We start from the raw sequence: 57,671 nt of genomic DNA on the forward strand, positions 1-57,671 counted from the left end.
AACGATGAAGATAACTGGATCGCAACCGGTCTGTTCAAAGGTTGGTACAAGAACAACCGTTTGAGCCCACAGATCATTGTTGCCCATGACTTTGCGGCCAAAGCGACCGCGATTGCGCCAAGTGTCTCATGGACGCCAGATAACCACTGGATGTTCAACGTCGGTCTGAATGTGAAAATTGGTGGTGATGAGAAGTTCCCATGGAGTGTCACCGCTGCTGTTCCTGGTCAGGCGGGCGTACCGCAGTATGAACCACTGGCACGCTTCACAAATGGTCCGATCGGTGTAGCCAATCAGGAAGATGAGATTCAGTTCACTGTGCGTTACAGCTTCTAATCGACGACAGAATAATAAAAGGTAAATACGTGATGTTGAAAAAGACGTTAATGACAATGGCAGTGAGTGCAGCGCTGGTGACCAGCGCTCACGCTGCCCAGGTCTCTGATGATGTTATCAAACAGTCCTTCTTCCCATACGCAGCGGGTGCGCCGAGCGTTAATGGTGTCAGTGCTGGAATGGTCATCGATCAAAGTAATGTTGACTCTGTTAAGGATGCGCTCGACCCTGCGATGTACCGTTTTGTAAAAAATGGTGATTACAGCATCAAGGTGGGTGATACCACTGATTTCGCGCTGCATCAGTCCTATATCGATGCGACGCGCAAATATGCGGGTGACACTAAACTGGGTGCTGAGCCTGGCGCAATTGAAGGTTCGGTTGCAGGCCGTCCATTCCCGCAGGAGCCATCAATGGATGATCCGCGTGCCGGTGAAAAGCTCGCGTTCAACTATAAATATGGCTACAACTGGGGTGATTCTGCTGCGATCTATCCTTTCTACTGGAAATACCGTGATATGAAGAGCGGTAAGGTAGAGCGTACAGTGAAGTTCAATTTCCACTTCCTGAACTTTACACACCGTACACAGCAGGAGCCATACCCTGCGCTGACGCCAAACCCATCAAATCTGTTCCGTGGTATCTACGTACAGGTACTGGAACCGTTTGATGTAAAAAATACACAGCTGCTTATCCAGCGTTTCGAAGATGATTTGAAACGTGATAATGCTTATCTGTATCTGGGCTTCCAGCGTCGAGTACGTCGCCTATCTACAGGCCAGGTAACGGACGCCTTCCTGGGTTCTGATGTAATGATCGAAGACTTTGAGGGTTACAACGGTCGTATCAGTGATATGCAGTGGAACTATAAAGGCACAAAGAACATGCTGTTGCCGATGTATAACCACAACGACATGGATCTGGACACTGAAACTCATAAAGATGATGAAGGCTATCAGGTGGTTAAATTTGGCGGCACAGGCGGCTGTTTCCCAGATATTACCTGGCAGCTCCGTAAGGTGTATGTCGTTGAGTCTAAACCCGTTGACGCGAACCACCCGATCAGTAAACGTGAGCACTATATCGATGCTCAGACCTTTACTATCCCGCGTAACATCACATATGACCGTAAGGGAGATATGTGGAAAAGCTGGTTGATCGGTCAGACACATCCGGACCATCATCTGCCAGTAAACAAAGGCACAGGTGTTTCTGTGGATGACTCTTTCTCGATGGTTGATATTCAGGCAAACCACTGTACAACAGGCCAATTCAAAGGCATTGTTGACCCTGAATTGACGCCGCCAAGTAAGATGACTGTACAGAACCTGCGTGCTTCTGGTCGTTAACAGGTTCCTGCAAGACATACTTGGTGAATTTTCCCGGGCGTAATGCCCGGGTTTTTCGTTTTAGGGAGGAATAAATGAAGGTAGCTATCTGGGGGGCAGGCGGAATTGGCTGTTATTACGGCGCCCGCTTGCAACAGGCTGGCCACGATGTTTTGTTTATTGCACGTGGTGCCCATCTGAAGGCGATGCAGCAGAAAGGGCTTAAGGTTGAGCATGAAACCCTTGAGTTTGATCAACCGGTTGATGCGCTTTCACAGGAGCAGTGGTTGCAGGAGCATCACTGTAGTGAGTTTGATCTTATCATTCTGGCAATCAAGGCTGGGGCGACCAGTGAGTTGATGAACGCTTCCAAAGCGTGGCTGGAAGAGGGAAGCTGCCAAATTTTGTCGCTGCAAAACGGTGTCGAGAATGAAGCTCTCATCGCACAAACTGTTGGGGCTGAGCGTACCCTTGGAGGTTTGGCGGTTCGTATTGGTGGGCATATTCTTGAGCCGGGTCATGTGCAGGCAAGAGGTGTTGCGCAGGTTGTATTTGGTCAGTGGCCGAATCAGCAGGAACAGGAGTTGTGCGGTGGCTCGGTTGAAGCATTGAGGTCGACGCTAAAAGACGCAGCTATTGAAGCGATCCTGAGCACGGATATTCGTAGAGAACTGTGGCGTAAATTGCTCATTAATAATGGTGTAAATCCGCTTTCTGCACTCACGGGATTGGATACGCGTCAGTTAACCGCTCACCCTGTGCATGGGCAGGTCGTCTATAAGATGATGGAGGAAGCTGCGCAGGCTGCCAATAGTGAGGGTGTGGATCTGGGGCAGCAGGATATTGATGAGATGTTTAAACTGATCAGTGAATTTGATGCCATTAAAACCTCAATGCTTGTTGATCGGGAAAAGGGGCGACCGCTTGAGCTTGATGGTATTACGGGGGCAGTGTTAAGGCGCTGTCATCAGGGCAGTGGTGATGCCCTGATGACTGGCTTCATTACTGAACTACTGAAATCTGAATATGATTGTGATTAGGCAATCCGATCAGAGGGTATCAGGGAGTTTGCTCTCCAGATTCAGAAGATAACTTTTGTTATCCAAGCCGCCGGCATAGCCTGTCAGACTACCATTGCTTCCCAAGACTCTGTGACAGGGAATAATGATCGGAATCGGGTTACGGTTATTCGCCATGCCGATCGCCCGTGCGGCTTTAGGATTTCCCAGCTTTTTAGCGATCTCTCCATAGCTGCAGGTCTTGCCGTAGGGGATCTCTTTCAATGTCTGCCATACCGATTGCTGAAACTGGGTTCCATTGGGGGCCAGAGGAACGCTGAATTTCACCCGGATTCCCGAAAAGTATTCTCCCAGCTCAATGATGCACTGATCGGTTAATTCGTTGTCCAGCAGCTCAGGGATTGTCTCATTGTCTCTGAGGAAATGGATCGAGGTGACAGCTCGGTCATTAGCTTTGATCAGTAAAGATCCTAGCGCGGTATTCATAATTGCTGCGTACATAATTTCACCCTCCGCCAAGACTCTTTCCTATAGTTTGGAACCTGTATTGATACCCGTCAATGCTTTACTTTCGCGAGAGGAGGAAACTGAGTACAGAGAAAAAAAGTCTATGCAAGGGGAATATAAAAATGACAATTGAACATCATGATTTGGTCCACGAATTTCCAGAACACCGTGAGCGTATTCGTGAGCTGAAAATGGAAAATGCTCATTTTTCACGTCTGTTTGATGAGTACCATCAAGTTACAAAAGATGTTGAACGTATGGAGTCTGAGATTGAGGCGGTGTGTACACGAACTGAAGAAGAGACTAAGTTCAAACGCCTTAAGCTGAAAGATGAGTTATACGCGATGCTGCAAGCGTAAAACGACTAATTGACAAAGGCCCGCATAATGCGGGCCTTTTTTTTCATCTGAATTATTCAGCGCTAACGTATATCCTATGAATAGGCAGGTAAAAAGGATTTCAGGTGAAAAAACATTATAGTTGGCGCTATATCGCAGATGTGGCTTTTGAGCATCGCAGAGAGCTGATAAAAGCAAATATCATAGCCTTAATCGCAGCAGTCGCATCAGTTCCGCTCCCTCTGTTTATGCCTCTGCTGGTTGATGAGGTGCTGTTGAACCAACCCGGTTTTGTCGTCGAAACTGTTGATCCTTTTTTCCCACCGGAGTGGCACGGACCTGTGCTGTATATCAGTGTCATCCTGATATTTACGGTGTGTTTGAGATTGGCAGCACTGATGTTGAATGTCTGGCAAGCACGGCAGTTTACAATTATTTCCAAAGATGTGACCTACCGCATTAGAAGCGGAATGCTCTCAAGATTAAAACGTATCTCAATGGCGGAGTATGAAACCCTTGGTAGTGGTACGGTTGCCTCTCACTTTGTGACAGATCTGGATACGATCGACCGTTTTCTGGGTAGTTCCTTAAGCCGTATGCTGATTGCGCTGCTCTCGATTCTGGGGACAGCGCTGATCCTACTCTGGATGCACTGGCAATTGGCACTGTTTATTCTGTTTCTTAACCCTGTGGTCATCTATTTCACCACTAAGGTTGCGAAACAGGTTAAGCACCTTAAGGGTAAGGAGAATAAGGCGTTTGAACTGTTCCAGTCTGCTCTGACTGAAACCCTGGAGAGCATCCAGCAGATTCGTGCCTGTAACAGGGAGCAGCATTATCTATCAAGGCTGAAAGCGGATGCCCGGGAGGTACGTGACCGGTCCAGTGCATTTGAATGGAAAAGTGATGCAGCTAACCGATTTAGTTTCGTACTGTTTATGGTCGGTGTGGATCTTTTCCGTGCTTTGTCGATGTTGATGGTCGTGTTTTCGGATCTCTCTATTGGCGAGATGATGGCTGTGTTTGGGTATCTCTGGTTCATGATGGGACCTGTACAGGAGGTACTTGGGATTCAGTACAGTTTCTATGGGGCGAAAGCTGCGCTGCAGCGGATCAATAGTCTGATCAGTCTGGGAGAGGAACCCCAGTATCCAGCGGAGATCGATCCATTCAACGGTAAACAGACAGTTGCGATACGCCTGGAGGATATTCATTTTAGTTATGGCAGTGGTCAGGAGGTCCTAAAAGGGGTTTCACTGACAATAAACGCGGGTCAGAAGATCGCTTTGGTGGGAGCAAGTGGCGGAGGTAAGTCGACTTTGGTACAGGTTTTACTGGGACTGTACCCCGCTGCATCTGGCGAGATCTATTTTGATGGAGTCTCGGTAAAAAAAGTGGGATTAGCCTGTGTCCGTGATCATGTTGCAACCGTATTGCAACAACCCGCGTTGTTTAATGGCACGATCCGTAGCAATTTAATGATGGGTAGAGAGTTTACAGATAGCGAATTATGGACTGCACTTGAAGTTTCACAACTTAAATCCTTTGTCGAGGAACAGGAGCAGACTCTTGACACCAGGGTTGGCAGGCAGGGTATCCGTTTATCAGGGGGGCAGCGTCAGCGCTTAGCTATCGCTCGCATGGTACTCAGTGATCCTAAGGTTGTGATTCTGGACGAAGCTACTTCTGCTTTGGATGCAGAAACCGAGTACGACCTGCATCAGGCGCTGCAACGCTTTCTACAAGGCCGGACCACAATCATAGTTGCTCATCGTCTGAGTGCGGTAAAGCAGGCTGATCATGTCTATGTGTTTGAGGATGGTCAGATATGTGAACAGGGTGGACATGAGGAGTTAATCAACGGTAATGGGTTATACGCACGACTCTATGGGGAGTATCAATAGACGCGCAGTGAGCAGAGATCATGCGAAAGCAGTTTGAATGGCGAAATGGTAATCAGCTAGAGCTTTTGGTGGACGGAGAGCGTTTCTTTCCCGTTATGCTGGAAGAGATGAATCGTGCCAACCATAGCCTTCTACTGGAGTTCTATTTTGTTACTTCGGGAAAAATTCTGGATAAATTTATTGATGCCATGGTAGCCGCGGCCCGTCGGGGGGTGATGGTCAAGATGGTAATCGATGGGTTTGGCTCCTACCGTTTTTCCAAAGCTGATCGCTCTCGTTTAGAGGCAGAGGGTATCAATATCGTGGTTTATAACCCTCTGCACCTGAGCAAATTTACCCGTAATTTTGCTCGCGACCACCGTAAACTATTAGTTGTAGATCAACAGGTGGCATTCATCGGAGGTACAGGGTTAAGCGATGTATACTGGCTGTCAGAAGAGCAGGGGTGTCCATGGCATGAGCTGATGGCCAGAATTGAGGGACCGGTGGTTACCGATCTGGTGGCTCTGTTTAATCAACTCTGGAAGCGTTGTACCGGACTGCGATTACCACCGGGTGGTGCGTTTGAAGGGCAAGAGGGCACCCGGATCAGGGTCAGGACGGTTCAGGGTTTTTATCAGCAGGATATCAAGGTCAGCTTTCTGAACCGGGTGAATAGTGCGACAGACAAAGTTTGGTTAATGACCGCGTATTTTCTACCCTCATTCTCGATGCGTCATGCATTAAGAAGAGCAGCCAAGAGGGGCGTAGATGTCCGCCTGATTATAGCGGGTCCCTACACCGACCAGCCTTGGGTATTTCATGCTTCAAAACGATATTATCGTCGGTTGCTGAAATCGGGTGTGCGCATCTACGAATATCAACCCCGTTTTCTGCATGCAAAAATGTCAGTTGTAGATGAGTGGGGGAGTATGGGGTCATGTAATCTTGATCACTGGAACCTCCGTTGGAATCTTGAAGCGAATATTGAGTTAGATGACCCGTTGTGTGTCCAACAGATGACTGAGGTTTTCCATAGTGACCTTCATCATTGTCAGGAGGTCACCTACGAAGCATGGTCTAAACGTCCATGGTATCGCCGGGTTAAGGAAGTTGTCTGGGCGTGGATCAGTCAACTGGTATTGAAGATTAGGTAATTGAGGTAAGTAAGATGAAGATGTTATCCACAGTAATGGTGATTGTTTTTTCATTGGTTCTGAGTGGGTGTGTTAGTAACTTGAGTGGTTCGACCTATTCGAGAAGCGATGCAAGACGAGTTCAGAATGTGGAGTATGGTATTGTGCAGTCCGCCGTACCCGTTGTCATTGAGGGGACATCAGGTGTGATTGGCGGTGCAACCGGGGCTGTCGTTGGCGGTATTGCTGCCAGTAATATTGGTGGAGGGCGTGGTCAGGATATCGCCACTGTATTGGGTGCGGTAGCTGGGGGTGTTGCAGGCAAACAGGCTGAAGAGCGCTTCACCAGAACTCAGGGGCAGGAGATAACTGTGCGTTTAGAGAGCGGAAATGTGATCTCAATCGTACAGGAGCTTGAGGGCGGGCCGGTTTTTTCAGCCGGCGATCGGGTTCGAGTGCTGACTAATGGCGGTACAGCCCGAGTGACCTATTAATTCAGTTATGAAAAAAAGCCCTGTGAATAAACAGGGCTTTTTGTTGTGTCAGTTACTGAACTGGTAGAAGTAGGCTGGATCCCGTTTAGCTTTGTACATCGCCTCATCCGCTTTTTCCAGCAGCTCATTCGCGCTGCCTGCATCGCTGGGAAACAGGCTGATCCCTATGCTTGCTGAGATCTCCGCTGAAGCCTGAGTCTGATCATTTAGTGAGAACGGTTCGATCAGATTCTGATGAACCTTTTCAGCTATAGTCGCTGCCTGCTCGCTGTTCTCAATATCGACTAAGGCAACAAACTCATCGCCTCCCAGGCGTGCAACCGTATCGGTTGTTCGGAAACAACTGCGTAAGCGGTGTGCAACCTCAATCAGCACACGATCACCCATGGAATGACCGTAGATATCATTAATCGGCTTGAATTTGTTCAAGTCGATATATAACACAGCAAGTTGTGTCATTTGTCGCTCTGCCCGGGTGATGGCACTTTCCAGACGAGAGAAAAGCAGTCGCCTATTTGGCAAGCCGGTTAATGGATCCTGGTAGGCTTTGTCCAATAGGTTTTCAGTAAAGCGGTGATGGGTATCTTCATCACGAATAATCAGAACAAATTTATCACTCTGTCGGGCCTGACCTTTCACACGGTTAATGGTTGCCAGAAAGGTATGATCAATATTATTGCCCAACTGACCATGCCAGATATCTTTCTTGCCCAGCAGAAGATCCAAACTGATGGATTTGTCAGAGGGACAATAAAAGATATCGTTAAACGGTAGGTTATTAGCGTGACGCAGCTCTTCAAACTGTGTCTTTGCTGCATGATTGCTGGAGATAATTAGACCTTCACTGGATAGAATCATACAGGGGTCAGGGGTAGCATCAAATACCAGAGATGATAGGAGTAGATTCTGTTCTGCTTCACGCTCATAGGTAACATTACGCCCAATTCCCAGAACACCGGGGTGCTCCTGACTCGCTACCTGTAAAGGAAGTTTGAGCATATCCAGTAATCGTCTACGACCATCCTTATAGTGAACCCACTCATCGTTACGTTGTGGCTCAAGTGTTGCGATCACTTGCTGATCTTTTCCTGATATGAACTCGGCGGAGGCAAACGACATCAACTCGTAATCGGTTTTTCCTATAATCTGATCTTTATCTTGTGCCAGAAATTCAGCGAAACTCTGATTACATACCTGATATCTCCCGTCATTATCTTTAGCAAAAATGAAGTCGGGAATAGAGTTAATAATGGTATTTAACAGGGCTTGTTCATGCTCAAGAGCATTTTTGGCATTCACCGTTTCCGTGATATCTCTTGAAACGACAGCAATGCCATCGCCCTCAGTGAGTGGACCGGAATAGAGTGTATGCTTGCTATCAAGATGACGAAGATTGCCGAGGTGATCGGTGCGGGAGAACTGAAAATGAACCTCTTCACCGGCAAATGTTTTATCAAGAGTCGGTTTGAGGATGTTATTGAAAACCTCGGAACCATGCAGCAGTTCAGCAGATTGCCCTATGATCTCTGCGCTGCTACGCCCAAAAAAGAGTTCATAACCATGACTGACCGCCCGATAGATATAGTTATGATCGATGATCGAGACCATATCCTCTATATGACTAAGTACGGATAACTCAGCAGTTAGTGGAGGAGCCGTAGCACTCTTATTTTTGACACTCATATTTTACATCTACAGCGGGATAAGCGGTTAACACAATCACTGGAAATCCTTTTCAGAATCGCGCCACAACAAACGCTGTTATTTTAATCGATTGTCTTTGTGTTGGGCACAAGGTTAAGCATATGGATAAAGTGCATTTTCTGCAATTAAGAATAGATCTAACTGTGTTCAAATCTATCTTTCTCTTCAGTCTACAGGATAAAACGGTTGTTTGAATTAAACAAACGTTTGTATAAGTGGTTTCAATCTTTTACACAGGAGTTCATTTCAAACCAGCCGTAGGAGATGGCTATGAACCCTCTGTTTTTTAAAGCAAATCATTTCTTTGAAGATATACAGCCCGAATCTAAGCAGGGACTTAGTCTTGCTGTTGTGACTCATCTGTTAGATACACCGCCGGTCTATCTGGACTGCTTAGAGCGATTTGCCGATCTGGCAATGGTACTGCCCAAGCCAAAAAGCATTAGTCGAAGTACGCTGGAACAGGTGGAGCAGCATTATCCTGTGATTATTAAGAAAAGAGCACAGTTAGCTTCTGTCGAAGTGGCTTCTGCCATTCTCAATCATCATGTAGCGGATGGGGAGCTGATTCTGGTTGATATAGGGGGATACTTTGCCAGTGCTTTACCTGTGCTCCCTGAGCAACTGACTGCAAAACTAAAAGGGGTAGTGGAAGTTACAGAGAATGGGCATCAGCGCTATCGTGATCTGAAGAGTCTACCTGTCCCTGTAATCTCGATTGCCCGCAGTCCATTGAAAGGTCCAGAGGATTACCTGACAGGCCAGTCAATTGTCTATTCTGCAGAAGCTTTGATGCGTGAGTGCCATCAAATTATGCATGGTGGCAATGCTGTTGTTTTTGGGTATGGGAAGATCGGGCGCTCTATAGCCAAGGCGTTACACGCTAAAAATATAAATACCAAAGTGGTTGAGATCGATCCGATTCGAGCAATTGAAGCGCGATCGAGAGGGTTTGACCTGATTCAGAAAGAGGAGGCGTTACAGAGCAGTGATGTTATTTTCTGTGCGACGGGGAATCAGTCACTGAATAATCATGATTTCAATCGTGTAAAGAATGGGGCCTTTATCTTTTCAGTGACCTCATCTGATGATGAGTTGGATCTCGCCCGGGCCAATGTCAGCTATGAAGTATCGCCAGTTACAGAGCATATTGAGCAATATGAACGACTGGGGCAGTACTTCTATCTGGCAAATCGAGGTAATGCGATTAACTTTATCCACAATGCAGAGGTCGGTCCCTATATCTATCTTGTTCAGGGTGAGGTGATTAAGGCGATTGATTATCTCTGTAATTCCAAGCTTGAGCACAGGCTTCAGTCTTTACCTGAGACTGAACGCAGAGATCTGGCCGTGCGTTGGCTGACACATTTTAGCTAATGAAACCTGAACGGGTGCAGTCGCGTCTGCTGCTGTACCCGTGCCAGATAAAATAGTCAGAACCCAGTTGCTGTTTTTGAATAAGCATATAATAATGGTTTGAAGACCTGATTAATGTAGTAGCTAGGGAACAGCATATGAGTTTAACACTGGCGTTTGATGTTTATGGTACTTTGATCGATACCCATGGAGTGGTGGTTAAACTCAAGTCGCTTGTCGGTGATAAGGCGGTGAGCTTTTCTCAAAGTTGGAGAGATAAGCAGCTGGAATACTCTTTTCGTCGTGGTTTGATGGGCGATTATCAACACTTTGGTGTTTGTACTCGGGATGCGCTTGAATATACCTGCCGCGTTTATCAGATAGACCTCTCAGATCAGGATAAGGACTCTCTGCTAGCTTGCTACAGGAGTCTGCCGGTTTTTGCCGATGTGGTTTCCTCGATTAACGCCCTGAAAGCAGAAGGGCATGCTCTTTACGCATTTTCAAATGGCCACCCCGAAGCGGTTTCTGGTTTGCTGGGGCATGCCGGTATCGAGCAGCTATTTATCGATATTATCTCTGTAGATGAACTTGAGACATTCAAGCCGGCTCCTGCTGTGTACCAGTTATTTCTTGAGCGTACACAAAGTGATCCGGAAGAGACCTGGTTGATCTCAAGTAATCCATTTGATGTTATCGGTGCAGTTAATGTTGGAATGAAAGCCGCTTGGGTTCAACGATCCCCAGAAGCCGTTTTTGATCCTTGGGGCGTTGAACCTGATCTTGTCGTTTCAGAGTTAACAGACTTATCCGGCAGACTGCCTGGTCCCCGGTGATGGGAAAAAGCCGGATCTAGTGGGTGAGTACCTGATGAAGGCGTTTGGCCGTTTGGTACAGCGCTTTGATATCCTCAGCTGATTCGCCGCCTGTGATCAGAGGCTCAAAATAGATCAACATCATCCCGTTATTGATCGTAATTGATAAAGGGTGCCGGATTGCAGCGGTTTTAATCGGTTTCTCTATCTTCTCAAGAATACTTTGGCTGGGCTGCCACTGCTGAGCAAGTCGCGGTGCGTGTGTGCCCGATGGATAGTAGATAAAAAAACACTGTTCTGACTGATCAACCTTATAAAGGGCGGCTATCCGGCTGAAATGGGTAGATTCTGAGTGAGCGTGCGGGTTCAGGTCCAGCAACTCGACGCACTGAAAAAGCTGAATTTCACCGGCATTAATAAGATTGCTGAACTGTGCAAAGCTACGAACTAACCCTGTGTAGGGTAGTGTGAAACAAGCCTCCAATGTTTGCTCCAGCGGTTGGATCAGCTCAGGCTTGAAACTAACCCCTTGGGATTTTGCAAACTGCTGCATCAACCGCTTGCGCTTTCTACGGTAACGCCACAAGTGGATACCGACGACAGTGAAGGCGATGGCCAGTAGAGAGAAAACGAGTTCGGGCGAGTTGCTCATGTTGTGTATCTCCCAAGTATCAGTAGTTTTGCCCTACTGAAAGTTGATAGAGCCTTGAAGAGAGGGTTTTGAGATGAATTTGATACGTTTATCAACAGATTGGCAAATATCAGAGTGCTGCGGATGTTATGGGGTCAAGATTAAATTAGGGGAGAAGTGGATTACCTGGTTGTCCAGATAATCCACAAGAGAGTTACTTATCTGGAGCGTGGAAATAGAGATAAAGATCGATCAGAAGTTCCGGAATTTGGGCACACATCTCAGCACAAAGATTCTCATCTTCACGAATCTTGTTAATGTCATCCTCTTCAAACAGATCTGAGGCGACCATAATCGGGAGCAGCATTTCCGCAACATCTTCCTCTGCTTTATTGCCAAACCACTCCTCTTCCTGTGTGAAGACGCCCTCCATAAATGCTTGCGCCCACCATGCTAGCGGGGAGATATCTTCATCTTCTTCAGCATCCAGTGAAAGTTCACACGGCAGCTCTATCTCACCATCGCTATACAGGTGGCCACCAATATTGGTGTAGAGACGTTTGAGCAATGAGGTGATTATCTGTTGCTGCTCATCTGACGCCCATTCAGGTGCTTCATCAAAAACCAGCTCCATCCAGGTCTCTTCTGAAACAGGGACTGGGCTAATATTAAGCGCACAGAACAAGCCATGGACACCGATCAGATCCAGGCAGTCTTCAGATACGTGATCTGAGTATAGAAAATCATCTAACTGATCCAGTTCTGAATCGGACAACGCATTAGCAGAATTAAGTGTCATGAAAGCATTCCATAAAAGGTGATGGCGCTGATTTTAACGCGCTTCAGCATAAGAAGCAGTATTTTTCCATAATCCGCTATTTCAAGTGACAAGCTAACAGGCTTTCTGGATAATCCGGCGCATGATTTCGCATGCGCAACAGATCCTTCAAGATGTTTTCGGTTACGAACAGTTTCGTGAGCCTCAGGCTGAGGTGATTGAAACGCTGGTCTCCGGCCAGGACGCATTGGTAGTCATCCCAACCGGTGGTGGTAAATCCCTCTGTTACCAACTGCCTGCATTGTTGCGCCAGGGTGCCGCTATTGTGATCTCTCCGTTGATCGCTCTGATGCAGGATCAGGTAACGGCTTTATCGCAATGGGGTATCAGGGCCGGATGTCTCAACTCAAGTATGGATTTTAGCCTGATCACCGAAACTGAACATCAGCTTCGTGCCGGTGATCTTGACCTGCTATACGTCGCGCCAGAGAGATTACTCCAACCCCGTACTTTATCCCTGTTGCAATCATCCAACATCGCTCTCTTTGCGATTGATGAAGCGCATTGTGTATCCCAGTGGGGACATGATTTCAGACCTGAATATCTACAGTTAAGCCAACTGGCTGAGCTTTTCCCGGGGGTTCCGCGGATTGCACTGACCGCCACTGCTGATCAGAGAACTCAGCAGGAGATTGTTGAGCGGTTGGCGCTGCAGCAGCCTGCACAATTTATTCAGGGATTTGATCGCCCAAATATTCGCTACCGCATCGGTCAGAAGGATAAAGCGAAACAGCAACTGCTGAAATTTCTCAAGAACGAGCATCCCAAGGATTCTGGCATCGTCTACTGCCTTTCCCGTAAACGGGTTGAAGATACCGCAGCGTGGTTAAGCGAACAGGGATTCAATGCGCTGCCCTACCACGCAGGGTTAAGGCCGGAGTTACGCAGTCATCACCAGCATCGTTTTCTGACAGAAGAAAACCTGATCATGGTTGCGACTATCGCATTTGGAATGGGGATCGACAAACCCAATGTCCGTTTTGTTGCACATCTGGATCTGCCGAAAAGTATTGAAGCTTATTATCAGGAGACAGGTCGGGCCGGGCGTGATGGTCAACCCGCAGATGCCTGGATGGTCTATGGGTTGCAAGATGTGATTTTTCTGCGGCAGATGCTTGAAAGCTCGCAGGCTGCAGATGAGCATAAAATGGTAGAGCGTCAGAAGCTGGAAGCGATGCTGGGATTGTGTGAGATCACCTCCTGTCGCAGGCAGGTGTTGTTAAGCTACTTTGGCGAAGCAGAGCATCAGCCCTGTGGTAACTGTGATACTTGCCTGGAGCCGGTGCCAGTCTGGGATGGTACCGATGCTGCCCGAAAAGCACTTTCTGCGGTGTACCGCTCGGGCCAGAGCTTTGGGGTTAACCATGTGATCGATATTCTGATGGGCAAACCGAATGAGAAAACTGATCGTTTTGCGCACCATCAGCTATCCACCTGGGGGATCGGGAAGGAGCTGGATAAAAACCAGTGGCGATCGGTCTTTCGTCAGTTGGTGGCTCAGGGGATGTTAGGCGTTAATGTTGATCAGCATGGTGTACTGCACCTGACCGATAAATGCCGCCCCCTTCTGCGTGGTGAGGAGAAGATCCACCTACGTAAAGATAAACGACAGCATACGCCGTATCAGAAGAGTCAGGTGCCGCAGAGTAAACTGGAGGCTGAGGATTACGCCCTCTGGAATGATCTGAAGGCGCTGCGCAAGCGTCTGTCTGATGAGCAGGATGTTCCGCCTTACGTTATCTTCCATGATGCCACGCTGATGGAGATGGTGATGTATCGTCCCCAGACGACGGATCAGTTTCGTCGTTTGAATGGCGTGGGGGAGCGTAAGCTGGATCTGTATGGTGCTGATTTTATCGAGGTGATAGAAGCTCATGAGGATCAGGCAAAGCAGGAGGGTGTGGCATCACAGGCCCAGGAATCTGTTCTGTTATACCGCAGTGGGATGACTGTTGATCAGGTTTCGCGGCAGCAACGGCTCTCACCAAATGCTATTTATGGCCATCTCGCCCAGGCGATACAGTCAGGAGAGATGGCCGTACGTGATGTGATTGAGTTACCAGACTCGGAATATAGCCATATAGAGCAGGTGATGCTGGAGTGTCAGCAAGAGTTTGGGCAGGCACTTAAACCGGTACATGAAGCTCTGGCTGGTGTGTATGAGCTGGGTGTTCTGCGTTGTATCAAAGCAGGGCTGGAACAGCCATGAGCGAAGAGCTGAGCTTGGGTGCGCTGTTCCTCAGCGGATTTATCTCAGCCACGCTGCTGCCCGGTGGATCTGAAGTGCTGTTGGCCTGGCAACTCATAGACGGGAGCCACAACCCCTGGGCGCTGTGGGCGGCTGTAACAAGTGGAAATGCCTTGGGCGGCATAGTGACCTTTCTGATGGGGTGGGGGATCGCTCACTATTTTCCCTTGAAACTCTTTTCATCTTCACGCCAATTGCAGGCGAAATCCTGGTTGGAGCGGTATGGCGCCTATTCGTTACTCCTATCCTGGCTACCTCTGATCGGCGACCCTCTCTGCTTTATGGCAGGGTGGTTGAAAACCCATTTTCTTTTAAGCCTGCTAATGATTACACTCGGTAAAGCGATACGATATCTTCTTATCATCGGATTGATCTGAGGCCCTATGGCAACGCGAAGCTTCTGGAGCAAGCTAAGATTGGTTTTGCTGACACTGCTCTTGGTGATTGTGTCACTGAACACATGGCTTTCACGTGTGCGAACCACTGATTGGCAGGAACCGCTCTGGGTTGTGATCTATCCGATCAACGCCGATCAACGCTCTGATACGCAGCTCTACATCGATGGTCTGGCTGAGGATCATTTCGATGATATTGAGCGCTTTATTGATCGTGAAGCAAGCCGGTATGGCATTGAGCTGGACAAGCCGATCGAGGTGTATCTCTCTAAACCTCTCATGGGACGCCCTCCTCGTCCCCCTGAAAATCCGAGTATTCTGGACAGTGTTATCTGGAGTCTTCATCTGCGTTACTGGTCATGGAAGTATGATAACTGGGAGGGCGTAACGCCCGATATTCGTGTCTATCTACGCTTGTACTCGCCGCAGAATAATCAGGTTCTGGAGCACTCATTAGGGTTACAGAAGGGGATGATTGGTGTGGTCAATGGTTTCGCCAGTGTGGATTATCAGGCACAGAATAATTTTGTGACTGTGCATGAGGTTCTGCATACGTTGGGCGCCAGTGATAAATATGATTTTTCAAACAACCAGCCCCACTGGCCGGATGGCTACGCAGACCCCTATCAGGTTCCTCTTCTGCCGCAGTACCGCGCGGAGGTTATGGGAGGGAGAGTGCCGCAGGATCGGTATCACTCCTTAATCCCCACCAGTCTTGATCAGGTTGTTGTCGGTGAAAAGACCGCGGTTGAGATTAATTGGAGACCCGATTTTGAGTAATCATTCAGCCGATAACGCTTGCTTCAGTGCCTGAGTGATATCCTGTTCCAGTTCCAGCAGGATCGCCTGGGCAGGGCTATCGGGCTTTAACTGCCCTGGGCGGAGAAAGAGTAACTCAGTGGTCTCACCTTTCTGCAGTAGGGTGACTGATAGTGGGCAGAGAGCTGCCATCTCCGGATCTTTATTCAGTACCTGATTAACGTACCAGGGGTTGCAAAATACCAGGCTACGAACCTCATCGAAGCCATTACGATTGTAATCCTCACCCCAGCGCTCTTTAAAGTTGGACAATGAGCGACCTATATTCGGTTCAAAAATGACATAAAAACGGTTCTCATCCAAAGCATGGCTAACCTTGTCATAATTTTCCTCAAAGCTACCCGGCATCTCCAGTTTAAGTACAGGTGAGGCAGAGATGTTCAGGCTGAACAACAACGTGCTGACGATCAGCAGAGTACGGATAAGTGAGCGAATCGGCTGTAGCATAGTAACCTCTGATGGCAGGTCATTGAATAAACATCTGAAAGTGTATCACCTTGTCGGATGTTGTATAATCCGCGCTCCCAAATTGAGCATATGAACATGACCACTAGCCATACCTCTGAATCCATTAATCCTGTCAATGATGCTGAAGCTGCTGAGCAGAAAAAGCTGAAAACCCGTATGAATAAATTACAGAAGCGCCTGCGGCGTGAGATGGGTCGGGCTATTCAGGATTTTAATATGATCGAGGAGGGCGATAAGATAATGGTCTGCCTCTCCGGGGGTAAGGATTCCTATGCGATGCTGGATATTCTGATGAACCTTCAGCGCAGTGCTCCGGTTAACTTCGAACTGGTTGCTGTCAATCTTGATCAGAAACAGCCAGGCTTCCCTGAAGAGGTTTTACCTGCTTATCTGGAATCGATCGGTGTACCGTTCCATATTCTGGAGCGCGATACATACTCTGTCGTGAAAGAGGTGGTGCCAGAAGGTAAAACAACCTGCGCACTCTGTTCCCGTCTACGCCGGGGTTCTCTGTACGGCTTTGCTGAGGAGATTGGAGCCAATAAAATTGCACTGGGCCATCACCGTGACGATATACTGGAAACGCTTTTCCTGAATATGTTCTACGGTGGAAAACTGAAATCGATGCCACCGAAATTGGTATCTGATGACGGTAAGAATATGGTGATCAGACCGCTGGCGTATTCTCGTGAGAAAGATATTGCAGCCTTTGCCGAGCTCAGAGGTTTTCCGATCATTCCGTGTAACCTGTGTGGTTCTCAGGAAAACCTGCAACGGCAGGTGATCAAAGAGATGTTGAATGACTGGGATCGTCGCTTCCCTGGACGTATCGAAACAATGTTTCGCTCGCTGCAACATGTTGTTCCCTCGCATCTGGCTGATACTGAACTATTCGATTTCAAAGGGCTGCAGCAGGGATTTCCGCATGGCATTGTACCAGGCAGCGAATCCGCTACACGTCCAAAAACTGTGGCTGATCCTGCTGACGCTGTTCAGAGTTTTAATCCTCAGAAGATCGATATCCTCTCACTCTGATCCTTATGCTGTTTTTATGTCCGAATTTGACGGGTAATTGTCATTGAGGACATCGCCTTTTCGCGTGATACTGGGATTAAGTTTCAATCGGAGAGGTTCAATGAAGACGGTAGCTCTGTATGCTTATCCAGATTGTCAGGTTTTGGATGTAACCGGGCCTTTGCAGGTCTTCTCATCTGCGAATCGGGCTTTAGGTAACACACACTATACGATTCAACTGCTCGGCCCTTCAGCGGAACCTGTGCGTACCAATTCAGGGATCCGGCTGCTGCCCGATCTGCCTTTTACTCAGGCCGAAGGTATCGATACCTTATTGCTGGCAGGGGGGCGAGGGGTTTCAGCCCAATGTGAAGAGCCGGCGTTAATCGATTGGATTAAGATACAGGCTCAGAAAGTCAGACGCCTTGGTTCAGTCTGCAGTGGTGCTTTCCTACTGGCTGAGGCCGAATTACTGCGTGGTAAAAAGGTCGCTACGCACTGGCGCTGTTGTGAGCTTCTGGCCTCCACTTATCCTGAGCTTTCTGTCGATCAGGATGCTATCTGGATTAAGCAGGATGAGCTCTATACATCGGCTGGGGTAACCTCGGGAATTGATCTGGCACTGGCTTTGGTTGAGGAGGATTATGGTCACGCTATCGCTATGGAGGTGGCGCGTGAGCTGGTGGTCTTTATCAAACGTCCGGGTGGTCAGGCGCAATATAGCTCACAGCTACAGGCCCAGCATAAAGCGACCGGGGTGGTGGGTAGAGCGATCGCTTATATTGAACAGCGGCTTGCAGATCCTTTTTCTCTCTCGTCACTGGCGGATTACTGTTGTGTCAGTGAACGACACCTGTTTCGCTTATTTAAAGAGCATTTCTCCTGTTCCCCCGCGGTTTATATTGAGAATAGGCGTTTGGAATTGGCGCAGCAGTTATTAGCAGAGGGGGATCTGGATATCGAACAGGTCGCAGATCGAAGTGGTTTCGGTGCTGCGAATAATCTGCGGCGAGTTTTTCTACGCCGCTTGGGCGTGAACCCGAGTGAGTATAGAGCCCGTTTTGGAAAAAGCTTCAGGGAGAATGGAAGATGAACAGGAATGTATTTCTGCTCTCAGGGTGTCAGGCGCTGTTAACCACAGGGAATATTTTACTGGTGTCAGTGGTTGCGTTGATTGGGCAGACCCTTTCACCATCTGCATCGATGACAACCTTTCCTGTGGCCACCCAATTTGTCGGTTTGATGGCCGCGACGATACCGGCCTCACTCATCATGCGCAAAGTGGGTCGTAAGAACGGGTTCTATCTGGGGAACTCTGTGGGGATTACAGGTGCGATTGTCTGTATAACAGCACTACTGTCTCAGCAGTTTGCTCTCTTCTCATTTGGGACCTTTCTTTTAGGAATTGGGATCGGCTTCGGAACACTCTACCGGTTTGCCGCCGTTGAGGTCTGCCCTGAGGGGCAAAAAAGCAGGGCGATCTCTTTCGTGATGGCGGGTGGGGTGATCGCAGCGGTCATTGGGCCACAGCTTGCCATCTATAGTCAGGACCTGCTGCCTGATTCAGAATTTGCCGGTGCGTTTCTGGGGCTGCTACTGCTCTATACGATAGCGCTCTGCATGCTGTTTCTGACCGATATTCCTCATGAGAAGGCGGTATCGGGATTACAACCACAACGCCCATTGAGAGAGATTGTTACCCAGCCTATGTTTATCGTCGCTGTCGTCGTTGCTATGGTCAGCTATGTGGTGATGAATCTCTTAATGACAGCAACACCGCTGGCGATGGCCCGGTGTGGATACAGCTTTTCCCAGGCTGCCAATGTGATTGAGTGGCATGTTCTGGGGATGTTTGTGCCCTCATTTTTTACAGGTTCCCTGATCAGCCGGTTCGGACTAAACCGGATAATGTATACAGGAGCGCTGTTTCTGTTAGGTTGTATCGCGATCAATCTCAATGGGGTGAGTGAGTGGCACTTCTGGACCGCGTTGGTCTGTTTGGGAGTTGGCTGGAATTTTATGTTTATCAGTGCCACCCAACTGGTAACCACGACCTATACTGGGGCAGAGAAGGCGAAGTCACAAGCGGCCAATGAGTTTATGGTATTCAGTATGGTGACCCTATCGGCGCTATCATCCGGTTGGATGGAGGCCGTGCTTGGCTGGCAGGCGATGAACTGGATAGTTCTGCCGTTGGTTTTGTGGGCGGTTGGCGTTATCTTCTTTATTGGCCGCTCCGATAGTGCAGTGACACCCGCGATACCCTGAGGGCAGATATGCGTTTACATCCGAAATTGTTTAGCCTGTTTTCACCCGCACCGGTCAAGTACCAGCTGGATAGCCGAGTGGAGGCTGAGGCGCTGGGAATCAGTTCAGTCATGGAGTCTAACCCGCAGCGAATGACTGCAATGGGGCACGATCAGGTTGCCAGGCTGAATCAAATACACAGGGACAATCCAGGTGAAGCTGAGTTTATGGGGATGGCGATCTATTCGGAACCGCCACTGGAGGCTGCTGAGATACAACCCTATGGGCGCCCACAGAAAGGTCGTACCTGCCTCTTCTCTATGGCTGGAGAGCTTCCAGGTATTGAGGATGGTGAGCGATTTCCTTTGGGGGATCAGTGGCCACTAAGTTGTACCGATCAGGAGCGAGCCTTCTGCCTGCTACAGGAGAGGGTGCGTAAGTTATGGTCAGAAGGGTGGCCGGATATGGAGATGCGTTTGGCACTTATCTCCGATTATGCTGGTCGTTTGCGCCGCTTGGGTGAACATAACTTTCTACATTGGGACGGAGAGATGTTGTTTGCTCACCGTGGTCTTGAGGAGGAACCCTTAGCTTTTCTTGAGCTTTCAGGATCTGTCGAACTGCAGAGTGAACAGCTGAAACTTTCATTCACAGCCGAGAGTGATCTCAACTTTGTGGTTGTGGGTAGCACTTCGCTGCTTCCTGCTACGGCGATTGAGATTGAACCGGGTACTACCTGTTGTTTCCGCAATGGGCAGTTACAGGAAAGCTGTGAGCCGGTGATATTCTGGGAAAACTCTTAACCAGATTCTCTGATCGGCTTCAACCCTTTTGCAGGCCTATTTTTCAAGGCCTAAGCGCCATAGACATTGGTGTAGCAGTAGTTCTTGAATGATCGTAGTAAAATAACTCCACCCTATATCAAGTATGTTTGAATTCATTAAATATGAATATCCCTTCAATAAGTAAGAAAATAGTCTAGAGTTAAGCGTATAGGGTGTTACGGTCATGATCTTATTTTGAGCTGGGGTACATATCCCCAACATATTTGTTTGAAGTGGCTGAGTATTAAGTTGTATATACAGGTTTCATTAAGTTATGACCTCAAAGCTCTCTGCAGTTGAGTATGTTCCTCAGAGCCCAATCATAGATACGGTGGATCAGGCGATGTTGATGCAGATGTTTGATCGAATAGCATTGCCCACTTTCGTACTCGATAGTGAACATCGGGTTATTCACTGGAACTCCGCACTTGAAGCGCTTAGCGGGCTTAAACGTGAGGATATGATCGGTACATGCGATCAATGGCGACCCTTCTACTCTACCCCCCGTCCCTGTCTTGCAGACCTCATTTTAGAAGGGGGTAAAGATGGCGATGTTAAACACTACTACACCAATAAATGTAGCCGCTCTACATTGATTGAAGATGCCTATGAGGGGGAGGATTTCTTTCCCGATTGTGGTGAAAACGGAGAGTGGTTACATTTTACGGCTGCGGCGATCACCAATGCAGACGGAGAGATGATCGGAGCCATAGAAACACTCGAAAATATCAGCGTGCGCAAAAAAGCTGAATTTGAGCTTCTGGAACGTGAGCGTATCTACAAAGAGATGAGCATCACGGATAGTCTGACCGGGCTGCATAACTCGCGTCATTTCTATAATGAGCTTGAAGATGCAATGGAGAGTGCGAAACGCTATCAACATGGCTTTACGCTCTGTTTTTTTGATCTGGATGATTTCAAAAAGCTTAATGACACCTATGGCCATCTGATGGGAGATCATGTTCTGGAAACCTTTGGAGCACTGGTTCGCTCCTCTTTGAGGACGCTGGATAAGGGGTTCCGGTATGGAGGGGAGGAGTTTGCGATTATCCTGCCCTCAACAGAACTGGAAGGTGCACTGATTGTTGCTGAGCGTGTTCGAACTAGCCTGGCTAACTTCCAGTTTGTTGGTGAAGAGGGCTTTAAAGTGAGTTCGACTGTCAGCATTGGTGTGACAGAGTTTATCTCTGGCGATACGGTTAAAACGATCATGCAACGTGCTGATCAGGCGCTGTACGATGCTAAGCAGAAGGGAAAAAACTGTATTGTGACGGTTTGATCTTTTCTATCTGTGGACTCTGTGTAATCATCACCCCCGTTAATAGGGGGCAGTATGAAAAGTTTTCTTTTTTCGACCGATAATGACCGTGGTGGCGTAATTCTCTGTAACATAGATACACTGCCCGAAGCGGTGGAGTATCTAAAGCAGCGTTTTAAAGGTGTGGTCAGAGTAGAGCAGGGCCGCGATTACTGGAGTGAAGATGAGGGTTTTGGCAGTCTGCCAGCCGTTGATGATACTCAACAAGCCCCGCACTCATCAGGAGGTGGTTAGGGTTCTATCTTCTGGATGAATCTGCCTCTGTCTTATACGTATGCGCCCTTTCCCTCTCTCTGATCAAATGAGCAACGCGGGTTATTTTGATCCCTTTAATGCAGAGTAACTTTTAGTGACCTCAGAGGTTTTCCCTTACCGCACCGCTTGAGCCTGTATTCTGAAGATAGCGTATGCCGGATACGTGAAAATATAATTATATTTCCAGTCAATTATCTAAGTATTAGTAAGGTAAACTAGTTGCCACGTTTATAAGAGATAGCGGGTTAGGGCAAGGATGTTTCAGGTTTATCACTCAAACTCTCTGTTGGTCTTGAAGGGCCTTTTGGTTGAATTGATCCGGCGGGAACCGTTAGCAGATCCCTTTGAATCAGAGCAGCTTTTAGTCCAAAGCCCTGGCATGGCGCAGTGGCTTAAACTGGAGCTGGCCACAGCATCCGGTATTGCAGCTTCTGTTGATTTTCCTCTACCGGCTTCCTTTCTCTGGAAAAGTTTCTCACAGATACTGACCGATGTGCCGCAGCGCTCTGCCTATAACAAAGAGGCGATGAGCTGGAAGTTGATGAAGTTGCTGCCGGATCTGCTATCTCAGGAACCGTTTTCTCCTTTACGGAGCTACCTGGCAGAAGATCAGGATCACTACCGTCTTTACCAGCTGTGTAACAAAATTGCGGATATATTTGACCAGTATCTGGTCTATCGCCCTGACTGGATTGAGGACTGGGAACAGGGGGGGAATCTGGCTTCAAACAGACATCCCTGGCAACCAATCCTATGGCGTGAACTGCAACGTTATACACAAACCCTGGAGCAACCGCACTGGCATCGTGCCAATATGTTCAGTGCGTTTGTGAAGGCGGTACGCAGTCACTCTGGCGATGGAGAACTTCCGAAGCGGTTATTTGTGTTTGGAATCTCTGCGCTGCCGCAAAATTATATCGAAGCGTTAAAAGTGCTTGGTGAAAAGATCGATGTGCACCTGATGGTGATGAATCCCTGCCAGTATTACTGGGGAGATATTTTGGATGCTGCGCAGATCGCCCGTATCAACCGGCGCTGGTTCAGTAAACCTGATCTGGAGGTGGGGGACTATGCCGAAGGAAATCCGTTGCTGGCGTCGATGGGGAAGCTGGGGCGAGATTACCTGTACCAGTTGCAGGACAGTACGCAGGATGAGATTACGGCGTTCGCAGATCCTGAGCGTGGTTCTTTATTGAGTAGCATCCAGCAGGATATTCTCGATCTGAATAATCCAGCAAGTTTTACCACAGAGATTGAGAGCAGTGAGCAGAAGCAACCACTCAGAGTCGAAGATCGATCCTTAGTTGTTCACAGTTGCCACAGTCCACTACGTGAAGTCGAGGTACTGCAGGATCAACTTCTGGCCCTTTTTGAAGCCAATCGGGAGCTGAAACCCCGTGATATCATTGTCATGGTGCCTGATGTCGCCAGCTACGCCCCCTACATCGATGCAATCTTCTCAAGCGCTCCTACAGAACGCTATATTCCTTATTCGATCTCTGACCGTAGCAGCCGTCAGGAGAATCCACTGCTGCTCAGCTTTGAAAAAGTACTCAAAATTAATAACAGTCGCTTTACCGTCTCTGATGTCCTGAGTCTGTTTGAGGTGCCGGCAGTGTTGCGGCGGTTTAATCTGGATGAGGCAGGTTTTCAAAAGCTGAGATATTGGGTTGATCAGGCCAATATCCGCTGGGGGATGGACTCTGAACAACGCTCATTATGGGAACTTCCGCTGTTTGAACAAAACAGCTGGCGGTTCGGATTAAAGCGGATGTTGGCAGGCTACGCGTTGGGCGAAACAGTCTCGTTCTGGGAGGGGATCGCTCCCTATCATGAGATCGAGGGTTTGGAAGCTGAACTGCTGGGTAAGCTCGCTGATTTTATTGATCTGCTCGATACAGCAAAGCAAGCCATGAGCAAGCCTCTGTCTTTGATAGAGTGGATTGAGGCGATCAATGGATTGTTGGTGGCGTTGTATCAACCGGATGAGCAGGATGAGATAGCTCTCAGTTCAATTCGTGAGACTCTGCAATCGCTACAGGAACAGTTAAATGATGCAGAGTATGACGAAGCGATCTCCCCGGCTGTACTCTCCGATTACCTGATCAACGGGATCAATCAGCAGCGCTCTTCACAACGCTTTATGGTGGGGGCGGTAAATTTCTGTACGCTGATGCCGATGCGCTCCATACCGTTTAAAGTGGTCTGCCTGCTGGGGATGAATGACAGCGCATACCCTCGAAGTATGCCGCCGGTGGGCTTTGACCTTATGACGGACTACCCGCGACGGGGAGACCGTTCACGGCGTGATGATGATCGTTATCTGTTTCTGGAAGCACTGCTTTCAGCTCAGGAAAAACTGTATATCAGTTATATAGGCCGATCGATCCGAGATAACAACGAACGGGTACCCTCGGTACTAGTCAGTGAACTGCTCGATTATGTGGAACAGGGATATGTACTTGAACCGGATCGACAGCTGCCTTATCACGAAAGTGGTCAAAAGTTGCGCAACTCTCTGCTGCAACAACACCCTTTGGTTCCCTTCAGCCGCACCTACTTTCTGCCAGATAGCGATCTATACAGTTATGCAACGGAGTGGATACCTGCTGCTGAGGCTGAAGGTAAGCCGTCAGCGGAGTTTGTCATCGCGCCTTTAAGATCGGAACCGATCGAGCAACTGGAGCTGGATAACCTGATCCGTTTTATTAACGATCCCTGCCGCTGCTTCTTTAATCAGCGACTCAAGGTTTATTTTGCGAATTATGAGTTGGAAGCGAGGGACGAGGAGCCATTTTCACTGGATACTCTCGAGGCCTATCTGATCAAACAGCGTTACCTGGAGGCTGCGCTTAACGGTGAATCGCTGGATCAACTGGATCAGATTGTGCGGGCGGAAGGGGTACTTCCGGTTGCTCAGCCGGGGGAGATGTTACAGGCAAAAATCCGCAAGGATTGTGAAGAGCTGGCACAGAAGTTACTGCCTCTGTGCGAGGGCGAGCCGGTTCAACTTGAGATCGATCTTGAACTTCATGGTGTCAGACTACAGGGCTGGTTGGATCACTGTTATCCCTCGCATCTGCTGCGGTACCGGCCCGCCACGGTTAAGCCAAAGGACAGGCTCTCGACCTGGATCAACCATCTGGCACTCTGTGCGACCTCTTCGCGTTGTTCAAATACGATCTATCGAGGGCTTTCCGGCCAGGTTTTCTACCGTACTGTAGAGCGAGCTACCGCCCTCGAACTCCTTGGTGATTTAGTTTTATTCTATCAGCAGGCGATGTCTGAACCGATGGCCTTTGACCCTGCATCGGCCCATACCTATTTTACTCAAATGGATAAAGACCCTGAGAAGGCGATGGAGAAGCTGGAGAGCGGTTTCTATGGAGATAACTATTCAAGGGGATTATGGGAGAGCCCCTATGTGCGAAGGGCCTATCCGGATTTTGGAAGTTTTTCAGAGAAGTTCCTGCCTCTGGCAGAGCAGATCTATACGCCGATGTTGAGCTATATCGAGGAGGCAAAAGGTGACTAAGGTGAATGCACTTAATCCCTTAACCTTCCCGTTACAGGGGCAGCAGTTGATAGAAGCGAGTGCCGGTACCGGTAAAACCTATACCATTACGGCACTCTACCTGCGCTTGCTTCTGGGGCTTGGGAATATCAATGACCGTCCCCTGGGACCTGATCAGATACTGGTGGTGACCTTTACCGAAGCGGCGACGGAAGAGTTGCGTGATCGTATTCGCGCTCGTATCAGCGATGCCCGAACCGCTTTTCTGCAATCGGATGTGAAGGATCCGCTGTTGCAGGCGTTGAAGCGGCAGGTTGATGATAGTGCTCAGGCGGTGAAACTGCTTGAGCACGCGATCCGGCAGATGGATGAAGCCGCGATCTTCACCATTCACGGCTTCTGCCAGCGCATGCTGAAACAGCATGCTTTTGAGAGTGGTTCTCTGTTTGAAACTGAACTGACTCAGGATGATCTTAGCTTGATTCGTGGAGCGGCGTTGGATTTCTGGCGTAGCACCATCTATCCATTGAACGGGTTGTTAACTGAGCTGGTTTTTGAGCATTGCTGGAAAACCCCGGAACAGTTGATCGCTGAGTTGCGCGGTTTACTCAGCAGGCAGGTGATTCTTCAACCTGATCTGTCAGATCAGGACCTGCTTCAGGTGCACAATGACCGTATAGTTGCGATCAACACATTTAAGCAGGCGTGGCTTGAGTGTACGGATGATCTGTTTGAGTTGATTCAGACATCGGGAATCAATAAACGCAGCTACAACAAAAATAACACACGTCGGTGGCTGGATAGGGTGAGCGAATACGCCCAATCTGATCAGCATGAACCGGACAAAAAGCTGTCTGAGATGATGCAGAAGCTGGCTCAGACCAGCCTGCAGGAGAAAACTGATAAGGGAGAGGCACCAGAACATCCGCTTTTCCTTCACTTGGAGCGTTTGTTGGCAGAATCGGTGCCGGTACGGGAGATCCTTCTTAGCCGAGCCCTGAAACAAGTGAAGCATCGTCTGGCTCTGGCTAAACAGCAGTACCAGCTGCAGACATTTGATGATCTGTTGATCGGGCTTAACAGTGCACTGCATGCCGAGCAGGGGGAGCTGCTATGTGATGCGATCAGGCAACAGTTCCCAGTTGCGATGATCGATGAGTTTCAGGATACCGATCCACTGCAATACGGTATCTTCTCCCGTTTATATTCAGATCCATACCGTACCGCTCTGGTGATGATAGGGGACCCTAAACAGGCGATCTATGCATTTCGTGGTGCGGATATTTTTACCTATATTCACGCACGTCGGGCTGTCAGTGAAACCTATACCCTTGATACCAACTGGCGTTCAACTCACGCGATGGTGGAATCGGTTAATACGCTGTTCCGGTCGGCTCAGTCAGCGTTTATTTATGATGACGATATACCTTTTATTCCGGTGAAGGCGGCTGATAAAACAACGGAGCGGTTGAAGATTCAATCTGTCGAACCTCCTGCGCTGACACTTTGGTACCAGCCATCGGAGGAGCCTTTAAGTAAGGGGCAATACACCTCCGTTTATGCGCAGGCCACAGCGGCAGAGATAGATCGGCTTATGGCAGGTGAGGCGATGATTGGTGAACGTGCCGTACAGGGCTCTGATATCGCGGTGCTTGTTCGTGACCGGTTCGAAGCTGAGGAGATTCGCAGGGCCTTATCTGTCTATGAACATCCCTGTGTCTACCTGAGTAATCAGGATTCGGTTTTCAACTCATTAGAAGCACTTGAGCTAGCGTTAACTCTGGCTGCGATTGAGAACCCTCAAAATGAGCGTGGTCTTAGAGCGGCTCTGGCTACTGAGCTGTTTCAGCTGGATATGCATGCACTGGATCAGCTTAACCATGATGAGAACCTCTGGGAGGATATCGTTGCAGAGTTCAATGATTACCGTGAGCAGTGGGTGAATCGTGGTGTGTTACCGATGCTGCGGAAACTACTTCATCGGCGTAATCTGGCATCAAAGACATTGGAAAATATGGCGGGTGAGCGCCGGTTGACCAATCTTCTTCATCTCGCTGAACTCCTGCAGCAAGCCAGTAGTGAGGTTGAGAGTATAAATGGATTAATCCGCTGGTTTAATGAGCAGATTGCCAGTTCAGACAGTGCCGCTGATGAGCAGGTGATCCGTTTGGAGAGTGAGCGAAATCTGGTTACGATTGTTACGATCTATAAATCAAAAGGACTTGAGTATCCGATTGTCTTTCTGCCATTTGCATCCAGTTTCAGGGAGCAGAAAACGGCTTTTTATCATAATGATGCGGGTGAGGCTGTACTTGATATTAGTGCTGACCCTGAGGCCTTAGCAGAAGCAGATCAGGAGCGATTGGCAGAGGAGTTACGTCTACTTTATGTGGCGTTAACCCGTTCGGTTTATAGCTGTTATGTTGGGGTGAGTCATCTGCGCATTGGTAATGCCAAACGTTCGCGGTTGCAAGATAGCGCGCTGGGGTATCTGTTATTGCAATCGGGTATGAGCCTTGAGGATGCGTTAGATAATCTCACCGATCAGCAGTCTGCGATTCAGGTTATCTTGCCTCCGGACCATGGTGCACAGAAAGATCTGTTTGCAACCTCTGAAACGGCTGAAGTCTCGCTGAAGGCGCGAGCTTTTAATCAGAGAATTGAACGTGACTGGCGGGTTAGTAGTTATTCAGCGCTGAGTAGACATGCAGCTTCATCCCTTCCAGTATTGCCGGGGCTTGATCTTGAGGTAGCAGATGAACAGACTCTGCCCGTCACGCCTGAAGGTGTAAAAAATATCTTCACCTTTCCCAAGGGTGCCCATGCGGGGACGTTCCTACACAGCGTTTTTGAAGAGATTAGCTTTACTGATTATATGGGGTGTGACCGACAGAGGGAGAGCTATCAGCAGCAGCTCGAAGATCAGTTGCTTCTGGCGGGCTATGACCCGGAATGGTTACCGGTGATTGATAAGCTGATTGTTGATGTACTGGGCAGTCATCTCGATTCGGAGGGGCTATCCCTGGCACAGGTAGCGGACCGAGATCTGCTGGTGGAGATGGAGTTTATGATCAGTGCGGAGCAGTTGACGGTTTCAGCTTTGGAAACACTGATCCGCAAATATGATCCGCTCGCTGTACGGGCCAGGCCATTAGCCTTTGAGCCTTTGAGCGGAATGCTTAAGGGTTTCATCGATCTGCTGTTCCGCCATGAAGGCCGCTATTACGTGCTGGATTATAAGTCCAACCACCTTGGATATGAGAGTCAATGTTACGATCGGGCGGCTATGGAGCATGCGATGATCGATCACCGCTATGATCTTCAGTATCTTCTCTACTCGCTGGCAGTACACCGTTTGTTACGCCAGAGAATACCTGATTACAGTTACGATCATCATTTTGGCGGTGTTTACTACCTGTTTCTACGTGGCATGGATGGCAGATCTCAATCCGGTGTTTTTAACACGCGGCCTGACCGTCATCTGATTGAGCAGATGGACCGACTTTTTTCAGGAGGTGCCGAAGATGTCTGATCTGTGCTTATCAATGATGAAGGCCTGGGCCGAGCAAGGATTGATTCGAACTCTGGATTATCAGTTGGCTGTGTTTGTCGGGGAGCAGCAACCTGAACAACCTGCATTACCTTTTTTGGCGATGCTGGTGAGTGCAGAGCTGGCAGCAGGTAATGTCTGCTTACCTTTGGCTAAATTAGCCAACCCTGAACAGTTTTGGCCTGAAGAGATCGCCACGGAGATCAAAAAAACGGATTGGCTGCAGCTCCGGGGCGAAGAGGGGCTTCTACTTGTGCCTGCAACAGGGTCGGTGAGTAGATCCCCTAGGTTGATGGTGCTTGATTATGCCAGAGTCTATCTTTATCGCTACTGGATCTACGAAACTGCTGTTGCGGCACAGTTACGTCAGCGTGCCTGCTCGGTTAAAACGGACCTGTTTCAGTTGCAGCAGGATTTAGCGAAGCTGTTTGATCAACCGATGGCAGAGATTGACTGGCAGATGATCGCTGCCGCGGTTGCTGTACAGAAGCGCTTCGCTGTTATCAGCGGTGGCCCGGGTACCGGTAAAACGACAACAGTTATTAAACTGTTGGCACTCTATATCGAACAGAAACGTGCTGAGAATCGCACAGTCAATATCCATCTGGCGGCTCCTACCGGGAAGGCCGCCGCTCGCCTGGCTGAGTCGATCAGTTCAGCCAAGCAGAAACTTAAACTAAGCCCAGAACTTTCTAAACTGATACCAACAGAAGCGACAACACTCCACCGGTTAATGGGTGTGATCCCTAACAGTAATTGCTTTCGCCATGATGCAGAAAACCCGTTGCATCTTGACCTTCTGGTACTGGATGAGGCTTCAATGGTTGATCTGCCGATGATGGCGCGGCTTCTGGATGCTTTACCCAGAGAGGCTCGCGTTATCCTTCTGGGGGATCGGGATCAGCTGGCGTCAGTGGAAGCGGGCAGTGTGCTTGGAGATATCTGTAGTTGGCCTGGGAAGTTGAGCTATTCACCTGAGCAGGTGGAACAGTTGAATGGATTATGTTCTCTGCCGGAACCGCTCGAGAGGGATCAGCAGAGTGGTTTTGCCGATTGCCTAGCACTGTTACGCAAGAGCTACCGTTTTGATGATCAGAGTGGGATTGGTTTTATCGCTAAAGCGGTCAATCAGGGCTCTGCAGAGCGTGTGAAACAGATTATTGAGCAGGGATATAGTGATCTGAAATTTCATCGCCTTACCAAAGATCATTATGAACAGGTGATTGCTGAGGTGGTGGGTGTCTACAGCGGCCTGAGTAACACGCTTGTGCAAACCGGAGATCCCGGGGGAGCGCTAGAGCGTTTAGGTCACTTTCAGTTGCTCTGTGCACTTCGTGAAGGCCCCTACGGTGTCTCTGGGTTGAACGAAAGGGTGCGATTAGAGTTGAAACAAAGAGGCGTATTTCAGGGGGATAGCCTCTGGTATCCCGGACGTCCTGTGATTATCACTCGAAATGATCCGGGACTCTCTCTGTATAACGGAGATGTCGGATTGGTTGCACCGGATGAAACAGGGCGGTTGAAAGTCTGGTTTGAGCAAAATGGAACACTACGGGCTGTACTCCCCAGTCGCTTACCGGAACATGACACGGCCTATGCGATGACGGTTCATAAAAGCCAGGGGTCAGAATTTAACCGGGTTGTACTGCTGTTACCGCCAGAAGAGAGTCCATTGCTTAGTCGGGAGCTGCTCTATACGGGGATTACCCGTGCAAAGCAGAGTCTGTTGCTCTGCACAACAGAGAAGGTGTTAAGGGCAGCTACTCAGCAAAAAACCGAGAGAGCGGGTGGATTGGCATTACGCTTATGGGAGGCGGGTCGTTAAAGTTTGGTTCTGGATTTCGTTATTCTGACCGGAAGATAAATCTTATGAATGCCAGACAGCTGAGTCTCTGCGTAGGGGATTATATTAGATCTAACCCCTAAGTTGGGTAGAAAAAAAGCAGCCTCAAAGCTGCTCTGGTGTCGTAACGAGGGCTATCAAGGGAGCGAAAAAGGCACTCCTATCTAACGCTAGCGGCGGTGTTGCAACCGTTTACGTTTGTATTCCTCTGTTTCTACACGAATCGGTTGTGGACGATTCGTATTTGTCTCCCACATCTGAAGCAATATAACGCCTGCAGCAATCGCAATCAGGGCAGCAAATGTCATCATAACTCACTCCTATGCTGGAACAATCCAGCTACATCGTTTCTGCAGTATAACTAAGTGTCTTAACTATCGCTATCGGCTTTATCCTGCTTATCTGAAGTGGATATTTAATCCACTTAATACATTTATGCGGGCAGATTTAAGTTTTTAAACCCCGGCGCTTTCAAGGTATTGCGCAAGCTCTGTGTAACCACCGATATGCTCCTGACCACAAAAAACCTGTGGTACCGTTTCAACGGGCTTACCTACTGTTTGTTCCAGGTCTGCTTTGCTGATCCCCTCTTCATGGATATCGATATAGCGGAAATCCAGCGCCTTTTGTTCACAGATATCTTTTGCGCGTTTGCAGAAACCACAACCTTCACGGCCAAATATAGTAATTCGTTTCATCTTTTTTCCTTCAACTCGCTTTATGTTGGGTTTATTAAAACAAGCTAATGTTCGTATCACCAATTGGATCTGTTTATCCCTACGATTAGATTTTTTTATCAGACAGGAAAACACTATGTGAATACTATTTTGCACCGCAAAAAACAGCGTGGTTCGGGAGGTTCAGCGGGGGTATTTTCTTTGTCCCCAATGTTTGTGGATAACTCTGTAAATAACAGCGGGGTAACTGGTTTCAGGGCATTAATAGGCAGGCTTTCAACGAATTGATCAAAAAATAACCAGTAATTTATATCATTGAAATTAAAGGGTTTTTATTGTCTCTGTGGTGGGATTAAGGGTTTTTTTAACGCCTATTCATAAATACACAGATTCGTCATGAATCTTTAATCTGGATCAATGTTTTAGCGGAGTAAAGCAAAAAAAACCGGGTAGTTACCCGGTTTCTTAGTAGAGAGTAATACAGCTCAGAACCACTCATCTTTTCGTTTTCTGCGTTTAGGGAAGTAGGGAAGAATCAGACCCAGAAACACCCCGCCTATAGCAACCAGCCCCCCATGGGTAAACCAACGCATCAGATTGCTTTCGTCGCTGGACTCAATCTTGAAATTCAGCTCTTTGATCGTGGTATTTAGCTGGTCTACTTTGCTACTGAGTGTCTGGTTCTCCTGCTTCAGTTCAGCCGATTCCTGTTGAAGAGTTTCGATCTGAACTGCTTGTTTTTCAACAGTCGACTGGCTTTTCTCCAGGCTGCTCTGCAGCTTCGGTAAACGAATGGAGATACTGTCGCCTGAATCAACCGCAGAGGGTTCGACCCATCCGATTCGACCTTTAGACATGCGGATCTGAACATATTTGCTCTTAGGATCGCGCTTCAGGATATCGACCGCAGTACCACTTTTAATACGGGTAATGATCCTGTATCCATTACTGGGACCGTTGTGAACATAGACCATGGCGTCATCAGCGATGTGGCCTTTTTCAGCATTGGCAGAAGCGGAAAAGATCAGAAGGGCTAGCAGAATAAACTTTTTCATTGATACATTTGTTTGAACACTGGAATTTGTCATATTGTACGGATTAAACTGATTGCTTAACAGGTTGTAATGTTGGTAATACCGCTTTTATCACTGCGTTTTAGCATTTTGCAGTAGATCAGGGGGTTACCGCGAAGCGAGACAGCCTCTTAGTCAGCCTGTTTGGCTGTTGTTCAGATATATTTTGATTTAATTCGTTCACTTTTTCATCATAAATAGTGATTACTTTTTTCAGGGGAACCTAATGGAAAATTTCTTTGATACTTATCTGTTTCCATGGATCGTAGATATTGCGATTGCGCTGGCGATTTTTTTCGTCGGTCGTTGGGTAATAAAACAGGTTATCAAACTGCTTGAGCGTGTACTTCGTAAAGCCAAAGTTGAAGACATGCTGGTAAACTTTATCGGCTCGATAGCGCATGTAATGTTGCTGTTGTTCGTTATTGTTGCGGCGCTTAATCAACTAGGTGTTGATACAACATCTCTGATCGCTCTGGTCGGTGCTGCGGGTCTGGCAATTGGTCTCTCCCTTCAGGATTCGCTGAAGAACTTTGCTGCTGGTGTGATGCTGTTGGTTTTCAAACCATTCCGTGAAGGTGATTTTGTTGAAGCCGCAGGAGTTTCTGCTGTTGTAGAAAAGATTCAGATCTTCAATACCCTGATGCGCACCGGCGATAATCGCGAAGTTATCGTGCCAAATGGTTCGATCTATAGTGATGTGATCATTAACTACTCTGCACGTGATACACGCCGTGTGGATATGGTATTCGGTATTGGCTATGACGATGACCTGCGTAAAGCTAAGCAGATTCTTAATGAGATTATTACTGCGGATGAACGGATCTTAAAAGAACCTGAAGCGGTAATTGCTGTCTCTGAGCTGGCCGATAGCAGCGTGAATTTTGTAGTACGTCCATGGGTCAAATCAGGCGATTACTGGGCTGTGCTGTGGGATACCACGGAAGCCGTTAAACTGCGTTTTGATGAAGAGGGTATCAGTATTCCTTATCCTCAGATGGATGTTCATCTGCATAAGCAGGAACAGGAAAACGTATAATTCCAGATGCTGGAATAAAAAGAGCCTCAGTTGAGGCTCTTTTTTTTATCCTTTCACACTACTCATCAGGATCGATCTCGGCAGCGATATCATCTTCATTCTGACTAATGAGAACCTGCTTAAGCTCCTTTCGTAGCTGAACATTATCACGCTTATATTTCTGAGCCTCTAAACGATATTTGAAGATCTCTTCGTAACGGGCGTCCAGTTTGACTTCCATGGTATTGATCAGTTTTGTTTGTTCCCCCAGCCGATCTTCCAGCTCGTCGATCTGATTCTGCAGGTCTTCAATCAGGGCGTAACCGGAGTGTTCAGTCTGGCTACTCTGGCTACTCTCTTTCTCTGTGGTCTGTAACTCGGTCACAATATGACTGTAGAGAGCTTTCAGATCGGATTCTTCCCGACTGTTGTACCTGATTGTGCTCTCTATCGCTTTATGGGCGCTGGCTGCACCAATAGATCCGGCGAGAACATGCTCAACCATCCGGTGAAACTCAACCAGTTCGATAATGGTGATTTTGGACTTCTCATGCACCTGTAGATCTTCAGCGATGGTTTTTATCTCTTTGTCTGCTTTGTCTTCATGCAGGTAATCAGAGAGTAAACTTTTAGCTTCTTCAAGTTTTGGCGCGATCAAAATATAGGAGTCCAAACCGGTAGGGCGCGCCCTTCGGGACTGAGTGGAGTGCATCGCAGTGAGGAACTCAGTGGTCAGATTTCGCTCACTCTTATTCGGGCTGAAGATGAGGGAACCGATAATGTAACTGCCAATATTAAAGATCAGTGACCAGAACACGGCGTGTGTGACCGGATGAAAACCTTCCAGGCCGAATAGTGCTTCCGGACGCAGCATGACCAGTTGCCAGGGACCTTCTGTGAGGAGTGATTCCGAAAGCCAGCCATGCTTTATAAAAGTCGGTATTAGCAGCGTGTAGACCCAGATTGTAAAGCCACTGACAAGACCAAGAAAAGCGCCAAGGCTATTCCCTTTACGCCAAAACATGCCACCGAACAGTGCCGGTGCAAACTGTAGAACTGCAACAAATGAAAGCAAACCGATTGCCGCAAGGATGTAAGAGGTCGCAAACTCATTGGCAAACCAAAGACTACCTAGCAGAATGAGTGTGACCATCATCCATCGGAGCTGTAAAAGGTAGCTGCGTAATGGTTTCAAGAAACCGATGCGCTCGATGGTTGGCAAAATCAGATGGTTGGATGCCATGGTGGAGAGCGTCATGGTGGTGATTATGATCATCCCGGTGGCTGCGGAAAATCCACCGATAAAGGCCAGAAGTGTCAGGGACTGGCTCCCTGATATCTGCGGCAGCATTAGGACAAAGAAATCCGCATTCTCTGACGGCATTCCCATCAATAGTCCGGCTGCGGCGATCGGGACGACAAAGAGGTTGATCAGCAGCATATAGGCAGGGAACAGCCACATGGCGGTTTTGATATGTTTGGTGTTGGAGTTCTCAACGACCGAAACATGGAACTGTCTCGGTAGGGTATGGATCGCAGCGAAGCTAAGAATAATCAGTGTGATCCACATTGATGTGCTGTTATCACCATGATTGAGGCTGACAAGGTGATCCAGACCTGCCGTTTCAATGCGTTGGAGGATATCACCAAAGCCATCAAACAGGGTGTAGGTGACGAAGAAACCGACCGCCATAAAAGCAACGATTTTCACCAGACACTCGGCGACCAGCGCAGCGATCATCCCCTGATGACGTTCGGTTGGGTCTAGCTTGCGAACGCCGAAAATAATCGTGAAGCCGATCATAAAGATTGTAACGATTAGACCCGCTAACTCATGTTCCTGCCCACTTTGGGGTGAATTAGTGATCAACTCAAACGAGCTGGTTACTGCTTTCAGCTGTAGTGAAATATAGGGAACAATACCAACCAGCGCGATCAGGGTGATCATCGCGGCTATTTTCTGAGAGCGGTTGTATCGGGTGGAGATAAAGTCAGCGATACTGGTTATTCGAAAGGTCTCTTTTGCCTGCACCATACGGCGCAGGGTAAACCACCATAAAGCGATTCCGATCAGTGCGCCTGCGTAGATTCCAAAATAGAGTAAGCCGGATGTAGTTGCGAAACCGACACTGCCATAAAAGGTCCATGATGTATGGTACACAGCCAGTGAGAGGGCATAGATCCAGGGATTTCCTGCGCTGGAATCATTTTTATTCTGAATTCGCTTTTCCACAAACTGGGCTATTGCGAATAGCAGCGCCATGTAGACGGTTACATAAAGAATAACGGATAAAGGTGTAAACATAAGATCCGGCTTAGCTAAAGGAATTATTATAGTGCCTATCTTAAACCCTATAGATGCTGTGCTAAAGGGTGTCAAAATAAAATAACCATCTGATATTCTTAGTAGTTTAAAAAATAGCGTAAACTTTGGGCATAACGTTTGGCTGGGATAAGAGAATGAAACTGAACTGTGATTTAGGTGAAAGCTTTGGCGCCTGGAGTATGGGGTTAGATGCAGAGGTCATGCCCTACATCCATATGGCGAATATTGCCTGCGGCTTCCACGCCTCTGATCCGGTTATCATGGAGCAGACTGTACAGCTAGCCAAACGCCATCAGGTGGAGATCGGTGCCCATCCGGGATATCCGGATCTGGCAGGTTTTGGCAGGCGGAGTATGAACTGCTCTGAGGCTGAAGTTCGGGGGCTCCTGCTCTACCAAATATCTGCACTTACAGGTATTGCCGCTGTGAATCAGTCGGTTGTGACATATGTGAAACCGCACGGTGCGTTATACAACGATATGATGCGGAACGACCTGTTGCTGGAGCAGATCATGCGGACCGTTGCAATGGTGGAACCACCTCTCAGACTTATTATTCAGGCGACGGATGACAACAGCAGATATCAGTCTCTAGCTGATCAGTATGGTATTGAGTTGATGTTTGAGGCTTTTGCTGATCGTGGGTATGACGATCAGGGCTTACTTCTGCCGCGCTCTCAGCCGGGTGCTGTGTTTCATGATTCGCAACAGATTCTTGATCGAGTTCTGCAGCTCTCAGAAGAGGGAACAGTGCTATCTTCATCCGGAAAAACATTGCAGCTTCAGCCAGATACCTTGTGTGTGCATGGGGATAATCAGCAATCGGTTGCGCTGGTTGCAGAGATGAGACAGGTTTTAGATGCAGCTGCGAATTGAGACAGCAGGCGTTGATAGCCTGTTGCTGCGTTTTTCCGACCGGGTCGAACCTGAGCTGATTAGCAGCATCGGTACGGCCTGTAATCTGCTGGAAAGTGCGCTTGATGATCTGATAGTCGATCTCGTTCCTTCATATACAACGCTTCTGGTGGTGTATGACCTGAACCGAGTGACCGAACAGGAGATCCGTTCACAGGTATTGTCTGTGCTTCAGCCGGAGCAAATACTGAGTTCTGAAAAGTTGGTTGTGGGCAAAACTGTGGTATTACCTGTCTGCTATGAACCCTCCCTCGCTCCAGATATGGAGCCGCTTCAAAAAGCACTCGGGCTGACCAGGGAGGAGATTATTCAGCTGCATACCGGACGGACCTATCAGGTCTATGCGGTTGGCTTTAGTCCAGGCTTTGGTTATCTGGGCGAGTTAGATCAACGTTTACAGCTTCCTCGTCACGCCACCCCCAGAACCCGCGTGCCCGCGGGCTCAGTCGCCATTGCTGAGGCAAACACGGCTGTCTATCCACAGGAAACACCGGGTGGCTGGTGGTTAATTGGCTCAGCTCCCCTGCCTGTATTTGATAAAACTAAAGTGGATCCCTGTCTGTTCGTTGTGGGAGACCGGGTCAAATTTGAAGCTATTTCACTCTCCGAGTATCAACGTCTCGAGGCATTGAGATGAGTGGCCTGCGTGTCATAAAACCTGGTCCTTTCTCCCTGATTCAGGATCTGGGACGGTTCGGATATCAACATTATGGCGTGACCACCGGCGGTGCTTTGGATGAACATGCTGCCCGTTGGGCAAACCGACTATTGGAAAATACAGCGGATAAAGCGCTGTTGGAAGTAACGTTGGGTAATCTTGAGCTACAGGCGGAGCACTCTGTCTGGATCGCAATCACAGGCGCGGATTGTCCAATTCAGATCAATAATGAGAGCTGCGCAGGTTGGCAGACCCATTTTCTGGAGAAAGGTGATCGGATCACATTGGGGTGGGCTCGCAATGGTCAGCGTGCTTATCTGGCGGTGAAAGGCGGCTTCTCTCTGAGACCAGAGTTTGGCAGTTGTTCCACGGTCGTCCGTGAGGGGTTGGGGGGGATCGAAGGCAAGGCGTTAGCTGTTGAAGATCTTCTCCCTTGTCAGAACAGTTGTTCAGATGATTTTATCTGTAACCGGGGGGTTCCCTACCGTTCTATACCGGATTATTCAGCACCCACAACACTCAGAGTGATATCCGGGTATCAGATCGATAACTTCTCACAGCAAAGCCGCTCTACCTTCTACTCGACACCTTATAAGGTCAAGGTCGAGAGTGATCGAATGGGGTACCGCCTTGAAGGAGCAGGGGTGTCCGCCGAAATAACAGGCATATTTTCTGAAGGTATCGCCTTTGGTGCCATTCAGATCCCTCCGGATGGGCAACCCATTATTATGCTGAAGGATCGGCAGACATTGGGTGGCTACCCGAAGATAGGAACCTTGCTACCGATAGATGCATTCAGACTGAGTCAGTGTCGACCGGGAACAGAGGTCTGCTTCGAACCTATATCACTGGCTGAGGGGCAGGAGATCATGCGACAGTTTTATCAGTTTTTTTCTGCCTGACCTTCCTCTTTATCAAGATTGTGGTTGTCACAGCTGCATCGTTCTTCCGAGCCGGGAACCGGATCATAACCTCCGTCGTTATAGGGATGACAACGGGCGATACGCCGTAGGCCCATCAATGTTCCTTTAATCGGGCCGTGAAGCTGTATCGCCTCGATCATATAGCTTGAACAGGTTGGGTAAAAACGACAGCGTGGTCCAATAACCGGACTGATTATGTAGCGATAGACGTTAACCAGCCCGATCAGAAGCCAGCTGAGGAGCTGTTTTAAATAAGTGATCATAGTGTTTAGTTTAATTCAGCACGTTGCTTCGGGGCAAAAAAATACCGGGTAACAGACTGGGTCACCCGGCAATATCTCAGGGGAGGATTAAGATAGCATTAAAACGCCATCTCAATTTTTGCAGTTGAGATCGTCTGCATAAAAAAGTTAAGGAGATCGATTATATCGGCTGGGAAATAGATTAAAAGATAAACAGTTGTTTTATTTTCGTAGATATGAACTAAAACAGCCCTGAGACATTATATCTTCAGGGCTGCAGCGTTGTTGGTACTTTGGTCGATCGGGGAAAGTACTTAGAGATGTTCCTCCGCATACTCCGCCAGTCTGGAGCGGAAAATTCCCTCTAGATGGATGTTGGCGGCGCCATCATAATCCTTAAACCTTTCAACAAGATAGGTCAGGCCTGAGGTGAGAGGTGTCAGGTAGTTGGAGTCGATTTGAGCAAGGTTGCCCAGGCAGATCAGTTTGGAGCCTTTGCCACAACGAGTGACGATCGTTTTGAGTTGTGACGGTGTCAGGTTCTGCGCTTCATCTAGCAGAACAATCGCATCCTGTATGCTGCGACCACGGATAAAGTTCAGTGATTTAAACTGAATATTAGCCTGTTCAATTGCATATTTGACACTGCTTTGTGGTCGTTCATCCTGTTCATGCATCGCTTCAAGGTTATCCTGAATAGCGCTGAGCCAGGGGGTCATCTTCTCCTCTTCCGTACCGGGCAGGAAGCCGATATCTTCTGCGACCGGAGGGGTTGAGCGGGTGACGATAATCTTATTGTAACGGCGCTGCTCAATCACCATCTCCAGTGCACAAGCCAGCGCGATCAGGGTTTTACCGGAACCGGCGGCACCGTTGAGAATCACCAGATCCAGATCTGGATCCAGAACGGCATCCATTGCAAACGCCTGAAAAATATTGATCGGTTCGATACCCCAACAGTTCTGCTGCATCAGGCGATCCACACCCAGATCCATCAGGGTCACCTGTTGGTCCTGAACCGAGGTGACACGCGCTGCAAACTCCTCGGAATCATCATAAATATATTCACAAGGGTAGGTTTCAGGAAGAATACTCTGATCTATCTGATGAAAGGTGTGGCTGCCCTCCTGATAACTTTTGACGTTCTCGACCCGCTCCCAGATATTACCTTCCAGATTGCAATGACCGGCCGGTAGTAATTCAATATCTGAAACCAGTTGGTCTGTACGGTAATCTTCTACCCGCTTTAAACCTGCACCCAGCGCTTTCAGGCGCATATTGATATCTTTGGTGACCAGGATAATCTCACGGTGTGGATTGGTCGCCTGAAGATGTAGTGCACAGTTGATAATCTGATTATCTTTATTCGCGTTTTGAGGCAGGAACCCCTGTCTTGCGGTCAGTTCGTGGTCTGGAAAGATGCTCAGCTGACCCAGTTTCATATCACTGTTTGCAGCGGTGATAGGGATCTCTATATCAACCCCTTTGGTAATTTCGGTCGCATCCTCTGCTTTACTGATGATGTCATCAATGGCGCGAATAGCTGCGCGTGCCTCCTGAGAAACATTTTTTTTGCGGTCCTTTATATCGTCTAACTCTTCAAGAACCGTCATCGGAATGGTGATGTCCTGTTCTTTAAATTCATACAGACACTTAGGGTCATGCAGGAGTACGTTGGTGTCGAGAATATAGAGTTTAGAGGCGGTCATAGCCGGTTCCTTCTATAGCCGAGGGGGTAGTACAAACCATGGGACGGTTTGATTCAGGGCGAGTGCGACAAAACCTGGAAGCAGGGGCCGCAATTTTTTTGATTCTGTTGCAGACGCTAGGTGAAATCTGATCCACTGCGAACTCTCAGATAAATACTGAACATCTGACCTGACTCCGACACTCCTGTCAGAGGTGCGCATGGCAAGACAGGCCAGCTCTCTATAGATTAGTCTAGTAATACATCTGTTGCCGGAGTATGACAAGGGGCAAATTGAATATGAGGATGAACCATGGCGATTGAATCGATTGTAATTTTAACCGGGGCGGGTATCTCAGCAGAGTCCGGCATCCGTACATTCAGAGCAGCCGATGGCCTTTGGGAGAATCACCGTGTCGAGGATGTGGCAACGCCTGAAGCATATCAGCGGGATCCGGAATTAGTTCATCGGTTTTACAACGAGCGTCGTGAGCAACTGCTATCCGAACCGGTGAAGCCCAACGCCGGTCATCAGGCATTAGCACAGCTGGAGAGAGAATTTCCGGGAGAAGTGTTGCTGGTGACGCAGAATATAGACAATCTGCATGAACGTGCGGGCAGCCAGAAACTGCTGCATATGCACGGTGAGTTGCTGAATATGCGCTGTAGCGATACGGGACTCATCTATCGTACGGAGGGCCATACCCAGCCTGATCATCGGTGTGAATGTTGTGGTGAGAGGGGACGTTTACGGCCCGATATTGTCTGGTTTGGCGAGATGCCGATGTATATGGAGCAGATCTATACCGCTCTGGAGGGGTGTGATCTTTTTATATCGATCGGTACCTCTGGGCATGTATACCCCGCAGCGGGATTTGTCGAGGTGGCGAATGCTGCCGGTGCGTTATCCGTTGAACTCAATCTGGAGCCCTCCCGGGTAGAATCAGCGTTTGATCACCGTATCTATGGGCCTGCCAGCGAAGTTGTTCCGGAATTTGTCAGGGATATATTAAAGCAAGTTTAAATACCTGTTTGATTTTTAAGCAGTTTTTGCGTTTTTTGTTTCTGTCTACTAGAGTGAAGTACGGAACTTCACAAAGTTGTCGGCTGTCTTAAGCTCTGTTGAATGTGAATTTTTCTGCTGTGTACCTTTCAAAAATTTCTCAATTTCTTCCAGATTCACAGAACAGTAACAACAGAGATCTAACAATATACCGACTTTATTTGCTATTTGTTGGCCTGGTTGAGGGGAACCGTTAACCAACCGGTGCCATGGAGGTGGTCATTATGATGACAGAACAGTATGTAACCACCAGTGTTACGCCACTCGAAAGTTTAAATTCTCTCTCTCCCTATGAGATCGATAAACTCCAGGATGCCAGTCAAGGGGGACTGTACCGTTTATTTCGTCAGTGCTCTCTGGCCGTTCTTAACAGCGGTAGTGAATTAGACAGTACCAAGCTGGTGCTGGATAAATATGCAAAATTTGATATTAAAATCAGTCAGAAACATCGCAGCGTACAGCTTGAACTGATGAATGCTCCCGCTACCGCGTTTGTAAATGGAGAGCTTATTACCGGTATTCGTGAGCACCTGTTTTCCGTGCTGCGGGATCTGCTGTATGTGGGAACGGAGCTGGATATTTGTTGCCCGGGTGCTAATGAATCTGAAGCGACTACCAATATGGTGTTCCACATTTTACGCCATGCGGATGCTATCAGGCCGCATATCAAACCCGATCTGGTTGTCTGCTGGGGCGGTCACTCGATCAACCGTGTTGAGTATGAGTACACCAAAACGGTGGGCTATGAGATGGGGTTGAGAGGACTCAATATCTGTACAGGTTGTGGCCCAGGTGCGATGAAGGGGCCGATGAAAGGTGCCACCATCTCGCATGCTAAACAACGGATCAAAGATGGTCGCTACGTTGGGATCTCGGAGCCGGGGATTATTGCCGCAGAGAGCCCGAATCCAATTGTGAATGAACTGATCATTATGCCTGATATTGAAAAGAGGCTAGAAGCGTTTGTTCGTTTGGGGCACGGGATTGTCGTCTTTCCAGGGGGGGCAGGCACCGCGGAAGAGATCCTCTATATTCTGGGGCTGTTGCTACATGAAAAAAATCATAATCTGCCGTTCCCGTTGGTATTGACCGGCCCTGCCGGTAGCGAAGCGTATTTTGAGACAGTGGATAACTTTATTCGGGCGACACTGGGGGATAGTGCGGCAGAGCGCTATCAGATCATTATCGATGATCCCCATCAGGTTGCTGAAGTGATGCGCGAGGGGCTTGAGCGGGTCACGGATTACCGTAAAGCGACCAGTGAGTCATTTCATTACAACTGGCAGCTCTTCATCCCTGAAGCGTTCCAGCAGCCTTTTGAACCGACACATGAAAACATGTCACAACTTAATCTGGTGAAAGATCAGTCTGACTTTGATCTGGCAGCCAATCTTCGCAAGGCTCTGTCTGGGATTGTTGCCGGCAATGTTAAAGAACCGGGTATCCGAGCGATCGAAGAGAGTGGCCCCTTTGAAATCTGCGGTGAAGAAAAGATTATGCAACCGATGGATCAACTTCTGGCATCATTTGTGGAACAGCGTCGGATGAAGATCAACTATCAGGAGTATCAGCCCTGCTATCGCCTAAAGCCTGAGCTGGAAACTACAGAAGCGTAACGCCGTATAATGATGGAGTGGGGCTACTCCGAGCTGAGTAGCTCCCTATTTCCCCCCGATGCCGTTGTATTGCGGCTGACCGTTTTCTCAGTGATAAAACGTTTCAGATAGTTAGGGCCTCCAGCTTTGGGGCCAGTACCGGATAATCCCATTCCGCCGAAGGGTTGGGATGCAACGATGGCGCCAACCTGATCGCGATTGATGTAGATATTGCCCACCTCTGCCTGTTGTGTAATCTTCTCAATAAGGTGATCGTTGCGAGAGTGAACCCCCAACGTCAGACCATAGCCACTCCGGTTGATCTCATTAATAATCCGATCCAGATTCTCTTTGTTGAAGCGGATGATGTGGAGTACAGGCCCGAACACCTCATCACTGAGTTCATCGAAAGAGTGCAGCCGGATCAGGGTTGGGGGGACATAGTTAGCGTGATAGTGCTCCTCACTCAGAGGTAGCTCAAAGATAACCCTCTTCTGAACCCGACAACGTTCAATATGTTCAAAGATATGATCCATCGCTTGTTTATGGATCACCGGACCGATATCGGTCGAAAGATCGGTTGGGGAGCCTATCTTCAGGTTTTGTATCGCACCGATCAGTTTAGCTTCGACCAGAGGGGCTACCTCCTCTTGCAGATAGAGCACCCTCAGGGCCGAACATCGCTGCCCGGCACTGTTAAATGCCGAGCGGATGATATCCAGGACAACCTGTTCGACCAATGCCGTGCTATCCACCACCATCGCATTGATTCCGCCAGTTTCGGCAATCAGAGGGATAATCGAACCTCCATGGCGATCTGCTAAACGCCGATTAATTGCTGAAGCACTATAGGATGAACCGGTAAATGCCACGCCGTTGATACGCGTATCGGTTAACAGTGCACTGGACTGTTCATCACCCTGAAAGGGGATTAGTTGCAGACTGTGTTCGGGCAGACCAGCCTGATACCAGAGCTCCACAGCTTTAAATGCGATTAGCGAGGTTGCAGAGGCAGGTTTGGCTAAAACGGTATTACCGGTGACAAGTGCAGCAGCAATCTGACCGGTGAAAATTGCCAGAGGAAAATTCCAGGGGCTGATACAGATAAATACACCACGGCCCTGATATGAGAGCTGATTTTCCTCTCCGGTGACAGAGCGCAGTATAACGGGGGCAAGCTGCTCCTCGGCGAGATTGGCATAGTAGTAACAGAAATCGATCGCTTCGCGAAGCTCATCTAAGGCATCGGGGAGCGTCTTTCCCGCTTCCAGAATGCAGAGGCCTACCAGCGTTTTTCGGTTCTGTTCCAGCAGATCGGCAAAGCGGCGCAGAATATCGGCGCGTTCGCTCACCTCCAGATCACGCCATAGCGGCGCGAAGTGCTCAGCTGTGCTGATCGCCTGTTTAACCAGTTCAGCGGGCGCTGTGCTTCTATAGCCGATAACCTGATCAGGTTGATGGCAGGCGTAGACAGGGCTGAGGTTTTCACCCTCCATAATCTCACCCGCGATGATCGGTTGGGCGACCCACTGTTCTCTATCCAGGTCATGTATCGCCTCATTCCACAGCTGCCAGTTGCTAAGGCTGCCTAAATTCTCTCCGAGTGAGTTCTCCCGAGTTGGCTGGTAGATGTCACGGGGACGCTGTAATCGTTGAGGGGAGTTATCGGTCAGTATCTCACAGGGGGAGCGGATAAGATGTTGGATCTCTGTATCGGGGTTGTTGAGTTGAAACATGAACGATGAGTTTGCACCGTTCTCTAGTAACCGCCGTACCAGATAGGGCAGTAGCAGATGTTGCTCTCCAATCGGGGCATAGATGCGGCAGGGTATGTTCTCTGATCGCTGTATCTCTTCATAGAGGGCAACACCCATGCCATGCAGTCGTTGGAATTCGAAATGATGATCTGAACTGATGGCGCAGATCTCAGCAATGGTGCGTGCGTTGTGGGTCGCAAATTGTGGTATCAGTTTGTGGCACGGCTCTGAGAGCATTAATCGGCTACAGGTCAGGTAGGAGAGATCGGTCGCTGCTTTCTGTGTATAGACTGGGTAATCCTCTAGCCCCGCCTGTTGAGCGCGTTTGATCTCACTATCCCAGTAAGCACCTTTGACCAATCTGACCGGGATGGCAGTATCACAGTCGTCTGCCAGAACCTGTAGCCAGCGAATCACCGGTAGAGCGCGTTTACTATAGGCTTGTACTGCCAGACCCAGCTTTCCCCACCCCTGGCAGATCTCACTTCGTAGAAGTTGTTCAAAGATAAGCAGAGTCAGTTCCAGTCGATCCGATTCCTCCGCATCAACAGTCAAAGCTATATCCAGATGACGAGCGGTCACTGTCAGTTGAAAAAGGCGATGCAGAAGTTGTTTCTGTACCTGCTCAAACTGGCTGTTTTCAAAGCGGGGGTGGAGCGCTGATAATTTTATAGAGATGCTGGTGGTATCTTCGCTGTTTTGTTCGCCTGCCGCCTGAATCGCTTCCATATAAGCATTGAAGTAATGCTCCACATCTTCAGAACAGATGGCCGCTTCACCCAGCATATCGAATGAAAAACGGGTTTTGTCTGGGCTGTAATCATTGCGTTGAAGCAGGGCTGTGGGTATATCCTCAGCGAAGACAAACTGCTGCCCAAGCTGTTTTATGGCGAATACCAGCGCTTTATGCACAGTAGCGTTACCGGTTTTCTGCCAGAGATGTTCGAGAATTCCCTCTGGTGAATGCTCAGTATTGAGTAACTGCTGGCTGAGCGCAATTCCCCATAACGTGGTGTTTTCTATCAGGCCGCTCTCCTGCCTGTTTGTGAACAGTTGCTCTAGTTGTATCGATTCCAGTTTATCCTGTATCAGCGCAGCCGCGGATTGCACATCGGGTACCCTTAGCAGAGCTTCCGCCAGCGAGAGCAGAGCAATCCCCTCTTCACTGTTAAGGCCAAAACGAGCCATAAGTTCACTGACTGAAAAGGTGGATACAGGCTGTGCTCTTATCTGCTCGATCCATTCTGTAGCCTGTTCTGATGCACTATCACTCTCTTCTGCCAGCGTGGTCATCTCCTCTGTCAGAGAAGATTCTGAGCAACAGTAGTAGTCATTGATCGCATGCCACAAGCTATCCTGATCATCGGCGGAAAAGTCTGAAGTGAGGAGTTCTTTTACAGAGAGCATAACTGATGCGTCCATATGCTTTTCTCAACAGTGTAGACGAAGAGCAAAGCCCCAGGCTATGACCGGGGGGATAATTCAGCATGTAGATGATCATTTTTTTGTAAGAGAAATAAGGAGTTAGCATCTGTAGAGAGGTGCCAGGTGCTGTGGAACCCATTGATTCGGGGCGGGCAAGGTGTTGGCTTTAATCCGGGCTTGAATTTAGACTGATGTTTGAGGGAACTATCTGATGGTTAGAAGCTTCTCAAGTGGAACAGGTTTAATTTAGCCATGAACGGAGAGTTATGCAGATAATTAATATTGTTCTTCTGTTTCTGGCGATGCTGCTGATCTCAGCGGTGATGCACCCATTCGCCAAAAAAGTAAAGCTTCCTTACAGCCTGGTGCTGGTGATTGCTGGTTTTGTAGGGTCTGAACTGGTTACCTATCTGGGGTATGACACGGGATTACGCTGGCAACACTTCCACCATCTGGTTTTCTATATTTTCCTACCGGCACTGGTATTTGAATCGGCGCTGCATATTGATGCCAGAAGCCTGTTAAAAAAGCTCCTGCCAATACTGATTCTGTCTACACCGATGATGCTTCTGGTCACCCTTATCAGTGCTACTATGCTGTTTTTTGGGATCGGTTACCCCAATTACTATCCCTTTCTTGCTGCACTACTGACAGGTGCGCTGCTATCCGCAACGGATCCTGCTGCGGTTCTGGATCTGTTCAAGCAAGCGGGTGTTTCCGAAAAACTGATTTTACTGATGGATGGGGAGAGCCTGCTTAATGATGCTGTGGCGATTATGCTATTCGGCCTATTCAGTGGGTTGCTGTTGATGCCGGATGGGGTATTTACTCTGTCGTTTGCTGCTGAGCAGTTTGCCATTATCTTTTTCGGGGGCGTCTTAATGGGCGCTGTCACGCTGCTGTTGTTTGGTGGCTTATATCTGCTTATAAAGGATGGCTTCAGCCGCATGATCTTTATGCTATCCGCTGCCTACGGTGGATATATCGTGGCTGAATCTCTGCTGCATGTTTCTGGTGTGATCTGTGTGCTGGTGGCAGGGTTGGGGTTTGGTGAGTTAATGCGAAGGCAAACAGAGGTGGATCAGCAGGAAAACCTGTCAACGTTATGGGGGTTTGGTGGAGAGCTGGCCAACTCTATGATATTTGTACTGTTGGGAGTGACCATTACGCTGACGATGTTTGAGCAGCAGTGGCTGGCAATGTTAATCGGGATTGCAGCGGTGCTGATCGCTCGGGCTACAGGCCTGATTCTGGCAGTGCCGATGATCAATCTTCTGCCCGGTACCCAGATCAGTTGGAAAGACCAGGCGGTGTTGTACTGGGGTGGTGTCCGCGGGGCGGTCACCATAGCGTTGGCGCTATCCCTGCCACTTGAATTGGAATCCTGGTTTACTATTCAATCGATCGCTTATGGAGTTGTACTGTTCTCGCTCTGTGTACAGGCCACTACGACTCCGTTGCTAATTAAAAAACTGAATCTTTGAAGGAAATTCGATGCGTTGTCATGAGGTGGATTACGAAATAATTGGTGAAGCCTTACAGGTGGTTGAGGTGGAGCTAGACCCGGGCGAGAAGGTGATCGCTGAAGCGGGCATGATGAACTATATGGAAGAGGGAATCTCTTTTGAAACCAAGATGGGGGATGGTTCTGAACCTGATCAGGGGTTGATGGGCAAGCTATTCTCTGCCGGTAAGCGCATGGTGATGGGTGAGTCTGTTTTTATGACACACTTTGGGAATGAGGGCGGTGGCAAACGGCGTGTCGCTTTCGCTGCACCCTATCCGGGAAGTATTGTTCCGCTGAATCTTGCGGATTACGGTGAGCGGATTATCTGCCAGAAAGATGCATTCCTCTGTGCTGCACTCGGGACAAAAGTTGAGATTGCCTTCTCCAAGAAGATTGGAGCGGGTTTCTTTGGGGGTGAAGGGTTCATCCTGCAGAAACTAGAAGGCGACGGGATGGCCTTTGTGCAGGCCGGCGGTACTGTTGTTAAAAAAGATCTCAATGATGAAACCTTAAGAGTGGATACCGGCTGTCTGGTTGGCTTCACTGAGGGGATTGAGTATGACATTGAGATGGTCAAAGGGCTGAAGTCGATGATTTTTGGTGGAGAGGGACTCTGGCTTGCGACGCTTCGTGGTACCGGTTCTGTATGGGTTCAGAGCTTACCATTCTCCCGCCTGGCTGATCGACTGATCGCATCCGCGCCCTCATCCGGCGGCTCGGATAAAGGGGAAGGCTCAGTGCTAGGTGGCATCGGACGGATGCTTGATGGAGATTAACCGAAACTGAATTATAACCCTGTAACGGCTATGACAATATGCTGAAAGCCGGTATATTTATGGCCTTTGAATTTCTGCTTAGCTCCAAGCGCTCAAGTCGTTACAGGTGTCATCTTGAGAAACAAGCTGGTTATTACCCTCACCACGGTGTATGGGTCTCGCCAATATACATTTAATCAGGTCGCAAAATACCTGCTGCTGCTTTTTATCATACTGGCAGCATTAAGTTTTTTTGTCTCGAACGCTCTGCTAGTGGTGAAAACCGATGATCTGGCTGATCTGGAGGAGGATCACCAGGAACTCAGTGAGAACTATGAGTTGATGGTCGGTTCGCAACAGCTTTATATAGATGAACTGAAAAACTTAAGTCTGTCGCTCAGCACGCTTAAAAGTGAGCGCGATCAGTTAGAAGAGGAAAATCTGAGGATCGGAGAGCTGAACTCATCGCTGGATAACTCGCTCAATGGGCTTGAGAGTTTACTGGGGATGGAACCGACGACAGAGATTGACCCTCTGCGAGCGGAGCTGCTAACCATTGAAGCGAATAAGCGGCTGTTTTTCCTGCACAGTATACCAAATGGTGTACCGATTCAGGCGATCCGGATATCGGATAAGTTTGGACCACGTATCCATCCGGTTAAAAAGAAGCGGGTGATACATCATGGTATCGATTTTAAAGCGAATCGTGGAACACCGGTTTATGCAACAGCGGACGGTGTCGTTGAGTTTGGCGGTTTTCATAAATCCAGTGGATTTGGAAAGCTGGTAATATTGCAGCATAACTTCGGTTTTAAAACGTACTTTGCGCATCTGGATGCGGTCAAAGTAAAGTCGGGAGAGTTCGTCAGTAAGGGACAACTGATTGGATTGAGTGGCAACACCGGTTTATCGACGGGGCCGCACCTTCATTATGAGGTCAGGCATCTGTTTACGGCAATTGACCCTGAACCCTTCCTCTCCTGGGACATAACAAAATTTGACTCTTTGTTTACAAAGGTTAAGGGCGTGAAATGGGCATCCTTAAAAAATCTGTACCCTCTAAATCAGCACAATCAGCTATCACAATAATCGCTGAAGGGAATAAATTCTGCGGCGATATGAGCATTGTGGGCAAGATGCATATCGATGGTATCTTCGAGGGCAATGTATCCTCACTGGATAATATCTCAATAGGAAAGACAGGCCATGTTCGTGGCTTGATTAAAGCGCGTGCAGTGGACGTATGCGGACTGCTTGAGGGAGAAGTGATCTGTGATGAACTTCATATTGATTCGGGCGGTCAGGTCAGAGCAACGGTCGAAAGCAAACAGATGTCAATCCACCCTCAGGGTTGTTTTGTCGGTGAGCGTCGTATGAAAGAGACCTCAGCTCTTGATGATCAGAGTGCCCGTGTTGAGACGGGGCTGGATGCGATCGATTCGCTGCCAACTAAAGTGGTATTGGATAGCAAACCTGAATAATCAACATTAGTACTGAGTCAATAACAAACGCTATATCAGCCAGTAAGTTGGGTAGAGTCGATGTGTGAATTGTTGGGCATGAGCGCTAATGTGCCTACAGATATATGTTTTTCCTTTGCAGGCTTAATGCAAAGGGGGGGAGGTACCGGGCCTCATAAAGATGGTTGGGGTATCGCCTTTTATGAGGGGAAAGGGGCGCGTTGCTTCCATGACCCTAATCCAAGCGTTGAATCAAAGATCGCCAATCTGATTAAAGAGCATCCGATTAAGAGCCATGTAGTTATCAGTCATATTCGTCAGGCGAATGTGGGGAGTATCTGCCTTGAAAATACGCACCCTTTTCAGCGTGAGCTTTGGGGGTATACCTGGACATTTGCACACAATGGACAGTTGGATCAGGCTCTGTTTGATAAGCCGCTGAGTTTTTATCATCCGGTGGGGACTACCGATAGTGAGTACGCTTTCTGTTGGTTGTTGGGGGAGCTTCGGACCCGCTTCCCGCAACGCCCTGAGAGCTTCTCAGAAGTTTCTGCTTTTATTCATCAGCTTTGTGAGGAGCTCCGGGAATTGGGTGTATTCAATATGTTATTAACCGAATCCACCCATCTGTTTGCTTTTTGTGGCAGTAAACTCTCATGGATTACCCGAAAGGCACCTTTTGGTGAGGCTAGTCTTACCGATTGTGAAATGACTGTCGATTTTGTAAAAGAGACGACACCAGAGGATATTGTTACGGTTATTGCGACAGTGCCATTAACCGAGAATGAAGAGTGGGTGTCACTGAAACCCGGTGAACTGGTTACATTCGTTCAGGGATTACCACAGTAAATGTTCCCCCTCTCTCAGCCTGAGGAGTATGGTCGATGAGAGAAGAAACCGATCTAGAGCGCCTGGCGCATCAGATTAAGCAGCACATAAGTCTGACCGAACTTTGGAATCAAGCCTGTCAGGATTTTTCTTATAAGCAGGCTTACTCCAATATGGGGGGGAGTATCACCTATGCGGAGCTTGATGCTGCGGCAACCAAGCTGGCTGCATTTTTCCAGAACCACACAGCTTTGAACCCTGGCGATCGCATAGCCATTCAGTTGCCTAATCTACTGCAATATCCGGTTGCTGTACTGGCTGCTTTGCGAGCAGGTTTGGTGATCGTAAATACTAACCCTCTCTACACAGCAGCGGAGACGATCCACCAGTTTAATCAGGCAGAGGTGAAAGGTGTAATTGTCCTGGCCAATACTGCCAAAATGCTGGAGGAGGTGATACCCCAGACTTCGGTTAAAACGGTTGTAGTCACGCAGTTGGCGGATATGCACCCCGCACCACGGCGTTGGATAATCAATTACACCGCTAAGTTCATCCGTAAAATTGTGCCCCGCTATAAAATTCCAGGGGCGGTCTCCTGGCATAAGGCGCTTTCGAAGGGTGGGCACTCTGTTTTCAGTGCAGTAGAGCAACATCCTGAAGATCCTGCACTTATACAGTATACAGTGGGCACGACGGGGACGCCCAAAGGGGCGACTCTCTCTCATCGCAACCTGATCGCCAATGTACTTCAACTGAAAAGCCGGTTGCCTGACACTCTAAGAGTGGGAGAGGAGGTTGCAATTGCGCCTTTACCGCTCTATCACATCTATAGCTTCATTATGCACTGTGTAGTGATGCCGATACTGGGCGCTCATATGGTACTGATTACCAATCCACGAGATACCAGTGGCTTTATAAAAGAGTTAGGGCGCTGGGATTTTACCGTCTTTTCGGGAATCAATACGCTGTTTGTATCGTTATGCCAAAGAGAGTCGTTTGCACTGTTGGATATGACCCGTTTGAAGTTAACCATGTCAGGTGGGATGGCGCTGACCCGCTCGGTGAGTGAGGAGTGGGAGAGGTTAACCGGTTGCCCCATTTTGCAAGGGTATGGCCTTACCGAAGCTTCACCTGTTGTTGCCTTGGGTACTCCACATAACCAGCCATTTGGCACGGTTGGGAAGCCTTTACCGCTCACAGAAGTAAAGATCGCTGGGGAGCAGGGGGAGGAGCTTTGTTCAGGTGAAACAGGTGAGCTGATTGTTCGCGGTCCACAAATTATGGCAGGCTACTGGAACGATGATTCCGCCATTCCTGACAGTGAGGGCTGGTTGGCGACCGGGGATATTGCCCGAATTGCAGAAGATGGCAATCTGTATATCGTTGACCGGAAAAAAGACATTATTAACATCTCCGGTTTTCCTGTATATCCGAATGAGTTGGAAAATGTAATCTCCAGCCACCCGGATGTCATTGAGTGTGCGGTTATCGGCTTACCTGATGAAACCTGTGGAGAGGTCATTAAGCTGTTTGTCGTCACCTCAAACCGCCGGCTTACGGTTAAACAGGTGCGTGAATACTGCCGGGAGCGCTTGACCTCCTATAAAGTTCCTCGATTGGTCGAATTTCGTACCTACCTGCCTAAGTCCAATGTGGGAAAAGTGCTGCGGCGCGCTCTATTGGAGGATGAATTAAATCGTATGCAGAAGCTGCGTAAGCGAATATAGTCAGTCTTTCACGATCTCATTTAGGCGCTCAAACCATGGATAAGTTGAAGATACTGCTGGAATATCTGCTGATTATTCTGGGTTGTGCCAGTCTTGCATTTGGCATTGTGATGTTCCTGGCTCCCAACCAGATCCCTGCAGGTGGCCCGCCCGGTTTGGCTATTTTGGGTAATTATGCTTTAGGTCTCAGCCCGGGGTTAATTCTGTTTCTAGTCAATGCGCCTTTGATTCTGGCAGGCTATAAGTTATTAGGGCGGAAACTATTTATCCGTTCTATGATAGTCGTACTACTGACCTCGGTTATGACGGATGGCCTGCCTCTGTTGATGGCGCTCCCCGATCTTGGGGATAACCGGCTTCTGAATGCGCTTTACGGGGGTGTCATGGTTGGCCTGGGAATCGGCTTGATGTTCAAAGCGGGTTCCTCTTCGGGAGGCTGGAGCATTCTGGCACGACTGATCGCTACCCGTTTTAATCTCAGTCTGGGGCAGTGTTTATTTTTTATGGATGCCGCTGTAATCCTGCTTTCAGCCGCGGTATTTCAGGACTTTGAAGCCGCGATGCTGGGTGGTATTGCTGTCTTTGTTACCGGAAGAATGGTGGATCTGATTGTATCCGGATCTTCAGATATCAAAGTTGTACATATCTCCTGCTGGAAAGCAGATCGGTTGAAGCCGATAATTGAGCAGCAGATGGGTATTTCTGGCTCAGTGGTAAAAGCGACCAGTATGAAAAGTGGTGGTGAGAAAGAGATACTGTTTTTGATTATCGAGAAAACCCAGCTGGTACCGATACGAAAGTTGGTTGAAACTCATGACCCGGATGCATATCTGGTTGTAATGAATGCGATGGAAGTATACGGTACGGGCTCGCGTGCTTGACCCTTCCAAGAGAGATACAGAGACTGTTTAGATGAGTAGTAAAGCCAAAAAACTGGAAAGATACTTACCCTCCAGTGAAAACTTTGAGATTGATGAGTTTCCATTTTACTGGGTAGCCCGTCTGAATGCTCTCTACAGTATCGAAATTGAAAAAACGCTAAAACCGATGAATATGGATATTTCTCGTTGGCGTGTGGCGATGTTACTGCGGTTGCATGGCCAGTTAAGTATCTCTGATATTGCTGAGCATGCACTGGGTAAACTGCCTACCATTACCAAGATTGTTTATCGGATGCGTGATGAGGGGTTAGTTGGTGTTGAGCCATCCCCTGATGATGGGCGCGTTACGATTGTATCCCTGACGGATAAAGGCTTTGAGAATGTTGAGTTGGTGCGAGAAAAAACTCAGGGCTTGTTCGAGAAAGCGTTTCAGGGCTTCACTGAGCCCCAGATAAACAAAACAACGCAGCTGTTACGACGATATTTCGACAATCTTTCCCAAGACTAATTTGAGTCAAATCAGTCCAGTAGCCAGAAATAGGCCGCCTGGTTGTCAGAAGATTGTAGCGTGTGTAGCAAATTTATAATGCTGCCATAGCTGTTCCATGGCGCTCGTAGATAGCTCCGGTTCCATGTTCAATTCTGAACCCCTCTTTCATTTCTAACTGACTTTAATCAAGTTAATGGGTGCATTTTTCTGTGTTAATAGTTGAATATTCAATTGAATGTTATACTTAATATTTAAGTCATTATCGGTGTAAGGTTATTGATATGCAGACCCCTTATGAGTTGTTAGGTGGAGATCCAGGAGTGCGAGCGCTTGCTGATGAGTTTTATCGTGTGATGGCTCAGCGAGAGGAGGCTGCGGATATTCGCAAGATGCATGGTCAGGACTTGGGTCCAGTCAGTGAAAAGCTTTATATGTTTCTGTCTGGCTGGTTGGGCGGTGATAATCTCTATTTAAAGAAATATGGAACAGTCTGCCTGTCGAGTCCCCACGCCAGATATGCAATAGGTGAGGCAGAGAGGGATCAATGGTTGGCGTGTATGCAGCAGGCGCTTCTTAATATCGGTGCGTCAGAAGAGCTTCAGACAATGCTCAGGGAGCCGTTATTTAATCTCGCTGATCTGATGCGCAATAAGGATTAAACAGATGCCAGAGCGTTTGGAGAGAAACTATCTTCCATCAAGTGATCACTTTGAGATAGATGCTTATCCATTCTATTGGATTGCTCGTTTAAATGCCCGTTATGGTATTGCCATGGAGCAAACCTTAAAGCCTCTGAATATGGACCTTTCACGTTGGCGTGTGGCAGTTTTGCTGCATCACTATACCGAATTGAGTATCTCTGAAATTGCCGAACACGCCTTAGGTAAAATGCCGACCATCACTAAAATAGTCTATCGGATGAGGGATGAAGATCTCGTCAGTGTCGCTCCTAGTGAAAAGGATGGGCGGGTCATCAAGGTTAGGCTGACTCCTTTAGGTGAACAGAATGTGACTCATGTTCTGGAGCGGACGCAGGATCTATTTAAAAAAGCCTTCAAAGGGATGAGTGATGCTCAGATCCGGAAGATGACGGATCTCCTTGGGCGGGTTTTTGACAATATTGACAGCTAAAAAGGCTACCGAAAGGGTGGCCTTTTTATTGTGCGGTAGCGTAATAAAATGACCTGTTTTGGTGCCCGTATTTCGATCAATTGATATTTTAAAATTCGTTACATTCTGTTACAAAATCAAACTTCCTTCCTAACTAATTGATAAATATAAATTTAATTTATTGTTTTTATCAAATGGTTAAGCGGTTTCATCATTTGATAAAAAATCCTTGATTTATATTAGTTGACATTTCAAGTGAATATTACGATTATTTGATCATCGAATGACTTAAATTCAGGTCTTCGCGATAACTATAAAAATAGTGTTAAGCAGATTAGTTATAGGGTGCGAATCAATGTGTGTACTAGTTCAGCAGTTTGGAGAAGCGGACACTGCCGGCGGTAATGAGCCGGGTTTCTCTGTTGCAGTTAAGGACAGTATCCATATTGCAGGTTATCCAACCCAGGCTGGGTGCAAGGCTTTAGCTGATGCTGCCCCGGCTGAGAAGAATGCGGCTGTGGTTGATGCGCTGTTGGATGCGGGTTGTGTGATTGTAGGTAAAACCAATATGCATGAGTTGGCATTTGGTATGACTGGCATCAACAACTGGTCCGGTACTCCTGCCAATGAGCGCTTTCCTGAATATATTCCCGGTGGTTCATCCAGTGGCTCAGCTGTGGCGGTTGCTGCTGGAGTGGCTGATTTTACACTTGGCACTGATACCGGTGGGTCTATCCGTGTGCCGGCTGCTTGTTGTGGTATCTATGGCCTTAAGCCGACGTTTGGTCGAGTCAGCCGCATGGGGGTTTTGCCGGAATCTACATCATTAGATTGTGTAGGCCCCTTTGCCGATTCAGCTGAAATGTTGATTGAAGCGATGAAAATTATAGATTCGCACTTCGATCCTGCAACGCTGGCGGAACTGTCTTCGATCACGGTGGGTGTTGTGACGGCTGGTGCCGATCCTGCGATCTGGTCAGTTATCAATACGTTACTTAAGCGATCTGGTCTGACGCAAGTCGCTGTTGAACTGCCTACTATGCAGTCTGCGTTTGATGCAGGTATGGCGATTATCAATCGTGAAACCTGGCAGGCTTTTTCTGATCTGGCGCAGAGTGCAGAGCTTGGTAAGGATGTTAGTGAGCGCCTGAATCTTGCTGCACAAACATCTGATGAAGCTATCTCGTCAGCTGAATTGGTGCGTGACCGCTTTACCCGGGAGGTGGATCAGCTTCTATCGAAGGTGGACTTTTTAGTACTTCCGACATTACCCCATTTTCCTCTGTTTCTGGCAGATGCCAAAGCAGGTAAGACCGACCTGAATATTTCGGCCCTGGTACGCCCTTTTAATCTTTCCGGGCATCCAGCGCTATCCGTTCCTCTTGTGGCAGAAGGTAACCGTCCGGCGGGCCTGCAGATTGTTGGCAAGAAGGGGAGTGATGAACAGTTATGTGAGCTGGCTCGACAGTTAAGCCGCTTTATCTCTAATCCTAAAAAACCTAATAAAAAATAGTGTGGGGTTCAGAACGATGCCTTCTAACCAAATCGATAAAAATGCCTGGGGCGGTGCAGTTGAGTTTGACTCTCTGTTGGCGGATATCCGCAGTCGCCGACAGGAGTTTGAAGATCAAAAATATATCTCGCAGGACATCATAGAGCGTTTTAAGCAGATCGGTGTTTATCGTGCGCTGGTACCCAAGCGTTTTGGTGGAGATGAAAAATCTCCTGCAGAATTTCTACAGATGGTGGAGGCGATCTCTGCAGCAGATGGTTCTGCTGGTTGGGTCGCAAGCTTTGGTATGAATCCGGCTTATCTGGCTTCTCTGCCGGTTGAAACGATCGAGAAGGTTTGGAAGGAAACGCCAGATGTTGTGTTTGCGGGGGGGATCTTCCCACCACAGCCTGCTAAGCGAGTCGAGGGCGGCTTTCAGGTGAAAGGTCGCTGGCAGTTTGGTAGTGGCTGCATGGGAGCATCGGTTTGTGGTGTAGGCATTATGCCGGATGATGGTGAGTCTCTGCCGCGCATGGCTGTGATGCCTAAAGAAAAACTTACGATCGAGCCGACCTGGGATGTAATCGGTATGGTGGGCACGGGTAGTCATGATCTGGTGGTTGATAACGTGGTTGTGCCTGAGGAGTGGACCTTCACCCGTGGTGGGAAGCCTAACCTTGATGATCCGTTCTTCCGTTACCCTTCACTGGCATTTGCTGCGCAGGTGCTATCTGTTACTACGCTGGGTTTGGCGCGTGAAGCATTGGATGTCGTTCAGGCGATGGCTGCGGGACGGAAGTCTGTGACCGGAGCACCTAATCTGGGTGAGCGGGAATATGTGCAGATTGAGATCGCTAAGGCGGAAGCTAAGTTGCGTTCATCACGTGCCTTCTTCTATGAAGCGACAAACGATGCCTGGGAATCTATTACGGCTAGTGAAGATGGTCGTCCTACGGATGAGCAGGTCAGCATGATTCGACTGGCTGCGACCAATCTAACCCATGAGTGTGCCGAAGCGATCCGTATGACCTACGAGGTTACCGGTATGACCGGCGCGTATAACGATCATCCGCTGTCACGAATTATGCGTGATTCGATGATGTGCACCCAGCATGCGTTTATGGGAGCCATCACCTACAAGAATGCAGGTGCCATGTTCTTCGGTCATCGACCGTTGCCAGGT

General features: G+C 48.4%; 51 protein-coding genes (1 of these 51 running past the window's edge). 39 read left to right on the top strand and 12 right to left on the bottom strand.

Annotation, left to right across the window (positions count from 1 at the left end; translation table 11 throughout):
- The 3 genes from Q0882_RS14680 to Q0882_RS14690 all read left to right on the top strand — a co-directional run.
- Nucleotides 1-336: DUF1302 family protein (locus Q0882_RS14680; protein WP_366915937.1), on the top strand; the 336-nt coding region annotated here is incomplete at its 5' end.
- 32 nt (nucleotides 337-368) lie between these two features.
- The gene (locus Q0882_RS14685; protein ID WP_299183160.1) at nucleotides 369-1,685 is read left to right on the top strand and encodes a DUF1329 domain-containing protein; all 1,317 of its coding nucleotides are present in this window, start codon (nucleotides 369-371) and stop codon (nucleotides 1,683-1,685) included.
- Between the two features lie 74 nt (nucleotides 1,686-1,759).
- On the top strand, nucleotides 1,760-2,704 hold the full coding sequence (locus Q0882_RS14690; RefSeq protein WP_299183162.1) for a 2-dehydropantoate 2-reductase: 945 nt from the start codon (nucleotides 1,760-1,762) through the stop codon (nucleotides 2,702-2,704).
- 9 nt (nucleotides 2,705-2,713) lie between these two features.
- Here the strand turns inward: Q0882_RS14690 and Q0882_RS14695 are convergent, their stop codons facing one another.
- Nucleotides 2,714-3,184 (bottom strand): methylated-DNA--[protein]-cysteine S-methyltransferase, encoded by a 471-nt coding sequence (locus Q0882_RS14695; protein ID WP_299183163.1) that lies wholly within the window; start codon nucleotides 3,182-3,184, stop codon nucleotides 2,714-2,716.
- Between the two features lie 128 nt (nucleotides 3,185-3,312).
- Here Q0882_RS14695 and Q0882_RS14700 point away from each other — a divergent pair, with 128 nt between their 5' ends.
- From Q0882_RS14700 to Q0882_RS14715, 4 genes are all read left to right on the top strand, one after another.
- Nucleotides 3,313-3,549, top strand: a complete 237-nt coding sequence (locus Q0882_RS14700) for a DUF465 domain-containing protein (protein ID WP_299183165.1) — start codon at nucleotides 3,313-3,315, stop codon at nucleotides 3,547-3,549.
- A gap of 104 nt (nucleotides 3,550-3,653) precedes the next feature.
- Entirely contained in the window at nucleotides 3,654-5,432 is a 1,779-nt protein-coding gene (locus Q0882_RS14705; RefSeq protein WP_299183167.1) for an ABC transporter ATP-binding protein, read from the top strand.
- A gap of 20 nt (nucleotides 5,433-5,452) precedes the next feature.
- A complete protein-coding gene (locus Q0882_RS14710) occupies nucleotides 5,453-6,568 on the top strand; it encodes a phosphatidylserine/phosphatidylglycerophosphate/cardiolipin synthase family protein (RefSeq protein ID WP_299183170.1) in 1,116 nt (371 codons plus the stop codon).
- A 14-nt stretch (nucleotides 6,569-6,582) separates the two neighbouring features.
- On the top strand, nucleotides 6,583-7,041 hold the full coding sequence (locus tag Q0882_RS14715) for a glycine zipper 2TM domain-containing protein (RefSeq protein ID WP_299183173.1): 459 nt from the start codon (nucleotides 6,583-6,585) through the stop codon (nucleotides 7,039-7,041).
- Between the two features lie 48 nt (nucleotides 7,042-7,089).
- Here Q0882_RS14715 and Q0882_RS14720 read toward each other — a convergent pair whose 3' ends face one another.
- Nucleotides 7,090-8,724, bottom strand: a complete 1,635-nt coding sequence (locus Q0882_RS14720) for a bifunctional diguanylate cyclase/phosphodiesterase (protein ID WP_299183176.1) — start codon at nucleotides 8,722-8,724, stop codon at nucleotides 7,090-7,092.
- Between the two features lie 291 nt (nucleotides 8,725-9,015).
- On the opposite strand from Q0882_RS14720, the gene Q0882_RS14725 reads away from it, so the two are divergent.
- Together Q0882_RS14725 and Q0882_RS14730 are read left to right on the top strand one after the other, a co-directional pair.
- On the top strand, nucleotides 9,016-10,122 hold the full coding sequence (locus Q0882_RS14725; protein ID WP_299183179.1) for an adenosylhomocysteinase: 1,107 nt from the start codon (nucleotides 9,016-9,018) through the stop codon (nucleotides 10,120-10,122).
- 137 nt (nucleotides 10,123-10,259) lie between these two features.
- Nucleotides 10,260-10,937, top strand: coding sequence for a haloacid dehalogenase type II (locus Q0882_RS14730; RefSeq protein ID WP_299183182.1), 678 nt, complete (start codon nucleotides 10,260-10,262; stop codon nucleotides 10,935-10,937).
- A gap of 16 nt (nucleotides 10,938-10,953) precedes the next feature.
- On the opposite strand, the gene Q0882_RS14735 is transcribed toward Q0882_RS14730, so the two are convergent.
- Both Q0882_RS14735 and Q0882_RS14740 read right to left on the bottom strand, forming a co-directional pair.
- Nucleotides 10,954-11,568, bottom strand: a complete 615-nt coding sequence (locus tag Q0882_RS14735; protein ID WP_299183185.1) for a hypothetical protein — start codon at nucleotides 11,566-11,568, stop codon at nucleotides 10,954-10,956.
- Nucleotides 11,569-11,761: 193 nt separating this feature from the next.
- Entirely contained in the window at nucleotides 11,762-12,346 is a 585-nt protein-coding gene (locus tag Q0882_RS14740) for a YecA family protein (protein WP_299183188.1), read from the bottom strand.
- Nucleotides 12,347-12,467: 121 nt separating this feature from the next.
- Here Q0882_RS14740 and recQ point away from each other — a divergent pair, with 121 nt between their 5' ends.
- Genes recQ through Q0882_RS14755 form a run of 3 tightly spaced genes read left to right on the top strand, consistent with a single transcriptional unit; the run spans nucleotide 12,468 to nucleotide 15,808 of the window.
- Complete coding sequence (gene recQ / locus Q0882_RS14745) at nucleotides 12,468-14,594, top strand: DNA helicase RecQ (protein ID WP_299183191.1); 2,127 nt, start codon at nucleotides 12,468-12,470, stop codon at nucleotides 14,592-14,594.
- Nucleotides 14,591-15,010: a YqaA family protein gene (locus tag Q0882_RS14750; protein WP_299183194.1), complete on the top strand. Its 420-nt coding sequence runs from the start codon at nucleotides 14,591-14,593 to the stop codon at nucleotides 15,008-15,010. Before recQ ends, Q0882_RS14750 begins: the two co-directional genes overlap by 4 nt.
- Nucleotides 15,011-15,016: 6 nt before the next feature.
- Nucleotides 15,017-15,808 (top strand): hypothetical protein, encoded by a 792-nt coding sequence (locus tag Q0882_RS14755; protein ID WP_299183196.1) that lies wholly within the window; start codon nucleotides 15,017-15,019, stop codon nucleotides 15,806-15,808.
- On the opposite strand, the gene Q0882_RS14760 is transcribed toward Q0882_RS14755, so the two are convergent.
- Nucleotides 15,809-16,294 carry a DUF302 domain-containing protein gene (locus Q0882_RS14760; RefSeq protein ID WP_299183198.1) on the bottom strand — a complete coding sequence of 162 codons (486 nt, stop codon included), beginning with the start codon at nucleotides 16,292-16,294 and terminating at the stop codon, nucleotides 15,809-15,811. It lies immediately after the preceding gene.
- A gap of 96 nt (nucleotides 16,295-16,390) precedes the next feature.
- On the opposite strand from Q0882_RS14760, the gene ttcA reads away from it, so the two are divergent.
- The 9 genes from ttcA (at nucleotide 16,391) to recD (ending at nucleotide 30,862) form a co-directional block, all read left to right on the top strand.
- Nucleotides 16,391-17,350: a tRNA 2-thiocytidine(32) synthetase TtcA gene (ttcA, locus tag Q0882_RS14765; protein ID WP_299183201.1), complete on the top strand. Its 960-nt coding sequence runs from the start codon at nucleotides 16,391-16,393 to the stop codon at nucleotides 17,348-17,350.
- 100 nt (nucleotides 17,351-17,450) lie between these two features.
- The gene (locus Q0882_RS14770) at nucleotides 17,451-18,422 is read left to right on the top strand and encodes a GlxA family transcriptional regulator (RefSeq protein ID WP_299183203.1); all 972 of its coding nucleotides are present in this window, start codon (nucleotides 17,451-17,453) and stop codon (nucleotides 18,420-18,422) included.
- Nucleotides 18,419-19,597: an MFS transporter gene (locus tag Q0882_RS14775; RefSeq protein ID WP_299183205.1), complete on the top strand. Its 1,179-nt coding sequence runs from the start codon at nucleotides 18,419-18,421 to the stop codon at nucleotides 19,595-19,597. The genes Q0882_RS14770 and Q0882_RS14775 overlap by 4 nt, the downstream gene beginning before the upstream one ends.
- 8 nt (nucleotides 19,598-19,605) lie before the next feature.
- Nucleotides 19,606-20,379: a class II glutamine amidotransferase gene (locus Q0882_RS14780; RefSeq protein WP_299183207.1), complete on the top strand. Its 774-nt coding sequence runs from the start codon at nucleotides 19,606-19,608 to the stop codon at nucleotides 20,377-20,379.
- Between the two features lie 295 nt (nucleotides 20,380-20,674).
- Complete coding sequence (locus Q0882_RS14785) at nucleotides 20,675-21,679, top strand: sensor domain-containing diguanylate cyclase (RefSeq protein WP_299183208.1); 1,005 nt, start codon at nucleotides 20,675-20,677, stop codon at nucleotides 21,677-21,679.
- A 54-nt stretch (nucleotides 21,680-21,733) separates the two neighbouring features.
- The gene (locus Q0882_RS14790) at nucleotides 21,734-21,952 is read left to right on the top strand and encodes a hypothetical protein (protein ID WP_299183209.1); all 219 of its coding nucleotides are present in this window, start codon (nucleotides 21,734-21,736) and stop codon (nucleotides 21,950-21,952) included.
- Between the two features lie 277 nt (nucleotides 21,953-22,229).
- Entirely contained in the window at nucleotides 22,230-25,508 is a 3,279-nt protein-coding gene (gene recC / locus Q0882_RS14795; protein WP_299183210.1) for an exodeoxyribonuclease V subunit gamma, read from the top strand.
- On the top strand, nucleotides 25,501-29,019 hold the full coding sequence (recB, locus tag Q0882_RS14800) for an exodeoxyribonuclease V subunit beta (RefSeq protein WP_299183212.1): 3,519 nt from the start codon (nucleotides 25,501-25,503) through the stop codon (nucleotides 29,017-29,019). Before recC ends, recB begins: the two co-directional genes overlap by 8 nt.
- The gene (gene recD / locus Q0882_RS14805; protein WP_299183214.1) at nucleotides 29,012-30,862 is read left to right on the top strand and encodes an exodeoxyribonuclease V subunit alpha; all 1,851 of its coding nucleotides are present in this window, start codon (nucleotides 29,012-29,014) and stop codon (nucleotides 30,860-30,862) included. The genes recB and recD overlap by 8 nt, the downstream gene beginning before the upstream one ends.
- A gap of 188 nt (nucleotides 30,863-31,050) precedes the next feature.
- Here the strand turns inward: recD and Q0882_RS14810 are convergent, their stop codons facing one another.
- The 3 genes from Q0882_RS14810 to Q0882_RS14820 all read right to left on the bottom strand — a co-directional run bounded on the left by Q0882_RS14810 (nucleotide 31,051) and on the right by Q0882_RS14820 (nucleotide 32,612).
- Nucleotides 31,051-31,191, bottom strand: a complete 141-nt coding sequence (locus Q0882_RS14810; RefSeq protein WP_299183215.1) for a hypothetical protein — start codon at nucleotides 31,189-31,191, stop codon at nucleotides 31,051-31,053.
- 144 nt (nucleotides 31,192-31,335) lie between these two features.
- Nucleotides 31,336-31,578, bottom strand: a complete 243-nt coding sequence (locus Q0882_RS14815) for a GrxA family glutaredoxin (RefSeq protein WP_299183216.1) — start codon at nucleotides 31,576-31,578, stop codon at nucleotides 31,336-31,338.
- 464 nt (nucleotides 31,579-32,042) lie between these two features.
- Nucleotides 32,043-32,612, bottom strand: coding sequence for a TIGR04211 family SH3 domain-containing protein (locus tag Q0882_RS14820; protein ID WP_299183217.1), 570 nt, complete (start codon nucleotides 32,610-32,612; stop codon nucleotides 32,043-32,045).
- Between the two features lie 244 nt (nucleotides 32,613-32,856).
- On the opposite strand from Q0882_RS14820, the gene Q0882_RS14825 reads away from it, so the two are divergent.
- Complete coding sequence (locus tag Q0882_RS14825; RefSeq protein ID WP_299183220.1) at nucleotides 32,857-33,669, top strand: mechanosensitive ion channel domain-containing protein; 813 nt, start codon at nucleotides 32,857-32,859, stop codon at nucleotides 33,667-33,669.
- Between the two features lie 58 nt (nucleotides 33,670-33,727).
- Here Q0882_RS14825 and Q0882_RS14830 read toward each other — a convergent pair whose 3' ends face one another.
- On the bottom strand, nucleotides 33,728-35,953 hold the full coding sequence (locus Q0882_RS14830) for a hypothetical protein (protein ID WP_299183221.1): 2,226 nt from the start codon (nucleotides 35,951-35,953) through the stop codon (nucleotides 33,728-33,730).
- Nucleotides 35,954-36,108: 155 nt separating this feature from the next.
- On the opposite strand from Q0882_RS14830, the gene Q0882_RS14835 reads away from it, so the two are divergent.
- The 3 genes from Q0882_RS14835 to Q0882_RS14845 are packed head-to-tail and all read left to right on the top strand — an operon-like array spanning nucleotide 36,109 to nucleotide 38,448.
- Nucleotides 36,109-36,849: a 5-oxoprolinase subunit PxpA gene (locus Q0882_RS14835; RefSeq protein ID WP_299183224.1), complete on the top strand. Its 741-nt coding sequence runs from the start codon at nucleotides 36,109-36,111 to the stop codon at nucleotides 36,847-36,849.
- Nucleotides 36,833-37,525 (top strand): 5-oxoprolinase subunit PxpB, encoded by a 693-nt coding sequence (gene pxpB / locus Q0882_RS14840; protein WP_299183226.1) that lies wholly within the window; start codon nucleotides 36,833-36,835, stop codon nucleotides 37,523-37,525. The genes Q0882_RS14835 and pxpB overlap by 17 nt, the downstream gene beginning before the upstream one ends.
- The gene (locus Q0882_RS14845; protein ID WP_299183228.1) at nucleotides 37,522-38,448 is read left to right on the top strand and encodes a biotin-dependent carboxyltransferase family protein; all 927 of its coding nucleotides are present in this window, start codon (nucleotides 37,522-37,524) and stop codon (nucleotides 38,446-38,448) included. The genes pxpB and Q0882_RS14845 overlap by 4 nt, the downstream gene beginning before the upstream one ends.
- Here Q0882_RS14845 and yidD read toward each other — a convergent pair.
- Both yidD and Q0882_RS14855 read right to left on the bottom strand, forming a co-directional pair.
- A complete protein-coding gene (gene yidD, locus Q0882_RS14850; protein ID WP_299183229.1) occupies nucleotides 38,430-38,732 on the bottom strand; it encodes a membrane protein insertion efficiency factor YidD in 303 nt (100 codons plus the stop codon). The genes Q0882_RS14845 and yidD overlap by 19 nt on opposite strands.
- A gap of 293 nt (nucleotides 38,733-39,025) precedes the next feature.
- Complete coding sequence (locus tag Q0882_RS14855; RefSeq protein WP_299183231.1) at nucleotides 39,026-40,420, bottom strand: PhoH family protein; 1,395 nt, start codon at nucleotides 40,418-40,420, stop codon at nucleotides 39,026-39,028.
- 291 nt (nucleotides 40,421-40,711) lie between these two features.
- Between Q0882_RS14855 and cobB the strand changes: the two genes are divergently transcribed.
- Nucleotides 40,712-41,422, top strand: coding sequence for a Sir2 family NAD+-dependent deacetylase (cobB, locus tag Q0882_RS14860; RefSeq protein ID WP_299183233.1), 711 nt, complete (start codon nucleotides 40,712-40,714; stop codon nucleotides 41,420-41,422).
- Between the two features lie 263 nt (nucleotides 41,423-41,685).
- Entirely contained in the window at nucleotides 41,686-43,077 is a 1,392-nt protein-coding gene (gene ppnN, locus Q0882_RS14865) for a nucleotide 5'-monophosphate nucleosidase PpnN (RefSeq protein WP_299183234.1), read from the top strand.
- A 23-nt stretch (nucleotides 43,078-43,100) separates the two neighbouring features.
- Here ppnN and putA read toward each other — a convergent pair whose 3' ends face one another.
- Entirely contained in the window at nucleotides 43,101-46,235 is a 3,135-nt protein-coding gene (putA, locus tag Q0882_RS14870) for a bifunctional proline dehydrogenase/L-glutamate gamma-semialdehyde dehydrogenase PutA (RefSeq protein ID WP_299183235.1), read from the bottom strand.
- Nucleotides 46,236-46,504: 269 nt separating this feature from the next.
- Here putA and Q0882_RS14875 point away from each other — a divergent pair, with 269 nt between their 5' ends.
- The 12 genes from Q0882_RS14875 to Q0882_RS14930 all read left to right on the top strand — a co-directional run.
- Nucleotides 46,505-47,722 carry a sodium:proton antiporter gene (locus Q0882_RS14875; protein ID WP_299183236.1) on the top strand — a complete coding sequence of 406 codons (1,218 nt, stop codon included), beginning with the start codon at nucleotides 46,505-46,507 and terminating at the stop codon, nucleotides 47,720-47,722.
- Nucleotides 47,723-47,732: 10 nt separating this feature from the next.
- Nucleotides 47,733-48,521 (top strand): TIGR00266 family protein, encoded by a 789-nt coding sequence (locus tag Q0882_RS14880; protein WP_299183239.1) that lies wholly within the window; start codon nucleotides 47,733-47,735, stop codon nucleotides 48,519-48,521.
- 114 nt (nucleotides 48,522-48,635) lie between these two features.
- Nucleotides 48,636-49,589: a M23 family metallopeptidase gene (locus Q0882_RS14885; protein ID WP_299183241.1), complete on the top strand. Its 954-nt coding sequence runs from the start codon at nucleotides 48,636-48,638 to the stop codon at nucleotides 49,587-49,589.
- A gap of 29 nt (nucleotides 49,590-49,618) precedes the next feature.
- Nucleotides 49,619-49,981, top strand: coding sequence for a polymer-forming cytoskeletal protein (locus tag Q0882_RS14890; RefSeq protein WP_299183242.1), 363 nt, complete (start codon nucleotides 49,619-49,621; stop codon nucleotides 49,979-49,981).
- Between the two features lie 60 nt (nucleotides 49,982-50,041).
- Complete coding sequence (locus Q0882_RS14895) at nucleotides 50,042-50,809, top strand: class II glutamine amidotransferase (protein WP_299183244.1); 768 nt, start codon at nucleotides 50,042-50,044, stop codon at nucleotides 50,807-50,809.
- Between the two features lie 35 nt (nucleotides 50,810-50,844).
- Nucleotides 50,845-52,515, top strand: coding sequence for an AMP-binding protein (locus tag Q0882_RS14900; RefSeq protein ID WP_299183247.1), 1,671 nt, complete (start codon nucleotides 50,845-50,847; stop codon nucleotides 52,513-52,515).
- 35 nt (nucleotides 52,516-52,550) lie between these two features.
- Nucleotides 52,551-53,396: a YitT family protein gene (locus Q0882_RS14905; protein WP_299183249.1), complete on the top strand. Its 846-nt coding sequence runs from the start codon at nucleotides 52,551-52,553 to the stop codon at nucleotides 53,394-53,396.
- A 31-nt stretch (nucleotides 53,397-53,427) separates the two neighbouring features.
- Nucleotides 53,428-53,904 (top strand): MarR family transcriptional regulator, encoded by a 477-nt coding sequence (locus Q0882_RS14910; RefSeq protein WP_299183250.1) that lies wholly within the window; start codon nucleotides 53,428-53,430, stop codon nucleotides 53,902-53,904.
- A 263-nt stretch (nucleotides 53,905-54,167) separates the two neighbouring features.
- Complete coding sequence (locus Q0882_RS14915; RefSeq protein ID WP_299183251.1) at nucleotides 54,168-54,545, top strand: group II truncated hemoglobin; 378 nt, start codon at nucleotides 54,168-54,170, stop codon at nucleotides 54,543-54,545.
- A gap of 4 nt (nucleotides 54,546-54,549) precedes the next feature.
- Complete coding sequence (locus tag Q0882_RS14920) at nucleotides 54,550-55,017, top strand: MarR family transcriptional regulator (protein WP_299183252.1); 468 nt, start codon at nucleotides 54,550-54,552, stop codon at nucleotides 55,015-55,017.
- 334 nt (nucleotides 55,018-55,351) lie between these two features.
- Complete coding sequence (locus tag Q0882_RS14925) at nucleotides 55,352-56,509, top strand: amidase (RefSeq protein WP_299183254.1); 1,158 nt, start codon at nucleotides 55,352-55,354, stop codon at nucleotides 56,507-56,509.
- Nucleotides 56,510-56,525: 16 nt separating this feature from the next.
- Nucleotides 56,526-57,671: the 5' portion of an acyl-CoA dehydrogenase family protein gene (locus tag Q0882_RS14930; RefSeq protein ID WP_299183256.1), read on the top strand. The gene runs 9 nt beyond the window's last position; 1,146 of the gene's 1,155 nt are visible here — the first part of the coding sequence; the start codon lies at nucleotides 56,526-56,528; its stop codon lies beyond the right edge, outside the window.

The sequence above is a fragment of the uncultured Neptuniibacter sp. genome (assembly GCF_947498015.1).
GTDB lineage: Bacteria > Pseudomonadota > Gammaproteobacteria > Pseudomonadales > Balneatricaceae > Neptuniibacter.

Excerpts from the sequence above, each read along its gene's own strand:
- Q0882_RS14685 (WP_299183160.1), top strand. The coding sequence starts at position 369 with ATGTTGAAAAAGACGTTAATGACAATGGCAGTGAGTGCAGCGCTGGTG.
- Q0882_RS14690 (WP_299183162.1), top strand. The coding sequence starts at position 1,760 with ATGAAGGTAGCTATCTGGGGGGCAGGCGGAATTGGCTGTTATTACGGC.
- Q0882_RS14695 (WP_299183163.1), bottom strand. The coding sequence starts at position 3,184 with ATGTACGCAGCAATTATGAATACCGCGCTAGGATCTTTACTGATCAAA.
- Q0882_RS14700 (WP_299183165.1), top strand. The coding sequence starts at position 3,313 with ATGACAATTGAACATCATGATTTGGTCCACGAATTTCCAGAACACCGT.
- Q0882_RS14710 (WP_299183170.1), top strand. The coding sequence starts at position 5,453 with ATGCGAAAGCAGTTTGAATGGCGAAATGGTAATCAGCTAGAGCTTTTG.
- Q0882_RS14715 (WP_299183173.1), top strand. The coding sequence starts at position 6,583 with ATGAAGATGTTATCCACAGTAATGGTGATTGTTTTTTCATTGGTTCTG.
- Q0882_RS14720 (WP_299183176.1), bottom strand. The coding sequence starts at position 8,724 with ATGAGTGTCAAAAATAAGAGTGCTACGGCTCCTCCACTAACTGCTGAG.
- Q0882_RS14725 (WP_299183179.1), top strand. The coding sequence starts at position 9,016 with ATGAACCCTCTGTTTTTTAAAGCAAATCATTTCTTTGAAGATATACAG.
- Q0882_RS14730 (WP_299183182.1), top strand. The coding sequence starts at position 10,260 with ATGAGTTTAACACTGGCGTTTGATGTTTATGGTACTTTGATCGATACC.
- Q0882_RS14735 (WP_299183185.1), bottom strand. The coding sequence starts at position 11,568 with ATGAGCAACTCGCCCGAACTCGTTTTCTCTCTACTGGCCATCGCCTTC.
- Q0882_RS14740 (WP_299183188.1), bottom strand. The coding sequence starts at position 12,346 with ATGACACTTAATTCTGCTAATGCGTTGTCCGATTCAGAACTGGATCAG.
- recQ (WP_299183191.1), top strand. The coding sequence starts at position 12,468 with ATGATTTCGCATGCGCAACAGATCCTTCAAGATGTTTTCGGTTACGAA.
- Q0882_RS14750 (WP_299183194.1), top strand. The coding sequence starts at position 14,591 with ATGAGCGAAGAGCTGAGCTTGGGTGCGCTGTTCCTCAGCGGATTTATC.
- Q0882_RS14755 (WP_299183196.1), top strand. The coding sequence starts at position 15,017 with ATGGCAACGCGAAGCTTCTGGAGCAAGCTAAGATTGGTTTTGCTGACA.
- Q0882_RS14760 (WP_299183198.1), bottom strand. The coding sequence starts at position 16,294 with ATGCTACAGCCGATTCGCTCACTTATCCGTACTCTGCTGATCGTCAGC.
- ttcA (WP_299183201.1), top strand. The coding sequence starts at position 16,391 with ATGACCACTAGCCATACCTCTGAATCCATTAATCCTGTCAATGATGCT.
- Q0882_RS14770 (WP_299183203.1), top strand. The coding sequence starts at position 17,451 with ATGAAGACGGTAGCTCTGTATGCTTATCCAGATTGTCAGGTTTTGGAT.
- Q0882_RS14775 (WP_299183205.1), top strand. The coding sequence starts at position 18,419 with ATGAACAGGAATGTATTTCTGCTCTCAGGGTGTCAGGCGCTGTTAACC.
- Q0882_RS14780 (WP_299183207.1), top strand. The coding sequence starts at position 19,606 with ATGCGTTTACATCCGAAATTGTTTAGCCTGTTTTCACCCGCACCGGTC.
- Q0882_RS14785 (WP_299183208.1), top strand. The coding sequence starts at position 20,675 with ATGACCTCAAAGCTCTCTGCAGTTGAGTATGTTCCTCAGAGCCCAATC.
- Q0882_RS14790 (WP_299183209.1), top strand. The coding sequence starts at position 21,734 with ATGAAAAGTTTTCTTTTTTCGACCGATAATGACCGTGGTGGCGTAATT.
- recC (WP_299183210.1), top strand. The coding sequence starts at position 22,230 with ATGTTTCAGGTTTATCACTCAAACTCTCTGTTGGTCTTGAAGGGCCTT.
- recD (WP_299183214.1), top strand. The coding sequence starts at position 29,012 with ATGTCTGATCTGTGCTTATCAATGATGAAGGCCTGGGCCGAGCAAGGA.
- Q0882_RS14810 (WP_299183215.1), bottom strand. The coding sequence starts at position 31,191 with ATGATGACATTTGCTGCCCTGATTGCGATTGCTGCAGGCGTTATATTG.
- Q0882_RS14815 (WP_299183216.1), bottom strand. The coding sequence starts at position 31,578 with ATGAAACGAATTACTATATTTGGCCGTGAAGGTTGTGGTTTCTGCAAA.
- Q0882_RS14820 (WP_299183217.1), bottom strand. The coding sequence starts at position 32,612 with ATGAAAAAGTTTATTCTGCTAGCCCTTCTGATCTTTTCCGCTTCTGCC.
- Q0882_RS14825 (WP_299183220.1), top strand. The coding sequence starts at position 32,857 with ATGGAAAATTTCTTTGATACTTATCTGTTTCCATGGATCGTAGATATT.
- Q0882_RS14830 (WP_299183221.1), bottom strand. The coding sequence starts at position 35,953 with ATGTTTACACCTTTATCCGTTATTCTTTATGTAACCGTCTACATGGCG.
- Q0882_RS14835 (WP_299183224.1), top strand. The coding sequence starts at position 36,109 with ATGAAACTGAACTGTGATTTAGGTGAAAGCTTTGGCGCCTGGAGTATG.
- pxpB (WP_299183226.1), top strand. The coding sequence starts at position 36,833 with ATGCAGCTGCGAATTGAGACAGCAGGCGTTGATAGCCTGTTGCTGCGT.
- Q0882_RS14845 (WP_299183228.1), top strand. The coding sequence starts at position 37,522 with ATGAGTGGCCTGCGTGTCATAAAACCTGGTCCTTTCTCCCTGATTCAG.
- yidD (WP_299183229.1), bottom strand. The coding sequence starts at position 38,732 with ATGATCACTTATTTAAAACAGCTCCTCAGCTGGCTTCTGATCGGGCTG.
- Q0882_RS14855 (WP_299183231.1), bottom strand. The coding sequence starts at position 40,420 with ATGACCGCCTCTAAACTCTATATTCTCGACACCAACGTACTCCTGCAT.
- cobB (WP_299183233.1), top strand. The coding sequence starts at position 40,712 with ATGGCGATTGAATCGATTGTAATTTTAACCGGGGCGGGTATCTCAGCA.
- ppnN (WP_299183234.1), top strand. The coding sequence starts at position 41,686 with ATGATGACAGAACAGTATGTAACCACCAGTGTTACGCCACTCGAAAGT.
- putA (WP_299183235.1), bottom strand. The coding sequence starts at position 46,235 with ATGGACGCATCAGTTATGCTCTCTGTAAAAGAACTCCTCACTTCAGAC.
- Q0882_RS14875 (WP_299183236.1), top strand. The coding sequence starts at position 46,505 with ATGCAGATAATTAATATTGTTCTTCTGTTTCTGGCGATGCTGCTGATC.
- Q0882_RS14880 (WP_299183239.1), top strand. The coding sequence starts at position 47,733 with ATGCGTTGTCATGAGGTGGATTACGAAATAATTGGTGAAGCCTTACAG.
- Q0882_RS14890 (WP_299183242.1), top strand. The coding sequence starts at position 49,619 with ATGAGCATTGTGGGCAAGATGCATATCGATGGTATCTTCGAGGGCAAT.
- Q0882_RS14895 (WP_299183244.1), top strand. The coding sequence starts at position 50,042 with ATGTGTGAATTGTTGGGCATGAGCGCTAATGTGCCTACAGATATATGT.
- Q0882_RS14900 (WP_299183247.1), top strand. The coding sequence starts at position 50,845 with ATGAGAGAAGAAACCGATCTAGAGCGCCTGGCGCATCAGATTAAGCAG.
- Q0882_RS14905 (WP_299183249.1), top strand. The coding sequence starts at position 52,551 with ATGGATAAGTTGAAGATACTGCTGGAATATCTGCTGATTATTCTGGGT.
- Q0882_RS14910 (WP_299183250.1), top strand. The coding sequence starts at position 53,428 with ATGAGTAGTAAAGCCAAAAAACTGGAAAGATACTTACCCTCCAGTGAA.
- Q0882_RS14915 (WP_299183251.1), top strand. The coding sequence starts at position 54,168 with ATGCAGACCCCTTATGAGTTGTTAGGTGGAGATCCAGGAGTGCGAGCG.
- Q0882_RS14920 (WP_299183252.1), top strand. The coding sequence starts at position 54,550 with ATGCCAGAGCGTTTGGAGAGAAACTATCTTCCATCAAGTGATCACTTT.
- Q0882_RS14925 (WP_299183254.1), top strand. The coding sequence starts at position 55,352 with ATGTGTGTACTAGTTCAGCAGTTTGGAGAAGCGGACACTGCCGGCGGT.